This window comes from Acidimangrovimonas sediminis, assembly GCF_002871005.1.
Lineage (GTDB): Bacteria > Pseudomonadota > Alphaproteobacteria > Rhodobacterales > Rhodobacteraceae > Acidimangrovimonas > Acidimangrovimonas sediminis.
In genome coordinates, this window is record NZ_PHSN01000005.1 from 57672 (window position 1) to 113349 (window position 55678).

52 protein-coding genes, 1 tRNA gene and 2 pseudogenes (2 of these 55 only partly in view) are annotated in these 55678 nt (G+C 68.5%); 36 read left to right on the forward strand and 19 right to left on the reverse strand.

Translation table 11 applies throughout. The annotated features are described in order from the left end of the window. The 5 genes from CVV76_RS04670 to CVV76_RS04690 all read left to right on the forward strand — a co-directional run. On the forward strand, window positions 1–1000 hold the 3' portion of the coding sequence (locus tag CVV76_RS04670) for a xanthine dehydrogenase family protein molybdopterin-binding subunit (protein ID WP_102223483.1). Its footprint begins 1304 nt before the window's first position; the window shows 1000 of its 2304 coding nt (coding positions 1305–2304); the start codon falls outside the window, past its left edge; its stop codon occupies window positions 998–1000. A 255-nt stretch (window positions 1001–1255) separates the two neighbouring features. Then, complete coding sequence (locus tag CVV76_RS04675) at window positions 1256–2152, forward strand: ABC transporter ATP-binding protein (protein WP_102223484.1); 897 nt, start codon at window positions 1256–1258, stop codon at window positions 2150–2152. Continuing rightward, window positions 2149–2934, forward strand: a complete 786-nt coding sequence (locus CVV76_RS04680; RefSeq protein ID WP_102223485.1) for an ABC transporter permease — start codon at window positions 2149–2151, stop codon at window positions 2932–2934. Before CVV76_RS04675 ends, CVV76_RS04680 begins: the two co-directional genes overlap by 4 nt. Before the next feature lie 60 nt (window positions 2935–2994). Beyond that, on the forward strand, window positions 2995–4008 hold the full coding sequence (locus CVV76_RS04685) for an ABC transporter substrate-binding protein (RefSeq protein WP_102223778.1): 1014 nt from the start codon (window positions 2995–2997) through the stop codon (window positions 4006–4008). A gap of 236 nt (window positions 4009–4244) precedes the next feature. Beyond that, window positions 4245–5627, forward strand: a complete 1383-nt coding sequence (locus CVV76_RS04690) for a cytochrome P450 (protein ID WP_158243095.1) — start codon at window positions 4245–4247, stop codon at window positions 5625–5627. 23 nt (window positions 5628–5650) lie between these two features. On the opposite strand, the gene CVV76_RS04695 is transcribed toward CVV76_RS04690, so the two are convergent. Together CVV76_RS04695 and CVV76_RS04700 are read right to left on the reverse strand one after the other, a co-directional pair. Then, window positions 5651–6382 carry a GntR family transcriptional regulator gene (locus tag CVV76_RS04695; protein WP_102223487.1) on the reverse strand — a complete coding sequence of 244 codons (732 nt, stop codon included), beginning with the start codon at window positions 6380–6382 and terminating at the stop codon, window positions 5651–5653. Between the two features lie 66 nt (window positions 6383–6448). Further along, a complete protein-coding gene (locus tag CVV76_RS04700) occupies window positions 6449–7630 on the reverse strand; it encodes a M24 family metallopeptidase (RefSeq protein ID WP_102223488.1) in 1182 nt (393 codons plus the stop codon). Between the two features lie 169 nt (window positions 7631–7799). Here CVV76_RS04700 and ehuB point away from each other — a divergent pair, with 169 nt between their 5' ends. The 7 genes from ehuB to CVV76_RS04735 all read left to right on the forward strand — a co-directional run bounded on the left by ehuB (window position 7800) and on the right by CVV76_RS04735 (window position 14417). After that, window positions 7800–8657 carry an ectoine/hydroxyectoine ABC transporter substrate-binding protein EhuB gene (gene ehuB, locus CVV76_RS04705; RefSeq protein WP_102223489.1) on the forward strand — a complete coding sequence of 286 codons (858 nt, stop codon included), beginning with the start codon at window positions 7800–7802 and terminating at the stop codon, window positions 8655–8657. Between the two features lie 109 nt (window positions 8658–8766). Then, window positions 8767–9441 (forward strand): ectoine/hydroxyectoine ABC transporter permease subunit EhuC, encoded by a 675-nt coding sequence (ehuC, locus tag CVV76_RS04710; RefSeq protein WP_102223490.1) that lies wholly within the window; start codon window positions 8767–8769, stop codon window positions 9439–9441. A gap of 4 nt (window positions 9442–9445) precedes the next feature. After that, window positions 9446–10141, forward strand: a complete 696-nt coding sequence (gene ehuD, locus CVV76_RS04715) for an ectoine/hydroxyectoine ABC transporter permease subunit EhuD (RefSeq protein WP_102223779.1) — start codon at window positions 9446–9448, stop codon at window positions 10139–10141. Continuing rightward, on the forward strand, window positions 10138–10914 hold the full coding sequence (gene ehuA, locus CVV76_RS04720; RefSeq protein WP_102223491.1) for an ectoine/hydroxyectoine ABC transporter ATP-binding protein EhuA: 777 nt from the start codon (window positions 10138–10140) through the stop codon (window positions 10912–10914). The genes ehuD and ehuA overlap by 4 nt, the downstream gene beginning before the upstream one ends. Window positions 10915–10932: 18 nt before the next feature. Beyond that, complete coding sequence (locus CVV76_RS04725; RefSeq protein WP_102223492.1) at window positions 10933–11427, forward strand: Lrp/AsnC family transcriptional regulator; 495 nt, start codon at window positions 10933–10935, stop codon at window positions 11425–11427. A 97-nt stretch (window positions 11428–11524) separates the two neighbouring features. Continuing rightward, window positions 11525–13000, forward strand: a complete 1476-nt coding sequence (locus tag CVV76_RS04730) for an NAD-dependent succinate-semialdehyde dehydrogenase (protein WP_102223493.1) — start codon at window positions 11525–11527, stop codon at window positions 12998–13000. A 46-nt stretch (window positions 13001–13046) separates the two neighbouring features. Then, window positions 13047–14417: an aspartate aminotransferase family protein gene (locus tag CVV76_RS04735; protein ID WP_102223494.1), complete on the forward strand. Its 1371-nt coding sequence runs from the start codon at window positions 13047–13049 to the stop codon at window positions 14415–14417. Between the two features lie 87 nt (window positions 14418–14504). Here CVV76_RS04735 and CVV76_RS04740 read toward each other — a convergent pair whose 3' ends face one another. From CVV76_RS04740 to CVV76_RS04755, 4 genes are all read right to left on the reverse strand, one after another. Next, a complete protein-coding gene (locus tag CVV76_RS04740) occupies window positions 14505–14996 on the reverse strand; it encodes a holin family protein (RefSeq protein WP_102223495.1) in 492 nt (163 codons plus the stop codon). Beyond that, window positions 14987–15598, reverse strand: coding sequence for a holin-associated N-acetylmuramidase (locus CVV76_RS04745; protein WP_102223496.1), 612 nt, complete (start codon window positions 15596–15598; stop codon window positions 14987–14989). Before CVV76_RS04745 ends, CVV76_RS04740 begins: the two co-directional genes overlap by 10 nt. 173 nt (window positions 15599–15771) lie before the next feature. Further along, window positions 15772–17076 (reverse strand): crotonyl-CoA carboxylase/reductase, encoded by a 1305-nt coding sequence (ccrA, locus tag CVV76_RS04750; protein ID WP_102223497.1) that lies wholly within the window; start codon window positions 17074–17076, stop codon window positions 15772–15774. A gap of 106 nt (window positions 17077–17182) precedes the next feature. Continuing rightward, on the reverse strand, window positions 17183–18697 hold the full coding sequence (locus tag CVV76_RS04755) for a 1-acyl-sn-glycerol-3-phosphate acyltransferase (protein ID WP_332888526.1): 1515 nt from the start codon (window positions 18695–18697) through the stop codon (window positions 17183–17185). 265 nt (window positions 18698–18962) lie between these two features. On the opposite strand from CVV76_RS04755, the gene CVV76_RS04760 reads away from it, so the two are divergent. Both CVV76_RS04760 and CVV76_RS04765 read left to right on the forward strand, forming a co-directional pair. Then, entirely contained in the window at window positions 18963–21002 is a 2040-nt protein-coding gene (locus tag CVV76_RS04760) for a protein meaA (protein WP_102223499.1), read from the forward strand. Window positions 21003–21006: 4 nt separating this feature from the next. Next, window positions 21007–21282, forward strand: coding sequence for an acylphosphatase (locus tag CVV76_RS04765; protein ID WP_102223500.1), 276 nt, complete (start codon window positions 21007–21009; stop codon window positions 21280–21282). 48 nt (window positions 21283–21330) lie between these two features. On the opposite strand, the gene CVV76_RS04770 is transcribed toward CVV76_RS04765, so the two are convergent. After that, window positions 21331–22248 (reverse strand): hypothetical protein, encoded by a 918-nt coding sequence (locus tag CVV76_RS04770; protein ID WP_102223501.1) that lies wholly within the window; start codon window positions 22246–22248, stop codon window positions 21331–21333. A gap of 161 nt (window positions 22249–22409) precedes the next feature. Here CVV76_RS04770 and CVV76_RS04775 point away from each other — a divergent pair. The 7 genes from CVV76_RS04775 (at window position 22410) to CVV76_RS04805 (ending at window position 28429) form a co-directional block, all read left to right on the forward strand. Further along, a tRNA-Thr gene (locus CVV76_RS04775) sits at window positions 22410–22482 on the forward strand. 155 nt (window positions 22483–22637) lie between these two features. Further along, window positions 22638–23177 (forward strand): GFA family protein, encoded by a 540-nt coding sequence (locus CVV76_RS04780; protein WP_102223502.1) that lies wholly within the window; start codon window positions 22638–22640, stop codon window positions 23175–23177. A gap of 164 nt (window positions 23178–23341) precedes the next feature. Further along, window positions 23342–24505, forward strand: coding sequence for a peptidoglycan glycosyltransferase FtsW (locus tag CVV76_RS04785; protein ID WP_102223503.1), 1164 nt, complete (start codon window positions 23342–23344; stop codon window positions 24503–24505). A gap of 9 nt (window positions 24506–24514) precedes the next feature. Next, the gene (locus tag CVV76_RS04790) at window positions 24515–25675 is read left to right on the forward strand and encodes a UDP-N-acetylglucosamine--N-acetylmuramyl-(pentapeptide) pyrophosphoryl-undecaprenol N-acetylglucosamine transferase (protein WP_102223504.1); all 1161 of its coding nucleotides are present in this window, start codon (window positions 24515–24517) and stop codon (window positions 25673–25675) included. Then, the gene (gene murC / locus CVV76_RS04795; protein WP_102223505.1) at window positions 25672–27117 is read left to right on the forward strand and encodes a UDP-N-acetylmuramate--L-alanine ligase; all 1446 of its coding nucleotides are present in this window, start codon (window positions 25672–25674) and stop codon (window positions 27115–27117) included. Before CVV76_RS04790 ends, murC begins: the two co-directional genes overlap by 4 nt. Continuing rightward, window positions 27114–27368 (forward strand): DUF2484 family protein, encoded by a 255-nt coding sequence (locus CVV76_RS04800; protein WP_158243096.1) that lies wholly within the window; start codon window positions 27114–27116, stop codon window positions 27366–27368. The genes murC and CVV76_RS04800 overlap by 4 nt, the downstream gene beginning before the upstream one ends. Before the next feature lie 77 nt (window positions 27369–27445). Further along, window positions 27446–28429 carry a Gfo/Idh/MocA family protein gene (locus CVV76_RS04805; RefSeq protein ID WP_102223507.1) on the forward strand — a complete coding sequence of 328 codons (984 nt, stop codon included), beginning with the start codon at window positions 27446–27448 and terminating at the stop codon, window positions 28427–28429. 110 nt (window positions 28430–28539) lie between these two features. Here the strand turns inward: CVV76_RS04805 and CVV76_RS04810 are convergent, their stop codons facing one another. Together CVV76_RS04810 and CVV76_RS04815 are read right to left on the reverse strand one after the other, a co-directional pair. Further along, complete coding sequence (locus tag CVV76_RS04810) at window positions 28540–29013, reverse strand: GNAT family N-acetyltransferase (RefSeq protein WP_102223508.1); 474 nt, start codon at window positions 29011–29013, stop codon at window positions 28540–28542. A 95-nt stretch (window positions 29014–29108) separates the two neighbouring features. Further along, on the reverse strand, window positions 29109–30941 hold the full coding sequence (locus CVV76_RS04815) for a M3 family oligoendopeptidase (protein WP_102223509.1): 1833 nt from the start codon (window positions 30939–30941) through the stop codon (window positions 29109–29111). A 328-nt stretch (window positions 30942–31269) separates the two neighbouring features. On the opposite strand from CVV76_RS04815, the gene CVV76_RS04820 reads away from it, so the two are divergent. From CVV76_RS04820 to CVV76_RS04840, 5 genes are all read left to right on the forward strand, one after another. After that, window positions 31270–32685 (forward strand): circularly permuted type 2 ATP-grasp protein, encoded by a 1416-nt coding sequence (locus CVV76_RS04820; protein ID WP_102223510.1) that lies wholly within the window; start codon window positions 31270–31272, stop codon window positions 32683–32685. A gap of 16 nt (window positions 32686–32701) precedes the next feature. Further along, window positions 32702–33658, forward strand: a complete 957-nt coding sequence (locus CVV76_RS04825; RefSeq protein ID WP_102223511.1) for an alpha-E domain-containing protein — start codon at window positions 32702–32704, stop codon at window positions 33656–33658. Next, complete coding sequence (locus CVV76_RS04830) at window positions 33655–34470, forward strand: transglutaminase family protein (protein ID WP_102223512.1); 816 nt, start codon at window positions 33655–33657, stop codon at window positions 34468–34470. Before CVV76_RS04825 ends, CVV76_RS04830 begins: the two co-directional genes overlap by 4 nt. Window positions 34471–34502: 32 nt before the next feature. Then, the gene (locus CVV76_RS04835) at window positions 34503–35228 is read left to right on the forward strand and encodes a peptidase (protein WP_102223513.1); all 726 of its coding nucleotides are present in this window, start codon (window positions 34503–34505) and stop codon (window positions 35226–35228) included. A gap of 90 nt (window positions 35229–35318) precedes the next feature. After that, a complete protein-coding gene (locus CVV76_RS04840; protein ID WP_102223514.1) occupies window positions 35319–36227 on the forward strand; it encodes an NAD(P)-dependent oxidoreductase in 909 nt (302 codons plus the stop codon). 104 nt (window positions 36228–36331) lie between these two features. On the opposite strand, the gene hutU is transcribed toward CVV76_RS04840, so the two are convergent. The 3 genes from hutU to hutI form a co-directional block, all read right to left on the reverse strand. Next, on the reverse strand, window positions 36332–38041 hold the full coding sequence (hutU, locus tag CVV76_RS04845) for a urocanate hydratase (protein WP_102223515.1): 1710 nt from the start codon (window positions 38039–38041) through the stop codon (window positions 36332–36334). A 69-nt stretch (window positions 38042–38110) separates the two neighbouring features. Beyond that, window positions 38111–39646, reverse strand: a complete 1536-nt coding sequence (gene hutH, locus CVV76_RS04850) for a histidine ammonia-lyase (RefSeq protein WP_102223516.1) — start codon at window positions 39644–39646, stop codon at window positions 38111–38113. Continuing rightward, on the reverse strand, window positions 39636–40832 hold the full coding sequence (gene hutI / locus CVV76_RS04855) for an imidazolonepropionase (RefSeq protein ID WP_102223517.1): 1197 nt from the start codon (window positions 40830–40832) through the stop codon (window positions 39636–39638). The genes hutH and hutI overlap by 11 nt, the downstream gene beginning before the upstream one ends. Window positions 40833–40901: 69 nt before the next feature. Between hutI and CVV76_RS04860 the strand changes: the two genes are divergently transcribed. Continuing rightward, entirely contained in the window at window positions 40902–42266 is a 1365-nt protein-coding gene (locus CVV76_RS04860; RefSeq protein WP_102223518.1) for a formimidoylglutamate deiminase, read from the forward strand. Continuing rightward, window positions 42263–42970, forward strand: a complete 708-nt coding sequence (locus tag CVV76_RS04865; RefSeq protein ID WP_102223519.1) for a GntR family transcriptional regulator — start codon at window positions 42263–42265, stop codon at window positions 42968–42970. Before CVV76_RS04860 ends, CVV76_RS04865 begins: the two co-directional genes overlap by 4 nt. Here CVV76_RS04865 and CVV76_RS04870 read toward each other — a convergent pair. After that, window positions 42967–43671, reverse strand: coding sequence for a hypothetical protein (locus CVV76_RS04870; RefSeq protein WP_146010244.1), 705 nt, complete (start codon window positions 43669–43671; stop codon window positions 42967–42969). The genes CVV76_RS04865 and CVV76_RS04870 overlap by 4 nt on opposite strands. A 312-nt stretch (window positions 43672–43983) precedes the next feature. Between CVV76_RS04870 and CVV76_RS04875 the strand changes: the two genes are divergently transcribed. The 5 genes and pseudogenes from CVV76_RS04875 (at window position 43984) to CVV76_RS25335 (ending at window position 47716) form a co-directional block, all read left to right on the forward strand. Next, complete coding sequence (locus tag CVV76_RS04875) at window positions 43984–44334, forward strand: NAD(P)/FAD-dependent oxidoreductase (protein WP_332888533.1); 351 nt, start codon at window positions 43984–43986, stop codon at window positions 44332–44334. Next, on the forward strand, window positions 44270–45121 hold the full coding sequence (locus tag CVV76_RS04880; protein WP_102223522.1) for a glycine cleavage T C-terminal barrel domain-containing protein: 852 nt from the start codon (window positions 44270–44272) through the stop codon (window positions 45119–45121). Before CVV76_RS04875 ends, CVV76_RS04880 begins: the two co-directional genes overlap by 65 nt. A gap of 171 nt (window positions 45122–45292) precedes the next feature. After that, window positions 45293–46785 (forward strand): annotated as a pseudogene (locus CVV76_RS04885) (trimethylamine methyltransferase family protein). A gap of 31 nt (window positions 46786–46816) precedes the next feature. Further along, a pseudogene (locus tag CVV76_RS25330) lies at window positions 46817–47278 on the forward strand (NAD(P)-dependent oxidoreductase); the annotation flags it as partial. 6 nt (window positions 47279–47284) lie between these two features. After that, window positions 47285–47716 carry an NAD-binding protein gene (locus tag CVV76_RS25335; RefSeq protein WP_269844481.1) on the forward strand — a complete coding sequence of 144 codons (432 nt, stop codon included), beginning with the start codon at window positions 47285–47287 and terminating at the stop codon, window positions 47714–47716. Here the strand turns inward: CVV76_RS25335 and CVV76_RS04895 are convergent, their stop codons facing one another. The 3 genes from CVV76_RS04895 to purB form a co-directional block, all read right to left on the reverse strand. Beyond that, window positions 47717–48772: a flagellar motor switch protein FliG gene (locus CVV76_RS04895; RefSeq protein WP_102223523.1), complete on the reverse strand. Its 1056-nt coding sequence runs from the start codon at window positions 48770–48772 to the stop codon at window positions 47717–47719. 78 nt (window positions 48773–48850) lie between these two features. After that, a complete protein-coding gene (locus CVV76_RS24900) occupies window positions 48851–49009 on the reverse strand; it encodes a hypothetical protein (protein ID WP_158243097.1) in 159 nt (52 codons plus the stop codon). A gap of 226 nt (window positions 49010–49235) precedes the next feature. Next, on the reverse strand, window positions 49236–50543 hold the full coding sequence (gene purB / locus CVV76_RS04900) for an adenylosuccinate lyase (protein ID WP_102223524.1): 1308 nt from the start codon (window positions 50541–50543) through the stop codon (window positions 49236–49238). A 98-nt stretch (window positions 50544–50641) separates the two neighbouring features. Here purB and CVV76_RS04905 point away from each other — a divergent pair, with 98 nt between their 5' ends. The 3 genes from CVV76_RS04905 to CVV76_RS04915 all read left to right on the forward strand — a co-directional run bounded on the left by CVV76_RS04905 (window position 50642) and on the right by CVV76_RS04915 (window position 53618). Next, window positions 50642–51049 carry a DUF6314 family protein gene (locus CVV76_RS04905; protein ID WP_408607874.1) on the forward strand — a complete coding sequence of 136 codons (408 nt, stop codon included), beginning with the start codon at window positions 50642–50644 and terminating at the stop codon, window positions 51047–51049. 426 nt (window positions 51050–51475) lie between these two features. Beyond that, the gene (locus CVV76_RS04910; RefSeq protein WP_102223526.1) at window positions 51476–52918 is read left to right on the forward strand and encodes an MFS transporter; all 1443 of its coding nucleotides are present in this window, start codon (window positions 51476–51478) and stop codon (window positions 52916–52918) included. 103 nt (window positions 52919–53021) lie between these two features. Further along, window positions 53022–53618 carry a biotin transporter BioY gene (locus tag CVV76_RS04915; protein WP_102223527.1) on the forward strand — a complete coding sequence of 199 codons (597 nt, stop codon included), beginning with the start codon at window positions 53022–53024 and terminating at the stop codon, window positions 53616–53618. A gap of 164 nt (window positions 53619–53782) precedes the next feature. Here the strand turns inward: CVV76_RS04915 and CVV76_RS04920 are convergent, their stop codons facing one another. From CVV76_RS04920 to CVV76_RS04930, 3 genes are all read right to left on the reverse strand, one after another. After that, window positions 53783–54547 carry a class I SAM-dependent methyltransferase gene (locus CVV76_RS04920; RefSeq protein WP_102223528.1) on the reverse strand — a complete coding sequence of 255 codons (765 nt, stop codon included), beginning with the start codon at window positions 54545–54547 and terminating at the stop codon, window positions 53783–53785. Then, window positions 54544–55338: a 23S rRNA (adenine(2030)-N(6))-methyltransferase RlmJ gene (locus CVV76_RS04925; protein ID WP_102223529.1), complete on the reverse strand. Its 795-nt coding sequence runs from the start codon at window positions 55336–55338 to the stop codon at window positions 54544–54546. Before CVV76_RS04925 ends, CVV76_RS04920 begins: the two co-directional genes overlap by 4 nt. 193 nt (window positions 55339–55531) lie before the next feature. Continuing rightward, window positions 55532–55678: the 3' portion of a bifunctional alpha/beta hydrolase/OsmC family protein gene (locus CVV76_RS04930; protein WP_102223530.1), read on the reverse strand. Its footprint extends 1095 nt past the window's final position; only the last 147 of its 1242 coding nucleotides appear in the window; its start codon lies beyond the right edge, outside the window — the gene reads right to left on this strand; it ends in the stop codon at window positions 55532–55534.

A 55678-nucleotide genomic window follows, 5' to 3' on the forward strand; every position in this document is an offset into this window, starting at 1 on the left:
GCTGCACGTGTTGCCGATGGGCGGCAGCTTCGGCCGGCGGCTCGAGGACGATTTCATCGCCCAGGCGGCGCAGGTCGCCCGCGCCGTGCCGGGCGTTCCGGTCAAGATGACCTGGTCGCGCGAAGAGGACATGACCCACGATTTCTGCCGCCCCCTCGGCATGGCGCGGGGGCGCGGCCGGGTGGCGCGCGGCAAGGTGGTGGCGATGGACCTGGCGATTGCCGCGCCGTCGACCACTGCGTCGCAGATGGGGCGGCTGGGGCTGCCGTCGGTGGGGCCGGACACGGCGATCGTTGCCGGCGCGTGGGATCAGCCCTTCGCCATTCCCGCGCGGCGCGTGACCGGTTATCGCGTGCCGGAGATGGCGCCGGTCAGTTCGTGGCGGTCGGTGGGGGCCTCGCTCAACGGGTTCTTCCACGAGGGGGTAATGGCCGAGCTGATCCACGCCGCCGGCGCCGACCCGCTGGCCGAGCGTCTGCGGCTGGTCGATGACGACGCCAGCCGCCGGGTGCTGGAGGCGGTGGGGGAGCTGTCGGCCTGGGGGCGCGCCGATCTGCCCAAGGGTTGGGGCCGGGGGCTGGCCTTCACGCTTTCCTTCGGGGTGCCGGTGGCCGAGGTGGTGGATGTCGAGGCGACGGCGGCGGGGATAGCGCTCCGCCGGGTCTACATCGCGGCCAACCTCGGGGTCGTCGTGGATCCGCGCAATGTCGAGGCGCAGATGACCGGCGGGGCGATCTGGGGGCTGGGCCACGCGATGGGGGCCGAGATCACGTTCGATGGTGGCGCGATCGAGCAGGGGAACTTTGACAGCTACCCGTTCCTGAGGATCAATCAGTGCCCCGTGTTCCACACCCGGGCGCTGGAAATGGGCGACCGCGTTCATGGCATCGGGGAGCCTTGCGTGCCGCCCGCGGCACCCGCCCTCGCCGCAGCGATCTTTGCCGCCACGGGCAAGCGGCTGCGGCAGATGCCTTTTTCGAAGGAGGTCGATTTCGCCTGAGACGCTGGGTCGGTGCGGGATCCCCGCGGTGCCGAGTGGCAATATCACGAAAAAGTTACCTGACGCCTCGCCTCATGGTTGCGTGATCGGCCGGCTCGGGGCGGCGCAGACCTTTCCTCCCCCGCTGTTTCCCGCCAGACATGAGGGGACCCTGCGGCGCCTCGGCGCGGCGGGAGGGCGCGGGAGGCGTCCGATGACAGGGAGGATCGCCATGCGCGAGATGAGGGCAGGGGCCGTGTGCCCCGTGACGGCACCATGCTGACCGTTGTGGGCAAGGGCGGCGGCAAGGACGGCGAGCCGGGCAGGCAACCGGGCGGACAGCCGGGCAGCGCGCCGAAGAAGCGGCGCGAGGCTGTGCGCTTCGAGGGCGTGAACATCGAGTTCGGCACCCCCGGCAAGACGGTGTTCCGCGCCGTCGAGGACGCCGACCTGACCATCGCCGAGGGCGAGTTCGTGGCCATCGTCGGCCCCACCGGCTGCGGCAAGTCCACGCTTCTGAACGCGGCGGCGGGGTTGCTCACGCCCGCGGCGGGGCGGGTGTCGATCTTCGGCGCGCCGCTCTCGGGGCTGAACCACGATGCGGGCTACCTGTTCCAGCAAGAGGCGCTGATGCCCTGGAAGACGGCGCTGGAGAACGTGGCGATCGGCCTGCAGACGGCGGGCACGCCCAGGCGCGAGGCCCGGGCCGAGGCCCGCGAATGGCTGCGCCGCGTGGGCCTGCATACCTTCGCCGACCGCTATCCCCACATGCTCTCGGGCGGGCAGCGCAAGCGTGTCGCCATGGCGCAGGTGCTGATCCGCGACCCGCAGATCATCCTGATGGACGAACCCTTCGGTCCGCTGGACGCCCAGACCCGGCTGATCATGGGCGACCTGCTGCTGCGGCTCTGGTCCGAGATGAAGAAGGCCGTGCTGTTCGTCACCCATGACCTGGAAGAGGCGATCAGCCTTGCCGACCGGGTTGTCATCATGTCGGCGGGGCCGGCGGCGCGGATCATCGGGGATTTCCCGATCACCCTCGCGCGGCCCCGCGACATCTCCGAAATCAAGCTGATGCCGGAATTCCAGACACTGCATCGCGACATCTGGCACATGCTGAAGGCCGAGGTGCTCAAGGCCTACCCGGACCTGACCATGGGGGGCGAACAATGAGCCGCGTGACGCTGACGACGCTTCAGGTGCTGGTCGCCGTGGTGCTGATCCTCTGCTGGCAGCTGGCCTCGACCACCCATATCATCGGCGACCCGCAGAACATCGCCTTCTTCTTCTCGACCCCCGTCGACGTGGCGCAGCAGGTCTGGGATTGGTTCGCCTCGGGCTCGATCTGGTACAACCTCTGGATCACGTTGCTGGAATCGATCCTGTCGTTCCTGATCGGTGCCATCGCGGCGGTCATCCTTGGCTTCTGGTTCGCGCGCAAACCCAAGCTGGGCGCGGTGTTCGACCCCTATGTGAAGGGCGCGAACGCCATGCCGCGGGTGGTGCTGGCGCCGATCTTTACGCTGTGGTTCGGGCTGGGGATCTGGTCCAAGGTGGCGCTGGGGTTCACGCTGGTGTTCTTCATCGTCTTCTTCAACGTGGTCCAGGGCGTGAGAGAGGTCGACCGCACGATCCTGTCGAACGGCCGCATGCTGGGCATGTCGGAACGCCAGCTTCTGCGCCACATCTACCTGCCCTCCGCGCTGTCGTGGGTGTTCTCGTCGCTGCACACCTCGATCGGCTTTGCCGTCGTGGGGGCGGTGGTGGGCGAATACCTCGGCTCGGCGGCGGGCCTCGGTTACCTGATCCAGCAGGCCGAGGGGATGTTCGACATCGCGGGGGTGTTCGCGGGGATGTTCGTCCTTGCCGCCTTCGTCATCGCCATCGACTACGGCGTCACCCTGATCGAGCGCCGCCTGCTGGTCTGGCGCCCGCAGGTGCATGCCGAAAGCTGATACAAGACCGCAGACAGCAATCCGCCCCGGGGAGAGGGCGGCCACATGGAGGAGACAGAGATGAAGGCATTGAGAACGCTGATGGTGGCGGGCGCCGCCGCGCTGGCGCTGGCCGGTACCGCGCAGGCCGAGGATGCGCCGACGGTCAAGCTGGCGATCGGGGGCGCGGGCTGCCTGTGTTACCTGCCGACCGTGCTGGCCAAGCAGCTGGGCATGTACAAGAAGGCCGGGCTGAACGTCGACATGGTGAACTTCAAGGGCGGTAGCCAGGCACTGACCGCGGTGATCGGCGGGTCTGCCGACGTGGTGTCGGGTTATTTCGACCACACGGTGGAGCTGGCGGCCAAGCACCAGAAGCTGAAATCCTTCGTCGTCTACGACAAGTTCCCGGGCCTCGTGCTGGTCGTCTCGCCCAAGGAGACGGGCAAGATCACCTCGGTCAAGGACCTCAAGGGCAAGAACGTGGGGGTTTCCGCCCCGGGCTCCTCGACCGATTTCTTCCTGAAGTACGAGCTGGGTAAGGCCGGGCTGAAGCCCGACGCGGCGGCGGTGATCGGCGTGGGCCTTGGCGGCACCGCCATCGCGGCGATGGAACAGGGCCGGATCGACGCGGCGGTCATGCTCGACCCGGCGGTCACGATCTTGCAGGACAAGTACAAGGACCTGAAGCTCCTGTCCGACACCCGGACCGAGAAGGACACCGTCGCGACCTTCGGCGGCAACTACCCGGGCGGGGCCTTCTACGCCCGCGCGAACTGGATCGACGGCCACCAGAAGGAGGCCCAGATGATGACCAACGCCATGGTCGCCACGCTGAAGTGGATCCACAGCCACAAGCCCGAAGAGATCATGGCCAAGATGCCGCCCGAGATGGTGGGCAAGGACAAGGCCACCTACCTCGCCGCGTTGAAGAACACGATCCCGATGTATTCGACCGACGGGATGATGGATCCGAAGGGCGCAGAGGCGGTGCTGAAGGTCTTCTCGCAGGGCGATCCGGAGGTGGCGAAGGCCAATATCGACATCACCGACACCTACACCAACGAATTCGCCAAGAAGGCGACCGGGATGTAACGCGCCCTTTCGGCTTGCACGACAGGAGGGCCCGGCGGTTCGCGCCGGGCCCTTTTCCTTTCAAAGGGAACGCGCGGTCGGGAGGACCGGCCCCGTGCGGCTGCGTGGGTCAGATGGGCCGACCCCCACACACAAGCCTCTACCTTGAAAACACATTCATCTATGTGCATGATGCTTGCAGGCCCGCGGCGCGGGCGGGGCGTCGGGGAGGGCGCCCGGAGGAGGGCGCTCTGCACATGCTCGACAGCACCGAGGCCGGATCGGGGCGGGACTGGACCGCCATCGTGCCGCCGGAACGGCCCTATCCCGGGCCGCTGTTCCTGTATCATTTCGTCCGCAACCCGCTGCGTTGCTTGCCGAAATCGGCCTATGAGGAGCCGATCGTTCCCTACCGGATCGGCGCGCTCAGAACCGCCTGGGTCACCGATCCCGCGCTGACCGAGCGGATCTTCCTGGCCGAGCACGCCAACTTTCCCAAGCCGCCGCTGGAAAGCCGGGTCTTCTCGGAACCGCTCGGCCAGTCGATCCTGACCTCGCAGGGGGAGGATTGGCGCTGGCAGCGGCAGGCCGTCGCGGGCCTGTTCCGGCACGAGGAGATCCTGCGCCGCACCCCGGACATGGCCCGCGCGGCGCGCAACCTGCTGGCACGCTGGCAGGCCGAGGGCGCGCGCGGCCCGCGGCGCATCGACCGCGACCTGACGGGCGCGACCTACGAGGCGATTTCGCACACCCTCTTCGGCGGAGCGGCGATGCCGGAGGCGGGGGATATCCAGACCGCGGTCGACGAATACCTCAACGCGACCAGCTGGGAGATCGCGGCGGCGCTCTCGGGGCTGCCGGGCTGGGGCTGGCACCCGGGCCGCGCCCGGCTGAGCCGCGCCGCGCGGCGGATGCGCGCCGCAGTGGAGCGGCTGGTCGATCGCTGGGGGGCGGGGCCCGACCGTCATGGCAACCATCTGATGGGCAGGCTGCTTGAGGCCGAGGAACCGGGGCGCGGCCCGATCTCGCGCGAGCGGCTGGTGAACAACCTGCTGACCTTTCTCAACGCCGGGCACGAAACCACCGGCAAGGCGCTGATCTGGACCCTTTACCTGCTGTCACGGGAACCGCGCTGGCAGGAACGCCTGCGTGACGAGGCCTTCGCGGTGGCGGGCAACGCGCCGATCGGACCGGAGCATGTGGAGCGGTTGACGCTGACCCGACAGATCTTTGAAGAGGCGATGCGGCTTTACGCGCCGGCGCCGGTACTGACCCGGCAGGCGGTCGAGGCCTGCGACCTGGGTGGCGTCCGCATCGATGCGGGCGAAGTGATCTTCATCCCGATCTGGGCGATCCATCGGCACCGCGCGCTCTGGCCCGAGCCGGAAAAGTTCCGCCCCGAACGTTTCGCCCCCGCCGCCCGCGGCGCGATCCGGCGGACACAATACCTGCCCTTCGGCTTCGGGCCGCGGATCTGCATCGGTGCCACCTTCGCGCGGATCGAGGGCTGCGCGATGCTTGCCACGCTGCTGCGCGGGGCGCGGTTCGACTGGCCCGGAGGCCCCCCGCCGGAGCCGCTGGGCCGTGTCACGCTCTGGCCCCGGGGCGGGATGCGGTTGAACGTGACGCTGCTGCACTAGGGCGGGCCGACGTCCGATGGTGCTCAGCCAGCAGGCGGGGCGCCAAGCTGCTGCTCGGCCCGGCGCAGGCGCAGGACGCTCATCGAGATATGGGCGCGGCGGATCAGCCCGGCCGCCGCCATGTCGCCAATCTTCACTGCGTCGCCGATCGCGGCGATCTCGCTTGCCAGCGTCGCCGCCTCCTGCGCGAGGTCGAGCTGCGACATCGTTTTCAGCCAGATCCGCGCGGTCTGGTAGAACAGCCGTTCGGACATCTCGCGCAGCGGCACACTTTCGGTGCAGCGCATGCAGGCGTGAAAGAAATCCTGGTTGATGCGGGCGAATTCGCGGGACTCGGGGGCCTCGGCCAGCGCCCTTGCCCGCGCCTCCAGCGTCTCGAACGCCGCGATCATCGCGGCGTCCGATGTCGCGGGCGAGAGCCGGCCGATCATCCCGGCCAGCTCCATCCTCAGCTGGTAGACCTGCATCAGTTCCTCGACCGAGACATCGGTCACCATGGTGCCCACGCCCTGGATCGAGACCAGCAGCCCCTCGCTCTCCAGTCGGGCGAGGACGCGGCGCAGGGGGGTGCGGCTGATCCCGAACTCGGCCGCCAGGATCTCTTCGCCCAGCCGGGTGCCGGGCGGGTAGTCGAGCAGGCAGATCCGGTCGCGCAACGCGACGTAGAGTCGTTCGAAACGTTCGCGCGCGGTGGTCGCGGCCGCGACGGAAGCGGCCGGGTCGTCGGGCGAACGGGTTACTGCCGCATGCTGCATCTCAACCCCATCTGCGGGAGAGGAGGCTCCCGGGATGTCCCAGTACATCTTCGCGCCCCGACCGCGTCAATCCTTCACGAACATCTTGCGCGGCCTGTCGCAGAGGCATTCCGCCGGGCCATCTTCGCGGATCAGGATGGTTTCGGTGATCTCGAGGCCCCAATCGTCCATCCACAACCCCGGCATGAAGTGAAAGGTCATGCCCGGCTCCAGTTCCGTCGTGTCCTCGGCCCGGAGCGAGATCGTCCGTTCGCCCCAGTCCGGCGGATAGCTGATGCCGACCGGGTAACCGCAGCGCGCGGCGCGGTCGATGCCCGCCCGCGCCAGAGGCCGGGCCAGCGCCGCGGCGATGTCGCAGGCGCGGTTGCCGGCGCGCGCGGCGTCCAGCCCGGCCTCCAGCCCCTCGACCAGCGCGGCTTCGGCGCGTTTCAGGTCATCGGGCGGCTGGCCGAGATAGACGGTGCGGCACAGCGGCGCGTGATAGCGGCGATAACAGCCCGAGATCTCGAAGAAGGTGGCGGCCTGGTCGGGCAGGGGGCGCCCGTCCCACGTCAGGTGCGGCGCGGCGGCATCCGTCCCCGAGGGCAAGAGCGGCACGATCGCCGGGTAGTCGCCCCATTCGCCATCGGCCCCGACCAGCGCGTCGGTATAGGCCGCGGCGACCAGTTCGTTCTTTGCCAGGCCCGGGCGGGCGCGCGCGACCAGCCCGTCGACGATACGTTCCGAGATCCGCGCGGCCTTGCGCATGAAGGTGATCTCCTCGGCGCTCTTGACGCCGCGGGCACGGTTCACCAGTGCGGTCGCGTCGATCATCTCGGCCCCCGGAAGGGACTCGACCAGCGTCAGATAGGCCTTGGCGGAAAAGTAGTAATTCTCCAGCTCAAGCCCGATCCGGGCCCGTTCGCCGCCCAGTTCGGCGATCAGTTCGGCGAGGTCCTGCATCGGGTGGCAGACCGTCGATTGCACGTAGAAATCGGCATAGAAGCGCACGTCGTCGCGGCCCATCCAGACCGTGCGATAGGCGCCGTTCGCATCCTGCCGGCGGCCCCACCAGACCGGGTCGCGGTCGGGAAACACCAGGACGCCCTGGTGCACGTAGAACGACCAGCCGTCATAGCCGGTCAGCCAGCCCATGTTCGACGGATCCTCGACGAACAATAGGTCTATCCCGGCCTCTTCCATCGACGCGCGGACCTTGGCGAGGCGGCGCTGGTATTCGGCCTGGGAAAACGGGGTGCGGGCGCTCATGTCGTCTCCTGCTGCGGGGTATTGCACCATTGTGCACATGAAGACCGATGATAACCCTGCAAAATCTGCATAATATTCCGGAAATATGGTCAGAAGTTTGCAAATTCCTGCTCAATGTGCACATCTACGCCCCAGTGACTCGGAATAAACCACAGGAGGGAGAACGAACATGAGACGCACTTTTCTGAAAGGTGTCGCCGGCGCGGTCGCGCTCGGGCTTGTGGGTGCAGGCGCCGCGGGCGCCGTGACGCTGAAAGAGGTGAAGGACCGCGGCTACATCCGCGTGGCCGTCGCGAACGAGATCCCCTACGGTTTCGTCGACCCGTCGGGGGCGGCCAAGGGCGCGGGTCCGGACGTGGCCAAGGCGGTGCTGGGCAAGATGGGCATCAAGCCCGACCAGATCCAATGGGTGGTGACAAACTTCTCGTCGCTGATCCCGGGACTTCAGGCCAACCGCTTCGACATGACCGCGGCCGAGATGGCGATCCGCCCCGAGCGGTGCCAGAAGGTGATCTATTCGGATCCGAACACCTCCTACGGCGAGGGGCTTCTGGTGAAGAAGGGTGACCCGAAGGGCCTGCACGCCTACAGCGACTTCAAGAAGGACGGCGCCAAGGTTGCCGTGATGGCCGGTGCCGACCAGCTGCAGATGCTGCAGAAGCTGGGCGTGCCGCAGGGCAACATCGTCACCATCGCCTCGAACGCCGACGCGATCTCGACCGTGTCGACCGGCCGGGCCGACGCCTATGCCGCAACCGGCCTCACGGCCAGCGAGCTCGCGAAGAAGAGCCCGAAGGTCCAGGTCGCCGGCGGCTTCAAGGACCCGGTGATCGAGGGCAAGGAGCAGCGTAGCTGGGGTGGCTTTACCTTCAACAAGGATTCCAAGGACTTCCGTGACGCGTTCGACAAGGAGCTGGACGCATTCAAGAAGACCGACAAGTGGAAGAAGATCCTTTCGGACTATGGCTTCACCGATGCCGACATCATGGGCTCGGGCAAGAAGACCACGGCCGACCTCTGCAAGTGACCGGCCGCGGCCGGATGAAGTGAAAACGGGCCGGGGCGGGGGCGCGGCATCGCGTCCCCGCCCTCCGCCATCCGAACCCTGAACCCGACACATTCGAGGAGGATACCGCTTGGTTTCCTGGACGGATTACCTCGTCCCTCTGTCGCAAGGTGCCTGGGTCACGGTCCAGCTGACGTTCTGGTCCACGATCCTCGGCGCGATCCTGTCCTTCGCGGGCGGTATCGGAAAGCTGTCGCCGATCCGGCCGGTGCGCTGGCTGTCGGTCACCTATGTCGAGGTGTTCCGCGGCACCTCGCTGCTGGTGCAGCTCTTCTGGCTCTATTTCGCGCTGCCGGTCGCGGGGGATGCGATCGGCGTGAACCTGCGCCTGCCGCCCGTCACCGCCGGGGTGCTGGCGCTGTCGCTCAACATCGGGGCCTACGGGGCCGAGGTGGTGCGCGGCGCGATCCAGTCGGTCAGCAAGGCACAGTACGAAGCCGCGAAGGCGATGAACTTCACCCCGCGCCAGACGCTCTGGCGCGTGGCGCTGCCCCAGGCCATCCCCGAGATGATGCCGAGCTTTTCCAACCTTGCGGTGCAGAACCTCAAGGATACCGCGCTTGCCTCGCTGATCAGCCTGGGCGATCTGGCCTTCAAGGCCGAGCAGTTGCGGAACTACTATCAGGATTCGACGACCGTCTACACGATCGTCCTCTTCATGTATTTCGGCATGGCGCTGGTGCTGTCGGTGCTGATGCGCCTTCTGGAACGCAATGTCGGCCGCTGGCGCGGCGCCCGGAGGTGACCTGATGCTGTTCGGACTTCACTGGGATACCGCGCACGGCGACCTTGCCTTTGCCGCCTCGATCCTGCCGATGCTGCTGATCGGCATGTGGGTGACGATCGAGGCCTCGATCCTGGGCTTTTTCGTGGCCCTGATCATCGGGCTGATCCTCTCGGTCCTCAAGGCCGCGCCGTCGCGCCTGATCCGCTGGCCCGCGCTGGCGGTGGCGGAGTTCATCCGCGATACGCCGCTTCTGGTGCAGCTCTTCTTTCTCTATTACGTGCTGCCGGATTACGGCATCGTCCTGCCCGCTTTCCTGACCGGGGCGCTGGCGCTGGGGATCCAGTATTCCGCCTACACCGCCGAGGTCTACCGCGCCGGACTCGAGGCCGTGCCGCATGGCCAGCACGAGGCGGCGCGCGCCCTCGACCTGCCGGCGCGGCGCACCTTCACCCATGTCGTGCTGCCGCAGGCGGTGCCGCGGGTGGTGCCGGCGATGGGCAATTACCTTGTGTCGATCATGAAGGACGTGCCCGTCCTTTCCGTCGTCACCGTGCTGGAGATGCTGAACGTCGCCAAGATCATCGGCGACCAGACCTTCAACTACATGATCCCGCTGACCATGGTCGGCGGTCTCTACATGATCCTGACGATCTTCGCCTCGGCGCTGGTGCGCTTCGCCGACCGGAAACTTCCCAAGAGGGGGATAGCGCTGAGATGAGCGAACCCATGATCCGTTTCGACAAGGTCGAGAAGAGCTTCGGCACGTTCAACGTGCTCAAGGATCTCGATTTCGAGGTCGCCCGCGGCGAGAAGGTCACGATCATCGGACCCTCGGGATCCGGCAAGTCGACCGTGCTGCGCATCCTGATGACGCTGGAAGACATCACCGGCGGCGCTGTCTATGTCGGCGGCGATCCCCTGTGGCACGAGGAGAAGGGCGGCAAGCTGGTGCCCGCCTCCGAGGGCCATCTGCGCCAGATGCGCACGCAGTTGGGGATGGTGTTCCAGTCGTTCAACCTGTTCCCGCACATGACCGTTCTGCGCAACCTGACCGAGGCGCCTCGGGTCGTGCTGGGCCTGTCGAAGGCCGAGGCGAAGGATCGGGCCGAGGAACTGCTGGAGCTGGTGGGGCTGACCGAACATGCGCACAAGTTTCCCAACCAGCTCTCGGGCGGGCAGCAGCAGCGGGTGGGCATCGCCCGCGCGCTGGCCATGCGCCCCAAGGTCATGCTTTTCGACGAGCCTACATCGGCACTGGACCCGGAGCTGGTGGGCGAGGTACTCAACGTCATACGCGGCCTGTCCGAGGAGCACGACCTGACCATGCTGATGGTGACGCACGAGATGAGGTTCGCGCGCGAAATCTCTGATCGCGTGTGTTTTTTCGACGGCGGAAAGATCTGCGAATCCGGCACCCCGGAAGAGATCTTCGGCAACCCGAAGGAAGAGCGCACCAAGCAGTTCCTTCACGCCGTGCTCGAAGGCGACTGATGGCGGCGGTGGCCTGAGGTGCGCCTCGATCGGCGCGACATCGAGATCCTGCGGGTCCTCTCGGCCGAGGGGCGCATCACCAAGGCCGCGCTGGCCGACCGTGTGGGCCTGTCGCCGACGCCCTGCTGGGAACGGCTGAAGAAGCTGGAAAGCGCCGGCATCATCGAAGGGTACCGCGCCGAGATCGCGCTGAAGCGCCTCGGCCCGCATGTCACCGTCTTCCTTGCTGCCGAGCTGGCCGATCACACCGCCGCCCGCTTCCGTGTCTTCGAGGACGAGGTGCGCCGCCGCCCCGAGATCGTGGCGTGCTGGGCGCTGGGGGGCGGCTACGACTATTTCCTGCAGATCGTCGCGCGCGACATCGACGCCTACCAGCGCCTTGTCGACGATCTGCTCGAGGCCCGGATCGGGCTTGCGCGCTATTACACCTACATCGTGACGAAGCCGGTGAAGGGCCCCGCCATGCCGCCGCTCGACCTGATCGCTGGGCTGTCCGACGATCCCTCTGCCTGATCGCGTGTTGGCAGAGGAATCCTCTGCCGGGGCGGTAAAGTTAAGTCCATACTGACGGTGAAAAAGACGGATCCTCTGTCTCAAACGGAGGTTCATCATGCGCGAGACCGCCCTTTCGCTGAGGCAGGACATCACCGACAAGCGCCTTGTGCGCGGCTTTTCCTATATCGGCGGCAAGTGGACCGGTGGTGCCGGCGGCGCGGTGTTCGACGTCACCGATCCCGCCACCGGCGCGGCCCTGGGCGAGGTGGCCAGCCTCGGCCCGGAGGAGGCCACTGCCGCCGTCGATGCCGCCCACGCCGCCTTTCCCGACTGGTCCTGCAGCCTGCCGCAGGAGCGTGCCGCATTGCTGCGGCGCTGGTACGACCTGATGGTCGAGAACCGCGAGGACCTGGCCCGCATCATGGTGCTGGAGCAGGGCAAGCCGCTGAGCGAGGCGCGGGGAGAGATCGACTACGCCGCCTCCTTCGTCGAATTCTACGCCGAGGAGGCGAAGCGCCCCAACATCGAGGGCGTGACCTCGCACCTTCAGGGCGCCGAGATGGAGATCTGGCGCGAACCTGTGGGGGTGGCCGCGCTGATCACGCCGTGGAATTTTCCCTCGGCGATGCTGACGCGCAAGGCTGCCGCAGCGTTGGCGGCGGGCTGCACCCTTGTGGCCCATCCCTCGGCCGAAACGCCCTTCTCCGCGCTGGCACTGGCCGAGCTTGCCGAACGCGCGGGCTTTTTCCCCGGCGTCTTCAACGTGGTCACCGGCGCGGCCCCCACCGTCGTCAAACCCTGGACAGAGGATCCGCGCGTCCGCGTGCTGTCCTTCACCGGCTCGACCGAGGTGGGGAAGCTCCTCTACCGCCAGAGCGCGGGCAGCGTGAAGCGTCTGGTGATGGAGCTGGGCGGCCACGCCCCGGCCATCGTCTTCGCCGCCGCCGATCTCGATCAGGCGCTGCGCGAGGTGCTGGCGGCCAAGTTCGCGACCTCGGGGCAGGATTGCCTCGGCGCCAACCGCATCTTCGTGGAGCGCTCCATCTACGATCGTTTCTGCGACCGCTTCGCGCAGGCCGCCGGCGAGCTCACCGTCGGCCCGGGCATGGACGATCCGGCCATCGGCCCGCTGATGAATGCCGCCGCCATCGCCAAGCAGGAGGCGCAGGTGAAGGATGCCCTCGACCGCGGCGCGCGGCTTCTGTGTGGGGGCGCGCGCCACCCGGCGGGGCCGCTGTTCTATCAGCCCACGGTACTGGCCGACGTGCCCGACGACGCGCAGATCCTGACCGAGGAAACCTTCGGGCCCGTCGCCGCCCTCGTCCCCTTCGACACCGAGGAAGAGGTGGTCGCCCGCGCCAACGCCACCGAATACGGCCTGGTCGCCTATGTCCACGACACCGACCCGCGCCGGATCTACCGCCTGTCGCGGCGGCTGGAATTCGGCATGGTCGCGGTCAACCGCACCAAGGTCACCGGCGCGCCGATCCCATTCGGCGGGATGAAGCAATCCGGCCTCGGCCGCGAGGGCGCGCGCCAGGGCATGGAGGCCTATACCGAGATCAAATACGTCTGCCGCGACTGGGGCTGACGCGCGAACACTCTGAAATGACTGGATGACAAGGAAAGGACGCCAGATGCTGAGAAACGACCAGCTGGAAGCCTGGGATCGCGAGAACTTCTTCCACCCCTCGACCCACCTCGCGCAATTCGCCCGGGGCGAACTGCCCCAGCGCGTCGTCACCGGCGGCTCCGGCGTCTTCATCGAGGACCGCGAGGGCAACCGCCTGCTCGACGCCTTCGCCGGGCTCTACTGCGTCAACGTGGGCTATGGCCGGACCGAGATTTCCGAGGCGATCGCCGCGCAGGCCAGGGAACTGGCCTATTACCATTCCTACGTCGGCCACGGCACCGAAGCCTCGATCACGCTGGCCAAGATGATCCTCGACCGTGCGCCTGCGAACATGTCCAAGGTCTATTTCGGCCTCGGCGGCTCGGACGCGAACGAGACCAACGTGAAACTGGTCTGGTATTACAACAACATCCTCGGCCGGCCCGAGAAAAAGAAGATCATCTCGCGCTGGCGCGGCTATCACGGGTCGGGGCTGATGACCGGGTCGCTCACCGGCCTCGCGGGGTTCCAGAAGAAGTTCGATCTGCCGCTCGACCGCGTCGTCCACACCGAGGCGCCCTATTACTACCGCCGCCCGAACGACGCGATGACCGAGGCGGAGTTCACCGCCTATTGCGCCGCCGAGCTTGAAAAGCTGATCGAGGCCGAGGGGCCTGACACCATTGCCGCCTTCATCGGCGAGCCGGTGCTGGGCACCGGCGGCATCGTGCCGCCGCCGGCGGGCTATTGGGAGGCGATCCAGAAGGTGTTGAAGAAACACGACATCCTGCTGATCGCGGATGAGGTCGTCACCGGCTTCGGCCGCCTCGGCTCGATGTTCGGCTCCGATCACTACGGGCTCGAGGCCGACGTCATCACCATCGCCAAGGGCCTCACCTCGGCCTATGCGCCGCTCTCCGGCTCGATCGTGTCCGACAAGGTCTGGAAGGTGCTCGAACAGGGCACCGACGAGAACGGCCCGATCGGCCACGGCTGGACCTATTCCGCCCACCCGATCGGCGCGGCGGCGGGCGTGGCCAACCTCGACCTGATCGACAAGCTCGGCCTCGTCGAGAACGCGGGCACGGTCGGCACCTATCTGCGCAAGGGGATGACCGATGCCCTCGGGTCGCATGCCAATGTCGGCGAGATCCGCGGCGAAGGCATGCTCTGCGCCGTCGAACTTGTCGCCGACCGCGACTCACGGACCTTCTTCGAGGCCGACAAGAAGGTGGGCCCGCAGGTGGTCGCCGCGATGCTCAAGCGCGGCGTCATCAGCCGTGCCATGCCCGAGGGCGACATCCTCGGTTTCGCCCCGCCGCTCTGCCTGACCGAGGCCGAGGCCGACCGCGTGGTCGCCGCCACGGCAGAGGCGGTGAAGGAAGTCCTGGGCTGATCCCGCCTTCATCTTGGGGAAACTACTCCACAGGGGGGGCGGGGGTGTGAACCCCCCCGCCTCCCTGGCCGGGGCAGGGGCGGTCGCTTACCGCCCCGCCCGCCATTCCGCCAGCGCGGCATTCGGCGCCTCGGGCAGGCGCGCACCCGTTGCCGCCGCAGCACCCGCACCGGTCACCGGTTTGCCCAGCCGGAAGTAATGCGCCTCGCGCGCGCCGAAGTAGAAGCTGACGATCGCGCCCAGCAACCACCAGAGCGGCTCCGGCACCGCCTGAAGCCCGGTCATGCGCAGCCCGAACCCCGCCGGATCGACCATCGCATAGCCGAACAACCCCAACGTCCCCAGCGCCAGCATCGGGCGGGGCAGGCGGTTCAGCGCATTGACGAGATCGTCGAACCGGCCCGACCGCGGCGCGGTGAACTCGGCCCCCGCCTGCTGCAGCGCGGCCGCAAGCGCGGCCTGCGACAGCTCCATCTTGGTGGTCTTGTTGGGGGTGAAGACCTCTGCCATCCCCTTGGCGGCGTTGCCAAGCGCCGTGGTCGCCCCGGCGCTGCCGAGAAGCTTGCCGATCATGCCCATCCCGCCGTCCTTTCCCGAAACGCGGTTTCCGACAGCCGGTAGCGCGGCGCCATGAAACTTTCGGCGCGCAGGATCCAGCCGCCTTTCGACCCGTCGCGCGCCCGGGCGTACTTCCGGCTCGCGGGGCGGGCATCCGCAAGACGGAAGTAGTAGTTCCGCCGGGCGATCGCATAGGCATCGGCGACGTGACCGGGCGCCGCCGCCGCCGCGGCGCGCGCCTGGGCGCGGGTGCGCGGTCCGATCACCCCGTCGTCGTCGCAGGCAAAGCCCATCTCGGTCAGCAGCCGCTGCAGGATCCGCACCGCGTTGGCGCCCGCGTTGACGTACATGTCGAAGACAGACGGCTGCAGCATCCCGGGCAGCCCGTCTAGCCCGGGTTCGCGAAAGTAGTGCCGCACGAAGATGTCGATGGCCTGCGCCTTGGTCAGTCGATCGAGGTCCGAGGTGTCGATGCGCCCGTCGCCAGTCAGGTCGATCCCCAACCGCGTCATCGTCTCCAGCGTGACCCCGTATTTCGTGGCCCCGCCCGGGTCGTCCGGGTCGTCCACATAACCGCCCTCCCGCGCCACGATCTCCGCGGCGATCTCTTCCACTGTGGGCATCGCGCCCTCCCGATCCTGTCCCAGACCGGGCAAGGCTCCGCCCAAAGGGTTAACGCGCCGCCATCAGGGCGCCCGCCGCGCCGCACCTCTTCTTTTCCTTCCGTCCCGCCTTCTTCTGAGCGGAAATATCCCGGGGGTCCGGGGGCTGGCCCCCGGCCGTCGCCCCGCGGGGATCAGCGCCCCCGGCTGGCCTCCAGCGTGTCCTCGAAGGTGCGCAGGCCCGTTTGCGGCGCCTGCACCAGTACCGCCATGTTGCCCGGCTTGTGCTCGTTCCGGCGCATCTTGGTGTGAGCCTTGGGGATTTCGTCCCAGGGGAAGACCTCGGACATCGCCGGGTCGATCCGGCGTTCGATCATCAGCTTGTTCGCCGCCGAGGCCTGCTTGAGATGGGCGAAATGCGATCCCTGCAAGCGTTTCTGGTGCATCCACATGTAGCGCACGTCGAAGGTGCAGTTGAACCCGGTGGTGCCTGCGCAGATCACCACCATGCCGCCCTTCTTGCAGACCAGAGACGAGACCGGGAAGGTGGATTCGCCCGGATGCTCGAACACCATGTCGACGCTGACGCCCTTGCCGGTGATGTCCCAGATCGCCTTGCCGAACTTCCGCGCCTCCTTCAGCCACTCGGCGTATTCGGGAGAATTGACCTTGGGCAACTGGCCCCAGCACTTGAAATCGCGCCGGTTGATCACGCCCTTGGCGCCCAGCGACATGACGAAATCGCGCTTGTCCTCGTCCGAGATCACGCCCACGGCGTTGGCGCCGGCCGCGTTGATCAGCTGGATCGCGAACGACCCCAGGCCGCCCGACGCGCCCCAGACCAGCACGTTCTGGCCGGGCTTCAGGTCGTGGGGTTCATGGCCGAAGAGCATTCGGTAGGCCGTGGCCAGCGTTAGCGTGTAGCAGGCGCTTTCCTCCCAGGTCAGGTGCTTGGGTCGCGGCATCAGTTGCTGCGCCTGCACCCTGGTGAACTGTGCGAACGACCCGTCAGGCGTCTCGTAGCCCCAGATCCGCTGGCTGGGCGAGAACATCGGGTCGCCGCCGTTGCATTCCTCGTCGTCGCCGTCGTCCTGGTTGCAGTGGATCACCACCTCGTCGCCGACCTTCCAGCGGGTGACCTTGTCGCCCACCGCCCAGACGATCCCGGATGCGTCGGAGCCAGCGATGTGAAGGGGCTGCTTGTGGCCGTCGAAAGGCGAAATCGGCACGCCGAGGCCTGCCCAGATCCCGTTGTAATTGACGCCTGCGGCCATCACGAGGACGAGGACCTCGTGGCTGTCGATCTTCCAGGTGGGCACGACCTCGACCTTGAAGCTGTCTTCCGGCTCGCCATGCCGCTCGCGCCGGATCGCCCAGGCGTACATGGTCTTCGGCACGTAGCCGAGCGGAGGCATCTCGCCGATCTCGTAGAGGTCCTTCTCGGGCGCCTCATAGGGGGCGATCTCGGGGGTCTTGTCCTGCTTCCTGTCCAGGGCCATCGCGTGCCTCCATCCATGCCGCACCGCAGAATCGCGGGCTGTCCTGATCCCGGGTTAAAGATGGAGGCGAAACATTGCAACAATTTCCACGCGGTGTTTTGTAATTTTATGTCTCTTCGGATTTCCGGTCGCCGGCAGTTTCCGGGGAAGGCAGGGCCGCGGGTGCGGGCAGACGGGCAAGTTTCGCTGCGTCCGCGTCCAGGTGCTGGAACACCGGGGCGGCGTAGAAGGCGATCAGCGCGGCGCCGGAGGCGGTGGAGGTGATGCGGCCGCGCCGGGCGCGCAGCACGCCACGGCGGATCAGCTCGTCGATCCCCGCCATCGCGGCCGCGCCCGCGTCCGACCCCGGCAGGCGAAGCGGCGCCCCCGCGGCGCGCAGGCGGCTTGCCAGGCGCTCTGCCTCGGCGGTCAGCGCGGGGCGGCCGGTCGCGCCGGAGGAAAGCGCGGCGGCGGCAAGCGGCACCGGCAGGATCGGCACCACGCGCGTGACCTCCTGCATCAGCCGGGCGGCCAGCGCCTCGGTCCGCGTCGTCTCGGCCGCCCCGGCGGTGTCGGTCTCGGCCAGGAAGCGGGCAAGCGAGAGCGGCGGGCCGAAGCTGACCGCAGCATAGCCCAGCCGCATGTCGCGCCCGATCAGCCGGCCCCAGAGGCGGCGCAGCAGGAACTGCACCACGCCGAAGGGCCGGGCGCGGAACCTCCGCCCGCCGGCTTTCGCGGCGCGCAGAAGGAGTTGATCCTCGAGCACCCGGTCGTATCCGAGCGCGACCGGCAGGAATACGACGTCATGCGCGCCCTGCGGCGGGGCGGCGGGTGCCTGTGCCGCCGCGTTATCGGATGCGTTTCCGGATCTTGGCCGGGGGCGGAAACCGGTGACGATGTAGTGCAGAAGGCCCATCTTCGCGGGGCCGACCCTGCCATCGAGGCTGAGCCCGCCCTCGGGAAAGATCGCCTGGGTGACGCCCTCGGCGGTGGCCATCTGGACATAGCGCGCCAGCACCTTGCGATAGAGCGTATTGCGCGAGCGGCGGCGGATGAAATAGGCCCCCATCGCGCGGATCAGGCGGGAAAGCGGCCAGACCCGGGCCCATTCGCCGACCGCGAAGCTCAGCGTGGAGCGGTCGGAGACCAGCCAGGTCAGAAGCACGTAATCCATGTTGGAACGGTGGTTCATCACGAAGACCACCGTGGCGTTCGGGTCGATCGCCGCGATCGCCTGGGTGTCCAGGCGTCCGATGCGGACGCGGTAGAGCGCGCGGGTCAGCCAGCGCGCCAGCCGGATCGCGATACCGAAATAGATCAGCGTGGAGAAGCCCGGCACGATCTCGCGCGCATAGCGCCGGGCCTCCTCGGCCGCGACGGGTTCGGGGATGCCGGTCTCGTGCGCATGCTGGGCGATGGCTTCGGTGACCACGGGGTCGTAGACGAGGCGGTTGATCCGGTCCTGCCGGGCCATAAGCTTGAACGGCTCGATCGGGCGTTGCAGGCGTTCGTTCAGCCGGGCGACGGCACGTTCCATCCGGCGGCGCAGGACCCAGCGCATCGAGGGCGCCAGCACCCGGTCGAGCGCGCCGATGGCGGCGAGCACGAGGGCCAGTGCGACCAGCCAGACAGGTAGTTCCACGGTGCCTCCCATCGGGGCAGGTTTGCAGCATGTGAGGGGGCGCGACAATCCTCGATCTGCCCTAGCTTTGCCCTCGATCTGCCGGCGCGCGGGCGGAGAGGGCGGGGGGCTTCACGCCCCCCACACCCCCCGTGGGATATTTTCGAGCAGAAAGTGGGGGCGCGCGCGGCCGATGCCGCGGTGCGGCGAATTGACGAGATACTTTGTTTTGATTATGAGGTCTAAAGCGCAAGAAAATTGCCGATGTGATTCCGGAGGCCAGATCATGACCGACGACCCGACCCGCTCTGCCGCACCTGTTCGCGAGGTCACGCGGGAGGTCACGCGGGAGGCCGCGCAAGGGGCGGCGACGCGCGACAAGCCGTGGCTGTTTCGCACCTATGCCGGCCATTCCACGGCGGCGGCGTCCAACGCGCTTTATCGCGGCAACCTCGCGAAGGGGCAGACCGGGCTTTCGGTGGCCTTCGACCTGCCGACCCAGACCGGGTATGACAGCGATCACGAGCTGGCGCGGGGCGAGGTGGGCAAGGTCGGCGTGCCGGTTTGTCACTTGGGCGACATGCGGGCGCTGTTCAGCGAGATCCCGCTGGAGCAGATGAATACCTCGATGACGATCAACGCGACGGCGCCGTGGCTGCTGGCGCTCTATATCGCGGTGGCGGAGGAGCAGGGGGCGGATGTCGCAAGGCTCCAGGGCACGGTGCAGAACGACATCATCAAGGAATACCTGAGCCGCGGAACCTATATTTGTCCGCCGAAGCCCAGCCTGCGCATGATCACCGACGTCGCGGCCTACACGCGGGCGAACCTGCCGAAGTGGAACCCGATGAACGTCTGTTCCTATCACCTGCAGGAGGCGGGGGCGACGCCGGAGCAGGAGCTGGCCTTCGCGCTGGCCACCGCTATCGCGGTGCTGGACGATCTGAAGGGGAAGGTGGCGGAGGAGGATTTTCCCGGCATGGTCGGGCGGATTTCGTTCTTCGTGAACGCCGGCATCCGGTTCGTCACCGAGATGTGCAAGATGCGCGCCTTTGTCGATCTGTGGGACGAGATCACGGCTGAGCGCTACGGCATCACCGACGAACGGATGCGGCGGTTCCGTTACGGGGTTCAGGTGAACTCGCTCGGCCTGACCGAGCCGCAGCCCGAGAACAACGTCTACCGCATCCTGATCGAGATGCTGGCGGTGACATTGTCGAAGAAGGCCCGCGCCCGGGCGGTGCAGCTTCCGGCGTGGAACGAGGCGTTGGGGCTGCCGCGGCCCTGGGACCAGCAATGGTCGCTTCGGATGCAGCAGATCCTGGCCTACGAGACCGACCTTCTGGAATACGACGACCTTTTCGACCAGAACCCGGCGGTCGACCGCAAGGTGGCGGCGCTGAAGGATGGCGCGCGGGCGGAACTCAGGCAGATCGATGCCATGGGGGGTGCGGTCGCGGCGATCGAGTACATGAAGGGCCGCCTCGTGGAGGCCAACGCCGACCGGATCGCGCGGATCGAGGCGGGCGAGACGGTGGTCGTGGGCGTCAATCGCTGGACCGAGGGGGCGGAGAGCCCGCTCACCGCCGGGGACGGGGCGATCATGGTGGTGGATGCCGAGGCGGAGGCCGACCAGATCGCGCGGCTGACGGCCTGGCGCGCCGGGCGCGACGAGGCGGCGGTGCAGGCGGCGCTTGCGCAGGTCAGGGCGGCGGCGGAGAGCGGCGAGAACATCATGGGCCCCTCGATCGCCGCGGCGAAGGCCGGGGCCACCACGGGCGAGTGGGGCGACATGGTGCGCGGGGCCTTCGGGCTTTACCGGGGGCCGACGGGGGTCAGCCGGGCGCCATCGAACCGGACCGAGGGCCTGGACCCGATCCGCGCGGCGGTGGACGCGGCCTCGGCCCGGCTGGGGCGGCGGCTGAAGTTCCTGGTGGGCAAGCCCGGCCTCGACGGCCATTCCAACGGCGCCGAGCAGATCGCGGCGCGGGCGCGCGATTGCGGCATGGACATCAGCTATGAGGGGATCCGACTGACACCAGCCGAGATCGTCCGCGCGGCGGAGGAGGAGGCGGCGCATGTGGTGGGGCTGTCGATCCTGTCCGGCAGCCACCTGCCGCTGATCGCCGAGGTGATGGAGCGGATGACGGCGGCGGGCCTTGCCGATGTGCCGGTGATCGTCGGCGGCATCATTCCCGAGGAGGACGCGCACCGCCTGCGCGCGCTTGGCGTCGCGCAGGTCTACACGCCCAAGGATTTCGAGCTGAACCGGATCATGATGGATATCGTGGGCCTCGTGGACGCCGCCCCGGCGGCGGCGGAGTAGCGCGGTGGAACGGCACACGGTCCTGGCCCGGATCACCGGGCGGGTGCAGGGCGTGGCCTTCCGAGCCTGGACCGAGCACCGCGCCCGGGGGCTGGGCCTCGACGGCTGGGTGAAGAACGAGGCCGACGGCTCGGTGACCGCGCTGATCGCCGGCCCGACCGAGACGGTGGCTACGATGCTTGAGGCGCTGCACCGGGGGCCGGACCTTGCCCGGGTGGACACCGTCGCGACCGAGATGGCCGAGGATCCGGGGGACACCGGGTTTGCGATCCTGCGCTAGGGCGCGGGAAGGGGCAGGCCCTGTCCGGGGCCACGGGCAGCCCGGCCGTCACGGCGCGATGAAGGTGACCCCGTCCATTTCCGAGATCTTGACCATGTCGGTGTCGTAGAGCTGGGTCAGCGTCTCCACATATTCCTCATCCCAGCCGGGCAGGTCGAGCTCCATCTCCAGCGCGTCCTCCATGACGTACTTGTCGAAGAAGGCGCCGACGATGCGGCGGTGCTGGGCCGGTGTCTGTGGCGGGTGGCTGGTCAGGTAATCGGTCATCCGGCGCAGCCCTTCCGGCGAGATGATCGGTTCCAGCACCTCGAGAGTGCCGGCCAGCATCGTCGCATCGCCATGCCCCGACACGGCGCGCAGCACGTCGGGCCAGATCAGCGGCGTGTCCTCGTCGCACCAGACGGTCAGCCTGGCCTTGGGCAGGGCCGCCCGGATCCGGCCGATCATCTCGGACCAGCGCAGCCTGTGCGGTTCGATCCCGTCCATGAAGGTCGTGTAGTCGCGCTCCTTCTCGCGCTCGAAGAGGGCGGGGATGAAGGTGGCGGGGTTGCGGATGGCGAAGTGGAATTCCACCTGGTGATCGGGGAAGAGACCGGCCATCCAGCCCACCTTTTCCGCCGCCATGGGGTAGAGCGTGCCCTCGCTCAGCACCTTCTGGCGCTTGCAGAGGAAAGCCTGGTTCGAGAACACGAGCCGGTCGGCCTCGTCCTCGTCCATCACGGCGTCGAGCACGGTTTCCTGCGTCTCGCGGCTGACGCCGGCGCCGCGGGTCGCGTTCATCGTGTCGCGCAGGACAGACCGGTAGCGATCGGGATCGGGGACGACGATCCCCTCCGTGGCCAGCAGCGGGGCATTCGCACGCAGGCAGGTGACGAGCTTTTCGTCATCGGTGCAGTGCAGTCCGAGATGGTAGACGATCTTCATCGTGGGCGTATGTTCCGGGCCGGTCGGCATTGCCGCGATCATAGGGAATTTTTCCGCAAGTTGAACCACTTTCGCGCCGAAGTTCGCACGAACTTCGGCACCTGTGGCCGCGTGGGCGGGGCGAAGGTGCGGCGATGCGCGGGCCGTGGTGCGGGGCGGCTCTTGCGCGACGCCCCCGGCGCGTTTAAACGTCGTGGCGCGTCGCCCCTATAGCTCAGCTGGTAGAGCGCTTGATTTGTAATCAAGATGTCGGCGGTTCAAGTCCGTCTGGGGGCACGCCTGCCGCGACCTGCGCCGCAACCCGATCCCCGCGTTCCGCGTCAATTCCCCTGTTTCGCACCGATTTCCCTGGCGGCATCGCGCTATCCGGCAGCCCGAAGTGTGGGTATGCTGCCGGTCAGGGCAACCTTGCGCAGGGAGGGCCGGGCGCGATGAGAGCGGGGACGGGGAAAGAAGGGACGGGGGGAGAAGGGACGGGGGGAGAGGCGACGGGAGAGCGGCTCGGGGCGGCGCTGGAAGGCGGCTGCACCTGCGGCCGGATCCGCTATCGGCTGACCGAGAGACCGCTTTTCGTTCATTGCTGCCACTGCAACTGGTGCCAGCGCGAAACCGGCAGCGCCTTCGCCCTCAACGCGATGATCGAGGTCGACCGGGTGGTGCTTCTCGCCGGGGTGGTGGACCGGGTGGCGACGCCTTCGGCCAGCGGCAAGGGGCAGACGATTGCCCGTTGCCCCGAGTGTCAGGTCGCGGTGTGGAGCCATTACGCCGGCGCGGGCGAGGCGGTGGCCTTCGTCCGGGTGGGGACGCTGGACACGCCCGCGGCCTGCCCGCCGGACATCCATATCTTCACCTCGACCCGGCTGCCCTGGGTGGCGCTGGAAGATGGCAGGCCGGTGATGGAGGAATATTACCGGCGTTCCGAGCACTGGCCCGCGGCCAGCCTGGATCGGTGGAGGGCGCTGAAGGGCTGATCTCTCTTCCCGGGCCTTCGCCCGCTCATCGCCGCCCCCGCGGCGCGCGATGAGCGGGGTGCCCCGTCCCGCCCCGTTTCACGCTTCCCAGCGGGGCGGCCTTGGGCTACACTTGTCGCCAGACCCGGCAAACGGGCGATCCTGAGGCAGCAAGCGGTAGATCCATGACGGAAATGGTCCATGGCGTCCTTCCGGCGCAGGCGGGCGAGCCCGTTCTTCCCCGGTGGTGGCGGACGATCGACAAGTGGTCGCTCACGGCGGCATTCCTGCTTTACGGCATGGGGCTGCTTCTGGGCCTTGCAGCCTCGGTGCCGCTTGCCACCCGCAACGGCCTGCCACCCTTTCACTATGTCGACCGGCAGGCGGTGTTCGGCCTCGTCGCGATGGTGGCGATGGTGCTGGTGTCGATGATGTCGCCCGCCAACGTGCGCCGCTTCGGTGTCACCGGCTTCATGATCTTCTTCGTGGCCCTTGTGCTTCTGCCGTTCTTCGGGTCGGATTTCGGCAAGGGGGCCACGCGCTGGTTCTCCTTCGGCTTCATCACGATCCAGCCGTCGGAATTCCTCAAGCCCGCCTTTGTCGTCCTCGTCGCCTGGCTGATGGCCGCGAGCCAGGAAATCAACGGCCCGCCCGGCAAGGCACTGTCCTTCGCCGTCGCGGTCGTCGTTGTGGGCTTTCTCGCCGCCCAGCCGGATTTCGGCCAGTCGGCGCTGATCCTGTTCTCCTGGGGCGTGATCTATTTCGTGGCCGGCGCGCCGATCGTCCTGCTGACCTCGGTCGGCGGGCTGGTGGCCGGGGGCGGCTGGCTCGCTTACCAGTATTCCGACCACTTCGCCAAGCGGATCAACGGCTTCCTCGCCTCCGAGGTCGATCCCCGGACCCAGATCGGCTATGCCACCAACGCGATCCAGGAAGGCGGCTTCTTCGGCGTGGGCGTCGGCAACGGCCAGGTGAAATGGTCGCTGCCCGATGCGCATACCGACTTCATCATCGCCGTCGCGGCCGAGGAATACGGCCTGATCCTGGTTATGGTGATCATCGGTCTCTACGCGCTGATCGTGATCCGCTCGCTTATGCGCCTGATGAAGGAACGCGACCCGTTCATCCGCCTCGCGGGCACCGGGCTGGCCTGCATCTTCGGCATTCAGGCCTTCGTCAACATGGGCGTGGCCGCGCGGCTGCTGCCCGCCAAGGGGATGACTCTGCCGTTCGTGAGCTACGGCGGATCGTCGATCATCGCGGCGGGGATAACCATGGGCATGCTCCTGGCCTTCACCCGTTCGCGTCCGCAGGGGCAGATCGGCGATTTCCTCGGCCGCGGCCGGTAGGGGGCGCAGATGGCCACCAAGCCGCCGCTTCTCCTGATCGCCGCCGGGGGCACGGGCGGGCACATGTTCCCCGCCCAGGCGCTGGCCGAGGCGATGGTGCGCAAGGGCTGGCGCGTGCGCCTGTCGACCGATGCGCGCGGCGCGCGCTACACCGGCGGCTTTCCCCACGTGGTCGAGGTGCGCGAGGTCCCCTCGGCCACCTTCGCCCGCGGCGGCAAGCTGGCCAAGCTGATGGTGCCGTTCCGCATCGCGGGCGGCGTGCTGAAGGCTGCGGCCGAGATGCTGGCCGACCGGCCAAAGGTCGTCGTGGGTTTTGGCGGCTATCCCACGATCCCGGCCCTGTCTGCGGCCTGGATCCTGCGGGTGCCGCGGATGATCCACGAACAGAACGGCATCCTCGGCCGGGTGAACGAGATCTTCGCCCGCCATGTCGATGCGGTTGCCTGCGGGACCTGGCCCACCCGCCTGCCCAAGGGGGTGGAGGGCGTGCACACCGGCAATCCGGTCCGCGGTGCGGTGCTGGAGCGCGCGGGCGCGGCCTATATCTCGCCCGGCGACTACCCGATGAGCGTGGTGGTGATCGGCGGTAGCCAGGGCGCGCGGATCCTTTCCGACGTGCTGCCCGAGGCGGTCTCGTACCTGCCCGAGCCGCTTCAGGCGAACCTGCGCATCGCCCACCAGGCGCGCGAGGAGGATGTCGAGCGGGTCATCGCCGCCTATCACGCGGCGGGCGTCCGGGCCGAGGTGAAGCCCTTCTTCCAGGACGTGCCGCGGCGGTTCTCCGAGGCGCAGCTGATCATCTCGCGCTCGGGCGCCTCGTCGGTCGCGGACATCTCGATCATCGGGCGGCCCTCGATCCTGATCCCCTTCGCCGCGGCGGCGGGAGATCACCAGACGGCGAATGCCCGGGGCCTCGTAGAGGCGCAGGCCGCGATCCTGATCCCCGAGCGCGCCCTTGACCCGGAGGCGCTGGCAGGGCAGATGGCGGCGATCCTGACCCAGCCGAAGGCGGCCGAGATGATGGCGCGCGGCGCGCTTGGCTACGCCCGGCCCGATGCGACGGCGCGGCTCGTGGAGATGGTCGAGGGACTGGCCACGGGCGCGGACCCGAAGGCCGCGTCGGGCGTTGGCCCAGCAGCGGCGGATACGAACAAGAAGGCGAAGCAATGAACGCGGCGACGAAACTTCCCGGCGAGCTGGGGGCGATCCATTTCGTGGGCATCGGGGGGATCGGCATGTCCGGCATCGCCGAGGTGCTGATCACGCTGGGCTACCGGGTGCAGGGCTCCGATCTGAAAGGGTCGAAGATCACCGAGCGTCTGGAAAGCCTCGGTGCCCAGATCTTCGTCGGCCAGAAGGCCGAGAACGTGGCCGATGCGGACGTTATCGTGATCTCCTCGGCGATCAAGAAGGGCAACCCGGAGCTCGAGGAGGCGCGCCGCCGCGGCCTGCCCGTCGTGCGCCGGGCCGAGATGCTGGCCGAACTGATGCGCCTGCGGTCGAACATCGCGGTGGCGGGGACGCATGGCAAGACCACGACCACCACGATGGTCGCGACCCTGCTGGACAAGGGCAATTTTGACCCCACCGTGATCAATGGCGGCATCATCCACGCCTATGGCTCGAACGCGCGGGCCGGGCAGGGCGAATGGATGGTGGTCGAGGCCGACGAGAGCGACGGCACCTTCAACCGCCTGCCCGCGACCATCGCCATCGTCACCAACATCGACCCCGAGCACATGGAACACTGGGGCTCGATCGAGCGGCTGCGTCAGGGCTTTACCGATTTCGTCTCGAACATCCCGTTCTACGGGCTGGCGGTGTGCTGCACCGATCACCCCGAGGTGCAGGCGCTGGTGGGTCGCGTCACCGACCGCCGCGTCGTGACCTTCGGCTTCAACGCGCAGGCCGACGTGCGCGCGGTGAACCTGACCTACGAACGGGGCGTCGCGCATTTCGACATTGCGCTGAATTCCGAAGGCGCCCCGGGGGACGAGCCCAGCATGATCGAGGGCTGCACCCTGCCGATGCCCGGCGACCACAACGTGTCGAACTGCCTGGCAGCGGTGGCCGTGGCCCGGCACCTCGGCATGAAGAAGGATGAGATCCGCGACGCGCTGGCCAATTTCGGCGGCGTGAACCGGCGCTTCACCAAGGTGGGCGAGGTGAACGGCGTCTCGATCATCGACGATTACGGCCACCACCCGGTAGAGATCGCGGCGGTGCTCAAGGCCGCGCGTCAGGCGATTGCCGGCACCTCGGGGGCGCGCGTCATCGCGGTGCACCAGCCGCACCGCTATTCGCGTCTGCATTCCCTCTTTGACGATTTCTGCACCTGTTTCAACGAGGCCGACGTCGTGGCCATCGCCGAGGTCTACGCCGCCGGCGAGGACCCGATCGAGGGCGCGACCCGCGACGATCTGGTCGCAGGGCTGATCGCCCACGGCCATCGCCATGCCCGTGCCATATTGAACGAGGACGATCTGGTCCGGCTGGTGCGCGAACAGGCCCGGCCCGGCGATATCGTCGTCTGCCTCGGGGCCGGCACGATCTCTGCATGGGCCAACGCGCTGCCGGCGCGTCTGGAGACCTTGCAGGGAAAAGTTGCATGAATATCCTGTCCGAGCCGCTGCTGTGGGGATGCCTCTGGGTCCTTGCCGCGGCGGCGATCGCGGCGATGCCGTGGCGCTTTCACTGGCGCATGGCAATCCCGCTGATGATCACGGCGGTGCCCCTTGTTGCGCTGATCTTCCGTGCCATGGGGCCGCTGGGCGGTATCGTGGCGCTGGCCGTGGTCGCCTCGGTCCTGCGCTACCCGCTCTATTTTGGCGGCCGGAGGCTCTGGCGCCGGTTCGCCGGTTAGGACGCCGCCGCCGCCGCGTTGCACCTGTCGCCTGCGCGACCTAGAGTGCCCCGGACACCTGCAGGGGAGGGCACCGCATGACCGGCCATCTGAACTGGGGCATCCTGAGCGCCGCCAAGATCGCGCGAGAGTTCGTGGCGCCTGCGCTGGAGGCGGCGGAAGGTTGCCGCATCGCCGCCGTGGCCAGCCGCACCCCCGGCAAGGCCGAGGCCCTGGCAGCCCCTTACGGCGATCTGCGGATCCATCACGATTACGAGGCGCTTCTCGCCGATCCGGGGGTGGACGCGGTCTATATCGGGCTGCCCAACAGCGCCCATGTGGAATGGACGGAAAAGGCGCTGCGGGCGGGCAAGCATGTGCTCTGCGAAAAACCCCTCGCGATGAAGCACGAGGAAATCGCCCGCCTGATCCGCGCCCGTGACGAAAGCGGGCGCTTCGCGGCCGAAGGCTACATGGTCACGCATCACCCGCAATGGACCCGGGTGAAGGCGCTGATCGCGGCGGGAGAGATCGGCACGCTCCGCCACGTGCAATCGGGGTTCTCCTTCGTCAATACCGACCGCGGCAACATCCGCAACGACCGCAGCCAGGGCGGCGGTGCCCTGCGCGACATCGGGGTCTATCCCTCGATCGTCACCCGCTTCGTCACCGGAGAGGAGCCGGGAGAGGTCTCGGCCCGCCTCGACTGGGAGGACGGGATCGACGCCTCGGCCCGGGTCTGGGCCGAGTTCCCATCCTTCACCATGGATTTCTTCGTCTCGATGCGGCGGGCGAAATACCAGCAGATGCTGTTTCACGGCGATCGGGGATGGATCCGCGCCACGGCCCCGTTCAACGCCGATGTCTACGGGCCGGTGATGCTGGAGATCAGCACCGAGGCCGGGATCCGCACCGAGGATTTCAACGGCCACGCCCAGTACCGCCTGCAGGCCGAGGCCTTTGCCCGCAGCGCGCTGGAAGGGGCGGCCTATCCCTGCCCGCTGGAGATGTCCTTCGGCAACCAGCGCATGATCGACGCGATCTACATGGCCGACGAAAGCTGGCGCGAGGAGATGGCCTGAGCCAGAGATAGCCTGAGCCAGAGATCCGTGAGGCTGGGAAAGCCCGGTGAGGGGATAACCTGAGCCGGGGATTCTCGAAGGGGGAGGGGCCGGCGCGGGGGGCCGGCCCGTCAGCCGAGCGGTAGCCTAAGCACATGCTGCGGCCCCGAGCGGCCGCCGTGGTAAAGCTCCCCCCCATCCTGCCAGCCGTTCCGGAGATAGAGGTCGCGCGCCCGCGGGTTGCGCTGGTTGACGCTGAGCACCGCGCCCGCCACCCCGGGGTAGCGCAGGGCCAGCATCGCGGGCAGCGCCTCGAACACCGCGCGCCCGATGCCGCGGCCCTGCTGGGCCGCGTCGATGGCCAGCGCGCGCAGCCCGATCTCGCCCGGCCGCGCGAAGGGATGCGAGGCGGCGAAATCCCGGTCGATCACGAAGAAGCCGACGATCCGGTCGCCGGCGACCACGGCATGTCCGTCTTCCTTGGCCCCGAGCTGCGACAGACGGTCGACGGGGAGGGTGACGAAGGCCTCCTGCCCGGGGGCGAGGACGATGTGGGCGAGGCGCGGGGCATCGGCCGCGGTCACGTCGAGGAAGCTGATCTGCATGTCTGTGCCTGGCTGGCGAGGGGGAGGGGGCGCTGCCCCCCGTCGCCCGGAGGGCGCCTCCCCCCGGGATATTTTCGCTCAGAAGAAGGGAGGGGTCAGTCCTCCATCGCCTCCAGCTCGTCGATGAAGCCCGCGATCATGCTCAGGCCCTTGTCCCAGAAGGTCGGATCCGAGGCGTCGAGGCCGAAGGGGGCGAGAAGCTCCTTGTGGTGCTTGGAACCGCCGGCCTTCAGCATTTCGAAGTACTTCTCCTGGAAGCCCAGGTCGCCCTCGGCATAAACCGCGTAGAGCGCGTTCACGAGGCCGTCGCCGAAGGCATAGGCGTAGACGTAGAAGGGCGAGTGGACGAAGTGCGGGACATAGGCCCAGAAGGTCTCGTACCCGTCCATGAAGGTGAAGGCGTCGCCGAGGGATTCGGCCTGCACCGACATCCAGAGCGCGTTGATGTCGTCCGGCGTCAGTTCGCCTTCCTCGCGGCGGGCGGCGTGCAGCTTGCATTCGAAATCGTAGAAGGCGATCTGGCGGACGACCGTGTTGATCATGTCCTCGACCTTGCCGGCGAGCAGGGTCTTCTTCTCGGCCTTGGTCTTGGCGCCGTCCAGAAGCTTGCGGAAGGTCAGCATCTCGCCGAAGACCGACGCGGTTTCCGCAAGCGTGAGCGGCGTGGCCGACAGCAGCTCTCCTTGGCCCGCGGCCAGCACCTGGTGCACGCCGTGGCCCAGCTCATGCGCCAGCGTCATCACGTCGCGCGGTTTGCCGAGGTAGTTGAGCATGACATAGGGGTGGACGTCGGTCACCGTCGGATGGGCGAAGGCGCCGGGCGCCTTGCCGTGCTTCACGCCCGCGTCGATCCAGCCCTTGTCGAAGAACGGTTCGGCGATCTCGGCCATCTTCGGGTCGAAGGCGGAATAGGCGGAGAGAACGGTATCCTTCGCCTCCTCCCAGCCCACGGTCCGGGGCGTCTCGGTCGGCAGCGGCGCGTTGCGGTCCCAGATTTCCAGCGTCTCGAGGCCCAGCCACTTGGCCTTCAGCCGGTAGTAGCGGTGCGAGAGCTTGGGGTAGGCCGCGACCACGGCATTGCGCAGCGCCTCGACCACCTCGGGCTCGACATGGTTCGACAGGTGGCGCGAGGTCTGCGCGGTCGGCATCTTGCGCCAGCGGTCCTCGATCTCCTTTTCCTTGGCCAGCGTGTTGTGGACGCGGGAAAAGAGCTTGATGTTGCCCTCGAACACCTTGGCGAGCGCGCGGGCGCTGGCCTCGCGCTTCGTGCGGTCGGTGTCGGTCAGCAGGTTCAGCGTGGCCTCGAGGTTCAGAGGCTCTTCCTCGCCGGCCACCTCGAATTCCAGCCCGGCCAGCGTCTCGTCGAAGAGCTTGTTCCAGGCCGAGGCGCCGACCGAGGACTGGTCGTGCAGGAACTTCTCCAACTCGTCCGAAAGCTGGTAGGGGCGCAGCGCGCGCATCCGGTCGAACACCGGCTTGTAGCGCGCGAGATCGGCGTTGGCGGCCAGCAGCCCCTCCAGGTGCGCCTCGTCCAGGCGGTTGAACTCCAGCCCGAAGAACACCAGCGGCGTGGTCGCCGTGGTCATCTTGTCCTGCGCGTCGCCCATGAACTTGGCGCGCGCGGGGTCGATCGTGTTCTGGTAATAGCGCAGGCCGGCGTAGGACATCAGCCGCCCCGCCACCACGTCGATCCGCTCGTAGCGCTTGACGCAGTCCAGCATCGCCGCGGCGTCGAGGCCGGCCAGCTTGCCCTCGTAATCGGCGGCGAAGGCGGCGCATTCGCCCTCGAGCCAGGTCATGTCGCGCGCGACCTCGGGCGCGTCCGGCGCGGCGTAGAGGTCGGTCAGGTCCCACTCGGGCAGCGGCCCCAGCGCCTTCGCCCCCTTGGGATCGGCGTCGAAGACAGGGCGGGAAAGCGGCAGGGTCATGGAAGGTCCTTTCACAGGTTTGACCCCATCTAGGCCCGTTGCCCCCCAAGGTTCAAGCCAAGGCCCCGTGACTCTCTCCCAGCCTGCTGAGGGGGAAGGAAAAATCCCCTCTCCGCCCGGTGCGGATCGCCCCGGGGGGAGGCGACGGTTTGCAACTGGCGCAACCGGCGCGATCGGGCCCCGCTCCGGCGCCTGCCGAAAAAACGGGCAGCGGGCCGGGGTGCCATGACCTTCCGTGGCGGCGCTGGAAACCGCCCCTTCCCATCTTGTTGAAGGGCTGCTTAACTGACCTCAACGAGTACCGGCAGAAAGCGACCCCATAAAAAGCATGTCGCCAAGTTTTTTCAACGAGATGTACGATGGACCGGGGGTACGCGCGCCCTATGCCCGGCTTGAGGATTGGATGCGGGCGATGCCCGCCGAGCTTCGCCAGATGAAGCAGGCCGAGGCGGAGGCGCTGTTTCGAAGGATCGGCATCACCTTCGCCGTCTATGGCGAGGGAGGGGACCCGGACCGCCTCATCCCGTTCGACATGTTCCCGCGGGTCTTCACCGGCGCCGAATGGGCCCGGCTGGAGCGCGGCATCAAGCAACGGGCCCGGGCGCTGAACGCCTTTCTCGTTGATGTCTACGGACGGGGAGAGATCGTGCGGGCCGGCCGCATCCCGGCGCGCCTCGTCTATCTGAACGAGGCTTATGAAAAGGCAGTCGTAGGGTTCGTGCCGCCTCGCGGGGTCTACTCGCACATCGTGGGGATCGACCTCGTCCGTACCGGGCCGGACCAGTTCTACGTGCTGGAGGACAATTGCCGCACGCCGTCCGGTGTCTCCTATATGCTGGAGAACCGCGAGATCATGATGCGGATGTTTCCCGCCATCTTCCGGGAGAACCGGATCCAGCCGGTCGAACGCTACCCCGAGCTTCTGCGCCGCACGCTGGCCTCGGTCGCGCCGGCGAAATGCGACAGCGCGCCGACGGTCGCGATCCTGACGCCCGGCCATTACAACAGCGCCTATTACGAACATTCCTTCCTGGCCGACCTCATGGGGGTCGAGCTGGTCGAGGGGCAGGATCTCTTCGTCGAGGGCGAATTCTGCTACATGCGCACGACCGAGGGTCCGAAGAAGCTCGACGTGATCTACCGGCGGATCGACGATGCCTTCCTCGACCCGTTGTGCTTCCGCCCCGACAGCGCGCTGGGGGTTCCCGGGCTGATGGATGTCTACCGGTCGGGCGGGATCACGATCGCCTCGGCGCCGGGCGCGGGCGTGGCGGACGACAAGGCGATCTACACCTATGTGCCTGAAATGGTGCGCTTCTACCTCGGTGAGGAACCGATCCTTGAAAACGTGCCGACCTGGCAATGCGCCAAGGACGACGACCTGAAATACGTGCTGGAGAACCTGGGCGAACTGGTGGTGAAGGAAGTGCACGGTTCGGGCGGTTACGGCATGCTGGTGGGACCGAAATCCACCAAGGACCAGATCGAGGCCTTCCGCGCCAAGATCGAGGAGGACCCGTCCAACTACATCGCCCAGCCCACGCTGGCGCTCTCCACCTGCCCGACCTTCGTCGAGCAGGGCATCGCGCCGCGCCATGTCGACCTGCGCCCCTATTGCCTGGTGGGCGAGCGGATCGAGCTGGTGCCCGGCGGCCTGACCCGCGTCGCGCTCAAGGAAGGCAGCCTTGTCGTCAACTCGTCTCAGGGCGGGGGCGTCAAGGACACCTGGGTTCTGGCCGAGTGACAGGTGGGGTGATGACATGCTGAGCCGGACCGCAGACAACCTCTACTGGATCGCCCGCTACATGGAGCGGGCCGAGACGATGGCGCGCCTGCTGCAGGTGGGCGAACGGATCTCCCTCCTGCCCAATTCGGGGGGCGAGGGGTTCCGCAACGAATGGGACAGCCTGTTGCATGCCTCGGGCACGGCCGAGGGGTTCGCCAGGAAATACGGCGACCCGGTGCAGCGCAACATCGAGAGCTATTTCTTCTTCGACCACGACAACCCGTCCTCCATCGCCTCCTGCATCGAGCGCGCACGGGAAAACGCGCGGATCGTGCGCACCGCGCTGACGGTCCAGATGTGGGACGCGCTGAACACCGCCTTCCAGGAGCTGCGCCAGCTGGAGCGGACGCCGCGGTCCGAGATCGACATCACCCGGCTTGCGGAATGGACCACGGCCAAGGCCGCCATGGTCAAGGGCACGATCGAGACGACGCACCTGCGCAACGACGGCTGGGATTTCCTCAACCTCGGCTACCTGATCGAACGCGCGGACAACACCGCCCGGCTGATGGACGTGAAATACTACGTGCTCCTGCCGCAGATCGAATACGTCGGATCGGGCTTCGACAATTACCAATGGGCGACGCTCCTGCGCGCGCTTTCGGTGCACCGGGCCTTCTACTGGGCCTATGGCGGCGAGGTGACGGCCAAGAAGATCGCCGATTTCCTGATCCTCAACCCGCGCTGCCCGCGGTCGCTGATCACATGCGCCGGCGGCATCGTCGGCCACCTCGACCGGCTGGCCGAGGATTACAACCGCCCGACCCAGGCCCAGGCCCATGCCCGCCGCATGACCGAGGGCCTTGCGGCACATACCCCCGACATGATCTTCGACGAGGGGCTGCACGAATTCCTCACCCGCTTCGTCGGCGACACCGCGCAGCTCGCCGGCATGGTCCACGAGACTTACCTCAGCGGGGACATGCGATGATTCTCAGCGTCACCCATACCACCCTTTACCGCTACGACGTGCCGGTGCGGGGCGTGGTGCAGAGCCACAGGCTCACCCCCGCCAGCTTTGCCACGCAGCGGCCGCTGCGCTGGCAGGTCTCGGTCTCCGACGGCATCCCGGGCGGCAGCTTCCGCGACGGGGCGGGAGACTGGATCCAGGGCTATTCCGTCGCGGGCCCGGTGAGCGAGATCACCGTGCATGTGGAAGGGGAGGTCGAGACCGAGGATTGCGCGGGCGTCCTGCGGGGCCACCGCGAGACGGTTCCCCCCATCGTCTACCTGCGCCGCACCGATGCGACGCGCGCGGATTCGGCGCTGAAGACGCTGGGCCGCGAGGCGGTCTCGGGCGGGGCCGACACGCTCGACCAGGCGCACCGGCTGATGGGCGCGGTGGCCGATGCCATTCTCTACCGTCCCGGCGCCACCCATGCCGCCACCACCGCCGCCGAGGCGCTGGAGCTGGGCGAGGGGGTGTGCCAGGACCATGCCCATGCGATGATCGCCGCGGCCCGCAGCACAGGCCTGCCAGCCCGCTACGTCTCGGGCTACCTGATGGCCGCCGATGCCGGGACACGGCACGAGGCGGCGCATGCCTGGGCCGAGATCTGGGTCGACGGCCTGGGCGCCTGGGTCGGCTTCGACCCCGCCAACCGCTGCTGCCCCGACGACCGCTACATCCGTCTCGGGTCGGGGCTTGATGCGCGCGACGCGGCCCCGATCCGGGGCACCGCGCGCGGAACGGGCGGCGAAAGCCTCGATGTCACAGTTGCCATACAGGCGGTTCAACAATAGTGTCGTCCGACTCTCTTACGCGTGCGTGACACATGACCTATTGCGTCGGCCTCCTCCTCAACGAAGGCATGGTCCTTCTGTCCGATACCCGCACCAACGCGGGGCTCGACAATATCTCGATCTATCGCAAGACCTTCGTGTTCGAGGCGCCGGGAGAGCGGGTGATCACGATCCTGACCGCCGGCAGCCTGTCGGTCACCCAGACCGCGATCGCGCTTCTGCGCGATGCGATCGACGACCCGGACGCGGATCACAACACCTCGATCATGAAGGCCCCGACCATGCTCAAGGTGGCCGAGATGATCGGCAACACGCTGGCCTCGGTGCGCCAGGACATCGAGGCGAAGATGAGCGCGGCGAAGGTGTCGACCGCCGCCTCGATGATCGTCGCGGGGCAAAGGAAGGGCGGCGGCCCCCGGATGTTCCTGATCTATCCGGAAGGCAACTTCATCGAGGCGACCGAGGACACGCCCTACCTGCAGATCGGCGAGCACAAGTACGGCAAGCCGATCCTCGACCGGGTGGTGACGATGGAGACCACTTTGCAGGACGCACAGAAGGCGGTGCTGCTGTCGATGGATTCGACGCTGCGGTCGAACCTGTCGGTGGGCATGCCGTTGGACCTTACGGTGATCGCGCGCGACGATCTGCGGGTGACCTCGCAGCGCCGGATCGAGGCGGGCGACGACCAGTTTCGCGAGATGAGCGACGCCTGGAGCCAGGCGCTGCGCGACGGGTTCACCCGGATCGCGATCTGAGGTCGCGCGGGCGGTGGGGGCAGAGGCGGGGGCGCTGCCCCCCTGCACCCCCCCGGGATATTTTCGCTCAGAAGAAAGGGAGGGCCCGGCATGGTCCGAGTGTTGATCCATCAGCCGATCCATGCGGCCGGCGAGGCGCTGTTGCGTGACGCGGGGCTGGAGATCGTGCGCGAAGGGCCGATGGCCGAGGCGGATGCGGTGATCGTGCGCACGGGCCGGGTCGGGGCGGAGGCCTTCGGTGGGCGCCTCGGGCATGTCTCGAAGCACGGGGTCGGGGTCGACAACGTCGACCTCGAGGCGGCCCGGGCGGCGGGGGTGTTGGTCACCAACACGCCGGGGGCCAACGCGGTGGCGGTGGCCGAGCATGCCCTGATGCTGATGCTGATGCTGGCAAAGTCGGCGCCCGCGATGGAGCGCGCGGCGCGGGCCGGGTGCGGCGGCATCGGGGTGGCGCCGGTGGTCGACCTGGCCGGGCGGCGACTGCTGATCGTGGGGTACGGCGCCTCGGGGCGGCGGCTTGGCGTCATGGCGCAGGCGCTGGGGATGCGGGTGTCGGTGGTGTCGCGGTCCCTGCGGGGAGAGGCGACCGGGGAGGGCTTTGCCGTCGCGCCCGATCTCATGGCGGCGCTGCCCGAGACCGACGTCCTCTCGCTCCACTGTCCGCTGACGGAGGAGACCCGGGGCATGATCGGCGCCGGGGAACTGGCGGCGTTGCCCGCGGGGGCGTTCCTCGTGAACGTCGCGCGGGGCGGCATCGTCGACGAGGCGGCGCTGCTGACCGGGGCGGGGCATCTTGGGGGCGTGGGCCTCGACGTGACCGAGGTGGAGCCCTTGCCGGTGGAAAGCCCGCTGATGGATTTGCCGAACCTGATCCTCACGCCGCATTCCGCGGGGATCAGCGAGGGGGCGATGCGGCAGATGGCGGTGCAATCGGCGCAGAACGTGATCGACGCGCTGTCGGGGAAATTGGATCCGGCCTGCGTGATCGTACTGCGGTAGACCCGGCGCCTGTTAGGCAGCGCCCTGACCTTCATCTTGGCAGAAGTCCTCCACGGGGGGCCGGGGTGAAACCCCCGGCGCCGTCGCAGATCCCGGGGGCGGCGTCAGGCCCCGAGGATCCCCGGCAGGTTCAGCCCGTGTTCGCGGGCGCAGTCCTTCGCGATGTCATAGCCCGCGTCGGCGTGGCGCATCACGCCGGTGGCCGGGTCGTTCCAGAGCACGCGCTCCAGCCGCCGGTCGGCATCCTCGGACCCGTCGCAGACCACGACCATGCCCGAATGCTGCGAGAAGCCCATGCCGACGCCGCCGCCGTGGTGCAGCGAGACCCAGGTCGCGCCCGAGGCGGTGTTGAGGAGCGCGTTCAGAAGCGGCCAGTCCGACACCGCGTCGGAGCCGTCCTTCATCGCCTCCGTCTCGCGGTTGGGCGAGGCGACGGAGCCGCTGTCGAGGTGGTCGCGGCCGATCACCACCGGGGCCTTCAACTCGCCCGTCCGCACCATCTCGTTGAACTTCAGCCCGGCGCGGTGGCGGTCGCCGAGGCCGATCCAGCAGATCCGCGCGGGCAGGCCCTGAAAGGCGATGCGTTCCCGCGCCATGTCGAGCCAGCGGTGCAGGTGGGCGTTCTCGGGGAAGAGCTCCTTCATCGCCTGATCGGTCTTGTAGATATCTTCCGGGTCGCCCGACAGCGCGGCCCAGCGGAAGGGGCCCACGCCGCGGCAGAACAGCGGGCGGATGTAGGCGGGGACGAAGCCGGGGAAGGCAAAGGCGTTTTCCAGCCCCTCTTCCTGCGCGACCTGGCGGATGTTGTTGCCGTAGTCGAGCGTCGGCACCCCGGCGTTCCAGAAATCCACCATCGCGGCCACGTGGTCGCGCATCGAGGCGCGGGCGGCCTTTTCCACGGCCTTGGGTTCGCTCTCCTGCTTGGCGCGCCATTCGGCGACACTCCAGCCCTTGGGCAGGTAGCCGTGCAGGGGATCGTGGGCCGAGGTCTGGTCGGTCACGATGTCGGGGCGGCCGTTGGGCATCGGCGCGCCGGCCTTCATCCGCGCGACGATCTCGGGGAAGACATCGGCGGCGTTGCCGATGAGGGCCACGGATTTCGCCTCGCCCTTCGCCGTCCACTCGGCGATCAGTGCCAGCGCCTCGTCCAGCGTCTGGGCCTTGGCGTCGCAATAGCGGGTGCGGATGCGGAAATCGGCCCGGGTCTCGTCGCATTCGACGGCGAGGCAGCAGGCCCCCGCCATCACCGCGGCCAGGGGCTGGGCGCCGCCCATGCCGCCGAGGCCGCCGGTCAGGATCCACTTGCCGGTGAGGTCGCCGCCGTAATGCTGGCGGCCGGCCTCGGCGAAGGTCTCATAGGTGCCCTGCACGATGCCTTGCGTGCCGATGTAGATCCAGGACCCGGCGGTCATCTGGCCGTACATGGCGAGGCCCTTCTTGTCGAGCTCGTTGAAATGGTCCCAGGTGGCCCAGTGCGGCACGAGGTTGGAGTTGGCGATCAGCACCCGGGGGGCATCGCGGTGAGTGCGGAAGATGCCCACCGGCTTGCCGGATTGCACGAGGAGGGTCTCGTCCTCTTCGAGCGACTTGAGCGAGGCGACGATGCGGTCGAAATCCTCCCACGTGCGGGCGGCACGGCCGATGCCGCCGTAGACCACCAGCTCGTGCGGATTCTCGGCCACGTCGGGGTGGAGGTTGTTCATCAGCATGCGCATCGGCGCCTCGGTCAGCCAGGACTTGGCAGTGATGTCGGTGCCGGTGGCGGGAAAGACATCGCGTAGGTTGTGGCGGGGGCCGGCGGATTTGGTGCTCATGATCGGGCCTTTCGGTGGGGCGGAGAGCGCCGGGGGTTTCACACCCCCGGACCCCCGTGGAGTATTTGGTCAAGAAAGAAGGGGAAGCGAGGTTTCGGTGGCCTCGGTCAGCGCGCCGATCTCGATCAGCTTTGCGGCCGCGGCGAGGTCGGGGGCGAGGTAGCGGTCTTCCCGGAGGGGGGCGATGTCGTCGCGGAGGCGGGCGATCGCGGCCTGAAGCGGCGTGGACGTCGTGAGCGGGGCGCGGAAGTCGATGCCCTGCGCGGCACAGATCGCCTCGACGCCCAGGATGCTGTTCAGGTTTCCGACCATCTTCGTCAGGCGCCGGGCGCCGTGGGCGGCCATGCTGACGTGGTCTTCCTGATTGGCGCTGGTGGGGGTGGAGTCGGTGACCGTAGGGGTGGCGAGGTGCTTGTTCTCGCTCATCAGCGCCGCGGTGGTCACCTCGGCGATCATCAGGCCTGAGTTGAGGCCGGGCGCGGGGGTGAGAAATGGCGGCAGGTCGTGGCTGAGCGTGGGATCGACCATGAGCGCCACGCGTCGCTGCGCGATGGCGCCGATCTCGGCCACGGCGAGGGCGATCATGTCGGCGGCAAAGCCCACGGGTTCGGCGTGGAAATTGCCGCCCGAGACGATGAGGCCGGCCTCTGAGAGGACGAGCGGGTTGTCGGTGGCGGCGTTCGCCTCGATCTCCAGCGTGCGGGCGGCCTGGCGCAGGACGTCGATCGCCGCGCCCAGCACCTGCGGTTGGCAGCGGATGCAGTAGGGATCCTGCACGCGGGTGTCGCCGATCCGGTGGCTTTCGCGGATTTCGGAACCGTCGAGAAGGGCGCGCATCGATGCTGCCGCCTCGATCTGGCCGGCATGGCCGCGGAGGCTGTGGATCTCGGGCTGAAGCGGGGCGGTGGAGCCCATGATCGCGTCGGTCGACAGCGCCGATGTGACCAGCGACGATTCTGCCGCGCGCCAGGCCGAGAACAGGCCGGCCAGCGCCCAGGCGGTGGAGAATTGCGTGCCGTTGATCAGCGCGAGGCCTTCCTTCGGGCCGAGCGTGATCGGGGTGAGGCCTGCCGTGGCGAGGGCCTCGGCGCCGGGGAGGACCCGGCCCCCGATCTCCGCCTCGCCCGCGCCGATCATCACTGCGGTCATATGGGCGAGCGGGGCGAGATCGCCCGAGGCGCCGACCGAGCCCTGGGCCGGGACAACTGGGGTAACGCCGGCCGCCAGCATCCCCTCGATCAGCTCGATCACCTCCCAGCGCACACCCGAGGCGCCGCGGCCGAGGCTGAGGAGCTTCAACGTCATCATCAGACGGGTGATTGCTGTGGGGCAGGCCTCGCCGACCCCGCAGCAATGAGAGAGGATCAGGTTTCTTTGAAGAGTTTCTGTGTCTTGCGGGGCGATCTTGAGGCTGGCGAGCTTGCCGAAGCCGGTGTTTACGCCGTAGACCGGGGCAGAGCCGGCCGCGGCGGCGGCGATCTGCGCCTGGGCCGCTTCGACCGCGGGCTTGCAGGCGCGGTCAAGCTGTGCCGGAGCGTCAGTGCGCCAGATTTGTTCCAATTGTGAAAGTGACGTGGCGCCAGGCGCGAGGGTTTCAGGCGACAAGCGTGCCTCCGATGATGCGTTTGTGCAAGGGGGTGGGGCCGACGCGATAGGCGAGCTCAGCCGGTTCGCGGGCCTCCCACACGGCGAGGTCGGCGCGGAGGCCGGGGGCGATCACGCCGCGGTCGGAAAGGCCGAGCGCGCGGGCGGCGATGCGGGTGGTGCCGGCCAGCGCCTCTTCCGGCGTCATGCGGAACAGGGTGCAGGCCATGTTCATGGCGAGGCAGAGCGAGGTCATGGGCGCCGTGCCCGGGTTGCAATCGGTGGCCACGGCCATCTCGGTGCCCGCCGCGCGGAGCGCGTCGATCGGCGGCAGCTGCGTCTCGCGCAGGGTATAGAAAGCGCCGGGCAGGATCACCGCGACTGTGCCCGCGGTGGCCATGGCGGCGGCCCCCTCGGCGTCGAGATATTCGAGGTGATCGGCCGAGAGCGCGCCGTGCCGGGCCGCCATCGCCGCGCCGCCAAGGTTGGACAGCTGCTCGGCATGGAGCTTCACCGGCAGGCCGAGGGCGCTTGCCTCGGCGAAGACCGTCTCGATCTGCGCGGGTGAAAAGGCGATGCCCTCGCAAAAGCCGTCGACGGCATCGACCAGCCCTTCGGCATGGGCCGCGCGGAGCGCAGGGATCACCTGTTCGGCAAGGAATTCATCGTCGCGGCCCTTGTATTCGGGCGGGGTCGCATGGGCGCCGAGGAAGGTGGTGACCACGCTTATCGCCCGCTCGGAGCCGATCCGGCGGGCGGCGCGCAGCATGCGAAGTTCGGTTTCGATATCAAGGCCGTAGCCTGATTTCACCTCGATCGTGCCGACCCCTTCGGCAAGCATCTGGTCGACCCGCGGAAGGGCCTGCGCGACCAGCGCGTCCTCGCTTGCCGCACGGGTGGCCGCGACGGTCGAGACGATGCCGCCCCCGGCCTTCGCGACCTCTTCGTAGGAGGCGCCGTTCAGCCGCATCTCGAACTCGCGCGCGCGTTGACCGCCGAAGACCACGTGGGTGTGACAGTCGATCAGCGCCGGCGTGACGAGGCGGCCGCCCATGTCCATCCGCTCGCCCTCCGGCGCCTCGGCGGAGGGGCCGGCCCAGGCGATCCGGTCACCTTCGATCGCCACCGCGGCGCCGTCGATCAGGCCATAGGGTGCGCCGCCCGAAAGCATCGTCGCGAGCCGCAGGTTGTCGAGAATCATCGTCATCGTGCTTGCCTTATGATCATGCTTTTCGATAATATGTCTGTACATATTAATCGCTGTCAAGGACGGGACATGACCGGGAACGTGATCTTTGCCGAGAAGGCGCTCTTGCCCGGCGGCTGGGCGGACAATGTGGCGATCGGCCTGCGGGGCGGGCGGATTGTCGAGGTCACGCCGGGCGCGGCGCCGCAGGGTCTGCACCGGGGCATCGTGCTGCCGGCGCCGGTGAACCTGCATTCGCATGCCTTCCAGCGCGCGATGGCCGGCATGACAGAGCGGCGCGGCCCCGACCCGCGCGACACGTTCTGGACCTGGCGGCGGCTGATGTTCCGCTTCCTCGACCAGCTGACGCCGGAGGATGTCGAGGCGATCACCGCCTTCGTGCAGATGGAGATGCTGGAGGCGGGCTATGCCGGGGTGGCCGAATTTCATTATCTGCACCACCGTCCCGGAGGCGCGCCGCATGACAATCTGGCCGAGATGTCGGTGCGGGTCGCGGCGGCGGCGGCGGAGACGGGGATCGGGCTGACGTTGCTGCCAGTGCTTTACCAGCAGGGCGGCTGCGACGGGCGGGCGCTGGGGCCGGGGCAGGTGCGTTTCGGCAACGACCCGGCCCGCTTCGCAGGTCTATGGGAGGGGGCGAAACAGGCCGTCACGGGGCTTGGGGATGCCACGATCGGGGTCGCGCCCCATTCCCTCAGGGCGGTGAGTCGCGCGGGGCTGGCCGAGGTGGCGGGGCTGGCACCTGACCTGCCCATCCACATGCATCTGGCCGAGCAGGTGGCGGAAGTTGACGAGATTTCAGAGGCCTATGGCGCACGCCCGTCGGAATGGCTGTTGGCCAACCACGCGGTGGACCCGCGCTGGTGCCTGATCCATTGCACGCAGATGGAGCCGGCGGAGACCCACGCGCTGGCCGCCACCGGCGCGGTCGCGGGGCTGTGCCCGATCACCGAGGCGAACCTTGGCGACGGGATCTTCGACGGGGTGCGCTATCTCGACAAGGGCGGACGGTTCGGCATCGGATCGGACAGCAACATCCGGATTTCGCTGTCCGAGGAACTGCGGCAGCTGGAATATTCCCAGCGGCTGCGCGACCGGGGGAGAGCGGTGCTGGCGACGCCGGACCGCTCCACCGGGCGGGTGCTTTACGAGGGGGCGGTCGCGGGCGGCGCGCAGGCGGCGGGGCGGGCCTCGGGCGCCATCGCGCCGGGGATGTGGGCCGACCTCGTCGCGCTGGATGCGGCCCAGACCGACCTGATCGCGCGCCAGGGCGATGGGATCCTCGATGCATGGATCTTCGCGGGCGACGACCGGTTCGTGACCGATACCTGGGCCGCCGGGCGGCATGTGGTTTCCGAGGGGCGGCATCGGCATCACGACACCATCGCCGGGCGCTATCGCCGGGTGATGGCAGCGCTGGGGGACCGGCTGTGACCACGCCCGGGGCGGGCCCGAAGGGGTGGGAGGCGATCCGTGCCGAGGTGCTGCGCCGGATCGACCGGCGCGAATGGGCGCCCGGCGCGGTGATCCCCCCCGAGGCGGAGCTGGCCGAGGAGTTTGGTGTCGCGCGGGCCACGGTGAACCGGGCGCTGCGCGAACTGGCGCTGCAGGGCGTGGTGGAGCGTCGCCGCAAGGCCGGCACGCGGGTGGCCACGCATCCGGTGCGCCGCGCGGTGGTCGAGATCCCGGTGACGCGGCTGGAGGTCGAGGGGCGGGGCCAGTGCTACGCTTTCCATCTGACTGGCTGCGCGCTGGTGGTGCCGCCGCCGCCGGTGCTTGCCCGGCTCGGCCTCGCGCCGGGTAGCCGGATGTGGCATGTCACGACGCTGCATCTGGCCGACGGGCGGCCGTTCCTTTACGAGGATCGCTGGCTCAACCCCGCGCCGTTGCCCGCGGGATTCGATCCTTCGGAACCCGCGCTCAGCATCAACGAATGGCTGGTGAAGAACGTGGCCTATACCTATGGCGACATTGCCTTTTCCGCCGAACCCGCCAGCGAGGGTGAAGCGCTTCAGCTGGACGTGCCCAAAGGCGCGCCGGTCTTCGTGATCGAGCGCACGACCTGGGCCGGCGAAGTGCCGGTGACGCTGGTGCGGCTGGCCTACGGGCCGGGCTACCGGCTGCGGACCGTGCTCTAGCCGAAGGCTGGCGCGGGGCCACCGGCAGGCGCGGGGCCGCCCGCGGCGATCGGTGCGCGCCCAAGGTAGAACCAGTTGCAGCCACAGATGGCGGCGCCAAGCTCGGCTTCCAGCAGGGCCGCGTCCTCTTCGTCGGTAAGTTCGACATGGGTGATGTAGCCGGGCGATCCGGTCGCGGGGTTGTCGTGGATCTCCCACATGCCGGTCGCGCGTGTCTCAAGCAGCGCGATCAGGGCGGGAATGTCAGCCTCGGTCAGCACGGCGCGCAGGCGGTGCGGCGTGGGGGCGGCCCGGGCATGGAGCAGGCCCGAGCGCGGCAATTGCCCGGTGCGCAGCATCTCGCGCGCCCAGAGGTGGAAATCGCCCACCGACCCGTCAAGGCGCCGATGCCGCACGTCGGTTTCATAGCCCGCGACCATAAGGCGCCAGGTTTCGGCCAAAACTCCCGAGATTGCAGCATATTGGCCATCTATCTTCATGTGAGAGCAGAAAAAGGTGACGCCGCCGAATTCCGCCGTGGTCATGGCGCCCAAGGGGTTCAGGGGGCTGTCGTCCTGTCCCGGCGCGCGCTGGACGAACTTGCCGGCGAAGCCGAGCTCGCCGTGGATGCCGGTGATGCGCCAGGTCAGCTCGTACTCGGGCCGAAAGCCCTTGCGGAAGAAATCCCGCGCGTCGCCGGTGATATCGGGCAGGTCGTGCATGAAGATGCCTCCGCATTCATGAAAGCGCATGTGATGCGGCGTGTCGAGGGGGGGGAGGGCCTGCGCCGGCCCTTGGCGCATCCCATCCTTTGGATGGCGGCGCTCTATCCCCGCCACGTCCCTCAGGCGAACGCGCATCACACAGGGGTGACAGCGCGCCCGCCAGGGGCGCGGGCCCGGGCCGGGCGCCGCCGCTGACGCCTTTGCCGTACCCTCAGCCCTCTCCCGCAAGGTTGCGCCGCACGATCCCCAGCAGTCGGCGATTCCGGTGCAGATCAGGGTGGAAAAATCCAGCTTCACGTAGAACGCGGCCTGCGGCAGCGCGCGGCGGAACTCGCTCACCCAATCGCCGATATGGGGGGCGGCAAGGTCGTGCTGCATGGCGATCCGCAGGGTCACCGCCGCCTCGCCGGTCGGATCCATGGCGCGCAGGCTTTCGGTCCAGACCCGGCGCAGCTGACACAGGCGCTGGCCAAGGGCGCGCGCGACATGGGCGCGCGGATCGAACGCTTCTGCCCGGTGACGGGGGTGCGACGGGAGGGCGGCGATTGGGTGGTCGAGACCGCGAAAGGCACGGTCCGCTGCGCGGTGGTGGTGAATGCCGCCGGCTATTACGCGCGCGAGGTGGGGCGAATGTTCGGCCGCGCGGTGCCGCTCCGATGAGGACGCGTTCTGGCTGATCACCGCGACCGCCGCCCAGGCGTATGACGGCGACTGGCTGCGCGACCACCTCTCCCCGGGGCTGACGCTGGTGGAGGAGACCGAGGCGTGGTCGTGCCAGATCGTCACCGGCCCCGCCGCGCGGTCGGTGCTGGCGGGGGTGACGTCTGCCGACCTGGCGCTGCCGCGGCTGAGCTGGCAAGCGGCCCAGCCTGGCGGGGGCCGAGGTGATCCTGATGCGCGTCTCCTTCGCCAGAGAGCTGGGGTGGGTGGTGCATGCCCGGCTAGCCGACATGCCCGGGGTGTGCGCGGCGCTGATGAAGGCGGGGCGCCCGCTGGGGCTGCGGCCCTTCGGCATGTTCGCGCTGGACGCCCTGCGGCTAAGGGCTACCGGACGTGGAAGGGCGATCTGTCGACCGATTACACCGCGCTGCAGGCCGGGCTGGGCCGGGTCATCGACTTCGGGAAGGGCGCGTTTCGCGAGCGTGACGCGCTGCTGGCCGAGCGGGCGGCGGGCCCGGTGAAGCGCTTCGCCATCTTGCGCGTCGCGGCCGGCGAGGAGGACGCGCCCTACATGTCGAGGCTGTGGCGCGGCGACAGGGTGGTCGGCGAGACGACCTCGGGCGGCTGGGGGCACCGGGTGGGGGCCCCGCTGGCGCTGGGGATGGTGCGGGCGGATCTGGTCGAACCGGGCACGGCGCTGGAGGTCGAGATCTTCGGGCGGCGCTATCCGGCGGAGGTGCTGGAGAGCCCGGCCTGGGACCCGCTGAACGCGCGGTTGCGGGGCTGAGAGGGCGGGACCGGGGGTTTCCCACCCCCGGACCCCCGGGGAGTATTTCCACAAGAAAGAAAGGATGTGGGAATGGAACGTGTCGAGCAAGGATATGTGCCGGTGACGGCGGGCCGGGCGGCGCGGAGTGGGGCCCGTGCTGGGGCCCGTGCTGGGGGGCGTGCTGCGCGGATGGCGCTGCGGCAGGCGCCACTGGCCGAGGATCTGCGGCCGATCCGGCCCGGTCTGCGGGGCGGCCAGTACAGGCCGCTGAGCGATGCCTGCGTGGCGCGCATTCACGAGACGGCGTTGCCGGCGCTTTCGGAGATCGGGCTGGCCAATGCGCCCCCCTCGGGGATCGAGATCCTGACCGGTGCCGGGGCGGAGCTGGGCGAGGATGGGCGGATCCGGTTCCCGCGAATGCTGGTCGAGGAGATGCAGGCGGTGGCGGCGCGGGGGACCACCCTGCATGGCCGCGATGCGGCGCATGACCTGCAGCTGGGCGATGCGCGGGTGCATTACGGTACGGCGGTGGCGGCGGTGCATGTGGTGGATCTTGAGACCCGGAGCTACAGCGAATCGACCGCGGCCGATCTTTATACCGCGGCCAAGCTGGCCCAGCATCTCGACAACGTGCATTTCTTTCAGCGCCCCATGGTCTGCCGGGACATCGCCGACCCTTACGAGATGGACGTGAACACGCTCTACGCCTGTCTTTCGGGCACGACCAAGCATGTCGGCACCTCGTTTTCCGATCCGGTCAACGTGGCGGGTCGCCTGGACCTGATCCACCTTGTCCGGGGGAGGGCGAGGCAGCCTGGCGCGCGCGGGCCTTCGTCAGCAATTCCAATTGTTTCGTCGTGCCGCCGATGAGATTCGCCGAGGAAAGCTGTCGCACGATGGAGGCCAGCGTGCGGGCCGGGATGCCGGTTCTTTTGTTGTCGGCGGAACAGGCGGGGGCGACCGCGCCGGCTCCGATCGCCGCCGCGATCGTGCAGGCGGTGGCGGAATGTCCGGCCGGTGTCGTCTATGTCAACGCGATGGCGCCGGGGCATCCGGCGATCTTCGGCACCTGGCCCTTTGTCAGCGACCTGCGCACCGGTGCGATGTCGGGCGGGTCGGCGGAACAGGCGCAGCTGACCGCGGGCTGCGCCCAGATGCACCGCCACTACGGGCTGCCCGGTGCCGCCGCCGCGGGGATGTCGGATGCCAAGCCGCCGGACATGCAGGCGGGGTGGGAAACCGGGATAAATACCGTGATGGCAGGGCTTTCGGGGCTGAACCTCGTCTATGAGGCGGTGGGGATGCAGGCCTCTCTGCTGGGGTTCAGCTTCGAGGGGATGGTGTTGGGTGACGATGTGCTGGGCCAGGCCCTGCGTGCGGTGCGCGGCATCGAGGTGACCGAGGACAGCGTGGGGATCGAGACGATGCGCGAGGTTTGCCTGGGCGCGCCGGGGCATTACCTCGGCCATCCCCAGACGCTGGACCGGATGCAGCGCGATTACGTCTATCCCGCGGTCGGCAACCGGATGAGCCCGAAGGAATGGGACGAAGCGGGGCGGCCCGATCTGCTGGCCGGGGCTGCGCAGCGGCGCGATGCGATCCTCGAGCGGGCGGGCTGTACCCTGTCGCCCGAGGTGGATGCGGCGGTGCGCGCGGGCTGGCGCATTCACTTCGAGGCCTGAGCCGGGGGGCTTGAGGGACAGGGAGAGCGGCATGAAATACGGGTTCATCGGGTTGGGGGAGCTGGGCGGCGCGCTGGCGGCAAGCCTGTTGCGGGCGGGGTTCGGGGTGGTGGTGCATGACCTCGATCTTGGGGCCGTTGACCGGCTGGTGGCCGCCGGGGCCGAACGCGGCGCGGGTCCGGCGGAGGTGGCGGCATGGGTGGAGGCGGTGATCACCTGCCTGCCTTCGCCCAAGGTGTCGAAGGCGGTGCTCTAGGCGATGCTGCCCGCGATGGCGCAGGGCGCGACATGGATCGAGGCGTTGACGCTTGGGCGCGAGGAGATCCTGCGTCTTGCGGCGCGGGCCACGGGCGCCGGGGTCGTGGTGCTGGAATGCCCGGTGACCGGAGGCGTGCACTTGGCCGCGCGGGGCGAGATCACGGTTCTGGCCGGCGGCGGCACGGCGCTGGTCGGGGCGCATCGCCCGGCGCTGGAGGCGATGGGGGGCCGGATCTTTCACATGGGGCCGCTTGGGTCGGCCGCGCTGATCAAGGTGATCACCAACATGCTTTCCTTCATCCACTTGGTCGCGGATGGCGAGGCGCTGATGCTGGCCCGGCGCGGCGGGCAGGACCTGGCGCAAGCCTGGGCGGCGATCGCGGCCTCGTCGGGGTCGAGCTTCGTGCATGAGACCGAGGGGCAGCTGATCCTGAACGGCAGCTATGACGTGGGGTTCTCGATGGATCTCGCGCTCAAGGATCTGGGCTTTGCCTTGGGGTTCGGGCGGGAACTGGGCGTGCCGCTGGACCTGGCGGGCATCGTGCAGCAGACCTTCGTCAGGGGCCGCACAGCCTATGGCGGGACGGCCCAGTCGACGCGGATCGTCCGGCTGCTCGAGGATCTAACGTGGACCGAGCTGCGGGCCGAAGGATTTCCGGCACGGCTGACGTGATCACGCCTCGGTCGGGTCGATCAGCGCGATCTCGCCCTTCGCCTCGAGATCGCGCACGGCCGTGATCACCGCGGTCATCGCCTCCTCCCCGTCCTTTTCCTTCACCTTGCCGCGGGCCGCGACCTCTTCCTTCAGGCCGTTCGCCATGCGCTGGGAAATGTTGTCGAGGATGAAAGAGGCGGCGGCGGCCAGTTCGTCGGTCGTGGCGGCGGCCAGCGCGGTAACGAGAAGGCCCTGCTCCACCTCGCGCAGGATCTTGGGCACGTCGCGCGGTTCCACCCGGGCAGGGAGGTGGGCGAAGGTGAAGATGGTCTTGCGCACCTCCTCGGCGAAATGGCGGTCATCCTGGTCGAGGCCTTGCAACACCTCGTCCCGGGTCGCGGCGGGCGAGATGTTGAGGATCGCACCGACCCTTTCCACCGGGCCGTCGGCGAAGGCCTTGGCCGGCCGCGCGTCCAGCTGGCTGGCCAGCGCCAGGCCGATGCGGCGCACGGTGTCGGGGTCGACGTTGCCGGTGAGCGACATGGCATAGGCCACACGCCGCGCGCGGTCGCCGGGCAGCTGGCCCAGAAGATCGGCAGCCCGCGGCACCGGCAGCTTCGAGAGGAGGACGGCCCCCACCTCGATGCTTTCCTCCTCGATCACCGACAGCAGCGCCTCGGACGGCAGCGCCGCGATCTTTTCCCACGGATCCCCGGCCATCCCCGGGCCGGCGAGACGACGCAGGCGCGTCGCGGCAGACTCGCTCAGATGTCCGTCTAGCATGGTCAGAGCGCCCTCCAGCCCGCCGGGGAAGGACAGGCCGATCCCCTCGACCGCGTCCAGGAACTCTGTCACCACGGCGCCGAGGGTCAGCCGGTCGACCGAGCGCATCGCGCCGATCTGTTCGGTCAGTGCGGTCTGCACCTCGTCGGGCAGCGAGGCGAGCGGCAGGGGCGCGCCCTCGGCAAGGAGGAGGCGCACGATCACGGCAGCCTTTTGCCGCCGTGTCAGAACGGCGCCCCCGCGGCTGGCGGAGTCGAGGGTCAACTGGGCAAGCGCCTGGGTCACGGTCATCCTCCGGGCTGTGTCGGCGGGAGGATCGCAGGCGTGGGTTAAATCGGCCTTACCGGGATCGGTTCGGGCCGTGGCGCGTCAGCTGCCGATCTTCGGCACGCAGGCATCGGCCGCGGCATCCCAGCTTTGGCCATCAGCGCAGGCGCTCGCCTCGTGGCGTTCGCAGGCGAACGCTGGTGTGGCGAGGGCGCCGAGGCCCATCAGGGCCGCGAGGATCAGCGCGGAAAGCTTCATCATCGTCTCCCTCTCTGGTCGGTGGGGAGATGAGAACACGGAAACGTGAGTCGCGGCAAGGCAGCGCTGGTGCGGGGGCGGTTTCCTGCCACCCGCCGGGGCCTCCTTCCGCTGGGGCCTCCTTGTGCGCTTCGCTGCGCGTCGGGGGACGGACGCGGCCGATGAGACGCGGAGCGCCCGAAGAGGGCGCCCGCCGTGTGTCCGCGCAGTCAGGCCGGAAAGAAGGACGTCAGTCCTTGCCGAAGACCCGGGCGAAGATCGTGTCGACGTGCTTGGTGTGGTAGCCGAGGTCGAACTTCTCCTCGATCTCGGCGGGGCTGAGCGCCGCCGTCACCTCGGCATCGGCCAGGAGTTCTTCCTTGAAATCGCGGCCCTGTTCCCAGACCTTCATCGCGTTGCGCTGCACCAGCCGGTAGGCGTCTTCGCGGCTCACGCCCGCCTGCGTCAGCGCCAGCAGAACCCGCTGCGACATCACCAGGCCTTTGAACTTGTTCATGTTGGCCAGCATGTTGTCGGGATAGATCACCATCTTCTCGACGACCCCCGCCAGCCGATTCAGCGCGAAGTCGAGCGTCACGGTCGCATCAGGGCCGATCCCGCGCTCGACCGAGGAATGCGAGATGTCGCGCTCATGCCAGAGCGCCACGTTCTCCAGCGCCGGCACCACGGCGGAGCGCACGAGCCGCGCCAGACCCGTCAGGTTCTCGGTCAGCACCGGGTTGCGCTTGTGCGGCATGGCCGACGAACCCTTCTGGCCCGGCGAGAAGAACTCCTCGCCCTCCAGAACCTCGGTGCGCTGCATGTGGCGGATCTCGGTCGCGACGTTCTCGATCGACGAGGCGATGACGCCCAGCGTGGCGAAGAACATCGCGTGGCGGTCGCGCGGGATCACCTGGGTCGAGATCGGTTCGGGGCGCAGGCCCATCTTGGCGCAGACGTGCTCCTCGACCGACGGGTCGATGTTGGCGAAGGTGCCGACCGCGCCCGAGATCGCGCCGGTGGCGACCTCGTCGCGGGCGCGTTCCAGCCGGGTCTTGTTGCGGTCCATCTCGGCGTAGAAGCGCGCGAAGGTCAGGCCCATGGTGGTGGGTTCGGCGTGGATCCCGTGGGAGCGGCCGATGCGCACCGTGTTTTTGTGTTCCAGCGCGCGTTTCTTCAGCGCGGCCAGCAGCTTGTCCATGTCGGCCAGAAGGATGTCGGCCGCGCGCACCAGCTGCACGTTCAGGGTGGTGTCCAGAACGTCGGACGAGGTCATCCCCTGGTGTACGAAACGCGCTTCGGTCGATCCGATGTGTTCGGACAGGTGCGTGAGGAAGGCGATGACGTCATGTTTCGTCACTGCCTCGATCTCGTCGATGCGGGCGACGTCGAATTCCACGTCCTTGGCCTTCCAGACGGCCTCGGCGCTTTCCTTCGGGATCACGCCGAGGGCGGCCTGGGCGTCGCAGGCATGGGCCTCGATCTCGTACCAGATGCGGAACTTGGTCTCGGGCGACCAGATGGCGACCATCTCGGGGCGGGAGTAACGCGGGATCATGGGGGCCTCTCATGGTTTGCGGACGCGCGCGGCGACTTCTAGACTGGGGCGGACGCAGGGGCAACAGGGCAGCGGGCTGCAGGGTGGAAATGCGGGGATTGGCGGAGTTCGAGGGGGTGTGGCGGATCGACCGGTCGATCGAGGATCGGCTGGCCGGGCAGGCCGGGCGGTTCGAGGGCCGCGCGGTGCTGGCGCCCGACGGGCCCGGCGCGCTGGTCTATGACGAGGAAGGGAGGCTGACGCTGGGCAACGCGCCCGCCATGGTCGCCACGCGGCGCTACTTCTGGCGGGCCGAGGCGGGGCGGATCGCGCTCAGCTTTGCCGACGGCCGCCCGTTCCACACCTTCGATCCGGGCGAGACCGCCCCGGCGGCGTTTCACGATTGTGCGCCCGACGCCTATGCCGTGCGCTACGACTTCTCGGACTGGCCCGTCTGGCGCGCGGTCTGGGAGGTGCGCGGTCCGCGCAAGGATTACCGGATGGAGAGCCTTTACCTGCGCGCCTGAGGATGCGCGAGGTGAGCGTTCGGGGGCTGCGTTCAGGTTCCGGCAGGCGGGCGCTCCGGGGAAAGCCTGCCCGTCGCTCCCCATCCTCGTGACGACGCGACCCGCGTCCTCCACGACACCGGGCTAGGTCTGCCATCCGACAGCCCCGAGCCGCGCCCGATCCTTGCCCCCAGGGGGCATGGCGAGGTTGTCGCGCGCGCAGTCGTTGGCGGAAGGTGACCAGGTAATCCACCGGCCATGGGGCGACGGGCTGGCGCCCACCGGGGGCGGCGCTGCCCTCATCGCTCCTGCCAGCACTACAGCCTCAGGGCCTCTCGCCAACGTGAGGTCCCGTGCGCGATTGTTTCATGTGCAACGAATTTTCTGAACGCTACCGTCACCCCCGGAGGAGGCCGCCGCGGCGGCCATGACATATGGGGGGAGAACATGCGCGACATTGCGACGGACGGCCGGCATACGGCCCGGCACCTGAGGGCGCGGCTGGATCGCTTGCAGGTCTGGTCGATGGCACCGGCCTTCCTGGGGATCATCGGCCTGGGGTTCCTGTTCACCTTCTACGACATCTTCGACATCAACGTGTCGTTCATCCAGACCTGCACGCAGCTGGTGCCGGGCTGCACGCCGGAAAGCACGGTCAACTGGATCGGCCTGCCGGTGCTGCTGAACCTCGCGGGCTATGTCGTGGGAACGCTGGCGCTCAGCCCCGTGGCCGACCGGATCGGGCGGCGCAACATGCTGATGATCACCATGCTGATCACGGGGCTCGGGTCGCTCTATACCGCGCTGGCGCCGACATATGCGCATTTCGTCATGTCGCGCGTCGTGACCGGGGTGGGGATCGGCGCCGACCTCGCCATCGTCAACACCTATATCAACGAGGTCGCTCCGCGCCGCGCGCGGGCGCGATTCGCCACGGTGATCTTCATCATGTCGGCGCTGGGGGCCTTCCTCGGGATCTGGCTGGGCCTGTTCCTGACGACGCCCGCCGCGCCCTGGCCCATGGGCCTGCCCTTCGCGATCGGCGGAGAGGGCTTTGCCGCGGGCTGGCGCTGGATGTACGGGGTCGGCGCGATCCTTGCGGGCGTGGCCATCCTGATGCGGGTGAAGCTGCCGGAATCGGCGCAATGGCTGATCCAGGCCGACCGTCTGGACGAGGCCCACGCGGTCGTCACCGGGATGGAGACCCGCGCCGCCCTGAAGGGCCCGCTGGCCGAGCCGGACACGGCCGCGATGCCCGACGAGATTCCCCGGATGTCGGCGACGCCGTTCCGCGACCTCTTCGGCAACCCGCTCTACCTGCGCCGGCTGATCCTGCTGCTGGGCGTATGGTTCATCGGCTACATCACCGTCTACGGCTTCGCCGCAGGCTTCACCTCGGTGCTGACCTCGCTGCATTACCCGCCGCCCGAGGCCGGCGTGATCGCGGCGGTCGGGACGCTGGGATTCATTGCCGAGGCGGTGATCATGTCGTGGATCGTCGAGCGGATGGAGCGGCGCTACTGGCTGCCGGTGGGCGCGGTGGTGACGCTGGCGGGGGCCGGGCTGATCGCGGTGGCGGGGGTGCATGTCGGCATGGCCTTCGCGGGGTCGATCCTGGTTTTCGCGGGGTTCAACCTCTGGGTTTCGCCGACCTATGCGCTGACGGCCGAGATGTTCCCGACGCGGGCACATTCCACCGGGTTCGCGTTGGTCGACGGGATCGGGCACCTCGGCGGCGGGTTCGGGATCATGGTGATCGCCCCGCTCCTGCCGCGGATGAGCGTGCTGGGCGCGCTGATGCTGGTCTCGGGCTTCCTCGTGGTGGCCGCGGTGCTGGTGCAGTTCACCCTGCACACCCGCAACCGGCACCTGCATGAGGTCTCTCCCTGAGGCGGACGACCGGGGAGGGGGCCGGCTGCCGGGGCGAGACCCTTGCGCGGCGCCCCGATCCGGGGCACAACGCTTGAAAACGCAACCGCGAAGGAGACGCGAGATGGCGCTTGCCGCTTCCCACAAGGTACTTGCCGAGAAACTGCTGCCCGCCGAGGGTTCCGCGCTGCGCCTCAAGCAGGTGGCGCTGGTCGCCGGCGGCGTCGCCGCGATGATCGTGGCGGCCAAGATCCGGGTGCCGATGTGGCCGGTGAATGCCACGATGCAGACCTTCGTCGTGCTGACCATCGGCGCGGCCTATGGCATGCGCCTGGGCCTCCTGTCGATGCTGGGCTACCTCGCGCTCGGCGCACTGGGCTTTGGCGTCTTCACCGGGCAGGGCGCGGGCCTTGGCTACATGCTGGGCGCGACCGGCGGCTACCTCGTGGGCTTTGCCGCTGCGGCGGGCGTCATGGGCGTTCTGGCGCGCCGCGGCTGGGACCGGTCCTTCGGTACCATGGCGCTGTCGATGGCGATCGGCCTGGCGCTGATCTACGGCTTCGGCCTGGCCTGGATGGCGGTGCTGTTCGCCGACAAGGGCGCGGCCTGGGTGCTGCAATACGGGCTGGTGAACTTCCTGCCGTTCGAGGTTGCCAAGGTCGCGCTGGCGGCGCTGCTGTTCCCGGCCGCCTGGCGCCTGGTCGGCCGCGCCCGCGGCTGATCCCGCCCCGACGGCATTCGACAGGATCGAATTCGAAAGGCGCGTCCCCCGGGGCGCGCCTTTTGCCTTGGCGGCGGCGCCCCGGGATGGGCAAGGCAGGGGGGCGCCGCTCCCCTTGGCCCCCCGGGAGTATTTTCGCCAAGATGAAGAGGGGCGCGCGTCCGTCAGCGGCGTGAGAGCGAGACGGCGAGGGTGCGGTAGGGAAAGCGCACCGTGGCGCCCTGAAGCTCGGCGAAGTCGCGCCGGAGCGCGAGGATCTCGTCGCGGACCGTCGCGCGGGTCTCGGGCGGCAGGGCGGCGATGAAGCTGACCGACATCACGCGGTTCAGCACCACGTCCTCGAAGCTGCCGTCGTGGGTGTGGGTCGAATAGGCCTCGTGCATCGCGCCGAATTCGGGATGCGGAAAGACCTTGCGCCAGGCGCCGGTATGAAACCGCGGGGCGTCGCCCTCGTATGGGGTCATGATGCGGGTAAGCTCGGCCACCCAAGGCGTGGTTTCGTCGCGGATGTTCCACACGAGGCCCAGGCTGCCACCCTGGCGCAGGATGCGGGCGATCTCGTCCAGCGCCTCGGTCGTGGCGAACCAGTGGAAGGCCTGGGCGCAGATCACCACATCGGCGGCCCCGCGTGCGAGGCCGGTCTCGTCGGCGGTCCCGCCCTGCACCGTGACCCCGGGGAGGGCGGCAGCGAGGGTGTCGCGCATCTCCGCCACCGGCTCGACCGCGGTGACCTCGGCGCCGGTCCCGGCCAGCAGCCGGGTGAACTTGCCGGTGCCGGCGCCAAGCTCGACCACCCGCATTCCGGGCCCCAGCGCCATGCGGCCCAACAGCCACGCCTCCAGCTCGGGCGGATAGCCGGGGCGGCCCCGGGCATAGGTGTCGGAGGCGGCGGCATAGCCCGTTGCGGCGGCATGGTGCAGGTCGGTCATGGGGGTCCTTTCAATCCGGCGAAGAGGGCGCTGAGACGCCGCGCCTCGGCATCGAGGCCGAAGGGCGGGTTGACCACGAACATCCCAGAGCCGGTCATGCCATGGCCGGGCCGCGCCGGGGGAAAGCCCACCTCGTGGCGCAGCGCCCCGGGAAAGGCCTGTTTCAATGCCGCCAGCATCGGCAGATGTGCGCGGCTGGTCAACAGTGGATACCACAGCATCAGGATACCCACGTTCCACTTGCGGTGCACCTGGGCCAGCATCTTCGGCAGCGTGGCGTAATCGTCCTTCACCTCGTAGCTGGGGTCGACCAGCATCAGGCCCCGCCGCGGCTCGGGCGGGGTCAGCGACAGCGCCATCTCGGCGCCGTCCTGACGGATCACCCGGGCGGGAAAGTCCGACATTGTCGCCTCCAGCGCGGCGTGCTCCTGCGGATGCAGCTCGGCCAGCGTCAGGTTGTCCTCGAACCGAAGCCCGAGGGCCGCGACGAGGGGGGAGCCGGGATAGGCATCCGCGCCGTGGCGCGCCCGGGTTCCGGCCAGCGCCCTGGCATAGGGGTGATCGGGAGGAAACCAGCCCCGGGCCTCGGCCACGGCGATGCCCTGCGCCGCCTCGCCGGTCTTGCGCGCCTCCTCGGCCGTGAGCCGGTAGAGACCGCGCCCCGAATGCGTCTCGAGATAGCTCAGCGGCTTGGGCTTCCGCGTCAGATAGGCGATCGTCCAGGCCAGCAGCGCGTGCTTGTGCACATCGGCCATGTTCCCGGCGTGATAGATATGCTGGTAGGAAAGCATCGGTCCTCCCGCGCCGTATTGCCCCCGCGGCATAGGCGGGGCGGTCCGGATTGGCAAGCGCGCGCCGACATCCCGCCCTGTCCCCGCCGATCCAGATATCCCCGTCAACACTCCCGGGGACATTCCCCTTTCATTGTTCTGCAAATACGCAAGCGACGCCTCCACCCCCCGCCAGCGCCGGGCGAAGGCTCTCCTAGTCCGCCGTGAGGGCCGGCGTCGCTCCGGTCAGCCGGGTCTCGATCTTCGCGCCGCGCGACAGGGTGCGGTGCACCGGGCAACGGTCGGCGATCTCGATCAGCCGCCCGCGCTGCTCGGCGTCGAGCGGCCCGTCGAGGGTGAT

Excerpts from the sequence above, each read along its gene's own strand:
- CVV76_RS04920 (WP_102223528.1), bottom strand. The coding sequence starts at position 54,547 with ATGACCGACCTGCACCATGCCGCCGCAACGGGCTATGCCGCCGCCTCC.
- CVV76_RS04830 (WP_102223512.1), top strand. The coding sequence starts at position 33,655 with ATGATTCTCAGCGTCACCCATACCACCCTTTACCGCTACGACGTGCCG.
- CVV76_RS04840 (WP_102223514.1), top strand. The coding sequence starts at position 35,319 with ATGGTCCGAGTGTTGATCCATCAGCCGATCCATGCGGCCGGCGAGGCG.
- CVV76_RS04675 (WP_102223484.1), top strand. The coding sequence starts at position 1,256 with ATGCTGACCGTTGTGGGCAAGGGCGGCGGCAAGGACGGCGAGCCGGGC.
- CVV76_RS04695 (WP_102223487.1), bottom strand. The coding sequence starts at position 6,382 with ATGCAGCATGCGGCAGTAACCCGTTCGCCCGACGACCCGGCCGCTTCC.
- hutI (WP_102223517.1), bottom strand. The coding sequence starts at position 40,832 with ATGACGATGATTCTCGACAACCTGCGGCTCGCGACGATGCTTTCGGGC.
- CVV76_RS04910 (WP_102223526.1), top strand. The coding sequence starts at position 51,476 with ATGCGCGACATTGCGACGGACGGCCGGCATACGGCCCGGCACCTGAGG.
- CVV76_RS04760 (WP_102223499.1), top strand. The coding sequence starts at position 18,963 with ATGACCGACGACCCGACCCGCTCTGCCGCACCTGTTCGCGAGGTCACG.
- CVV76_RS04690 (WP_158243095.1), top strand. The coding sequence starts at position 4,245 with ATGCTCGACAGCACCGAGGCCGGATCGGGGCGGGACTGGACCGCCATC.
- CVV76_RS04685 (WP_102223778.1), top strand. The coding sequence starts at position 2,995 with ATGAAGGCATTGAGAACGCTGATGGTGGCGGGCGCCGCCGCGCTGGCG.
- hutU (WP_102223515.1), bottom strand. The coding sequence starts at position 38,041 with ATGAGCACCAAATCCGCCGGCCCCCGCCACAACCTACGCGATGTCTTT.
- CVV76_RS04835 (WP_102223513.1), top strand. The coding sequence starts at position 34,503 with ATGACCTATTGCGTCGGCCTCCTCCTCAACGAAGGCATGGTCCTTCTG.
- CVV76_RS04785 (WP_102223503.1), top strand. The coding sequence starts at position 23,342 with ATGACGGAAATGGTCCATGGCGTCCTTCCGGCGCAGGCGGGCGAGCCC.
- CVV76_RS04730 (WP_102223493.1), top strand. The coding sequence starts at position 11,525 with ATGCGCGAGACCGCCCTTTCGCTGAGGCAGGACATCACCGACAAGCGC.
- CVV76_RS04790 (WP_102223504.1), top strand. The coding sequence starts at position 24,515 with ATGGCCACCAAGCCGCCGCTTCTCCTGATCGCCGCCGGGGGCACGGGC.
- CVV76_RS04780 (WP_102223502.1), top strand. The coding sequence starts at position 22,638 with ATGAGAGCGGGGACGGGGAAAGAAGGGACGGGGGGAGAAGGGACGGGG.
- CVV76_RS04870 (WP_146010244.1), bottom strand. The coding sequence starts at position 43,671 with ATGCACGACCTGCCCGATATCACCGGCGACGCGCGGGATTTCTTCCGC.
- CVV76_RS04895 (WP_102223523.1), bottom strand. The coding sequence starts at position 48,772 with ATGACCGTGACCCAGGCGCTTGCCCAGTTGACCCTCGACTCCGCCAGC.
- CVV76_RS04810 (WP_102223508.1), bottom strand. The coding sequence starts at position 29,013 with ATGCAGATCAGCTTCCTCGACGTGACCGCGGCCGATGCCCCGCGCCTC.
- CVV76_RS04815 (WP_102223509.1), bottom strand. The coding sequence starts at position 30,941 with ATGACCCTGCCGCTTTCCCGCCCTGTCTTCGACGCCGATCCCAAGGGG.
- CVV76_RS04700 (WP_102223488.1), bottom strand. The coding sequence starts at position 7,630 with ATGAGCGCCCGCACCCCGTTTTCCCAGGCCGAATACCAGCGCCGCCTC.
- purB (WP_102223524.1), bottom strand. The coding sequence starts at position 50,543 with ATGATCCCGCGTTACTCCCGCCCCGAGATGGTCGCCATCTGGTCGCCC.
- CVV76_RS04825 (WP_102223511.1), top strand. The coding sequence starts at position 32,702 with ATGCTGAGCCGGACCGCAGACAACCTCTACTGGATCGCCCGCTACATG.
- CVV76_RS04880 (WP_102223522.1), top strand. The coding sequence starts at position 44,270 with ATGCCGCCGGCTATTACGCGCGCGAGGTGGGGCGAATGTTCGGCCGCG.
- CVV76_RS04740 (WP_102223495.1), bottom strand. The coding sequence starts at position 14,996 with ATGGGCATGATCGGCAAGCTTCTCGGCAGCGCCGGGGCGACCACGGCG.
- CVV76_RS04680 (WP_102223485.1), top strand. The coding sequence starts at position 2,149 with ATGAGCCGCGTGACGCTGACGACGCTTCAGGTGCTGGTCGCCGTGGTG.
- CVV76_RS04805 (WP_102223507.1), top strand. The coding sequence starts at position 27,446 with ATGACCGGCCATCTGAACTGGGGCATCCTGAGCGCCGCCAAGATCGCG.
- CVV76_RS25335 (WP_269844481.1), top strand. The coding sequence starts at position 47,285 with ATGGGGCCGCTTGGGTCGGCCGCGCTGATCAAGGTGATCACCAACATG.
- CVV76_RS04860 (WP_102223518.1), top strand. The coding sequence starts at position 40,902 with ATGACCGGGAACGTGATCTTTGCCGAGAAGGCGCTCTTGCCCGGCGGC.
- CVV76_RS04915 (WP_102223527.1), top strand. The coding sequence starts at position 53,022 with ATGGCGCTTGCCGCTTCCCACAAGGTACTTGCCGAGAAACTGCTGCCC.
- ehuD (WP_102223779.1), top strand. The coding sequence starts at position 9,446 with ATGCTGTTCGGACTTCACTGGGATACCGCGCACGGCGACCTTGCCTTT.
- CVV76_RS04770 (WP_102223501.1), bottom strand. The coding sequence starts at position 22,248 with ATGATCGCGGCAATGCCGACCGGCCCGGAACATACGCCCACGATGAAG.
- CVV76_RS04745 (WP_102223496.1), bottom strand. The coding sequence starts at position 15,598 with ATGCCCACAGTGGAAGAGATCGCCGCGGAGATCGTGGCGCGGGAGGGC.
- CVV76_RS24900 (WP_158243097.1), bottom strand. The coding sequence starts at position 49,009 with ATGATGAAGCTTTCCGCGCTGATCCTCGCGGCCCTGATGGGCCTCGGC.
- CVV76_RS04735 (WP_102223494.1), top strand. The coding sequence starts at position 13,047 with ATGCTGAGAAACGACCAGCTGGAAGCCTGGGATCGCGAGAACTTCTTC.
- CVV76_RS04800 (WP_158243096.1), top strand. The coding sequence starts at position 27,114 with ATGAATATCCTGTCCGAGCCGCTGCTGTGGGGATGCCTCTGGGTCCTT.
- CVV76_RS04820 (WP_102223510.1), top strand. The coding sequence starts at position 31,270 with ATGTCGCCAAGTTTTTTCAACGAGATGTACGATGGACCGGGGGTACGC.
- ccrA (WP_102223497.1), bottom strand. The coding sequence starts at position 17,076 with ATGGCCCTGGACAGGAAGCAGGACAAGACCCCCGAGATCGCCCCCTAT.
- ehuA (WP_102223491.1), top strand. The coding sequence starts at position 10,138 with ATGAGCGAACCCATGATCCGTTTCGACAAGGTCGAGAAGAGCTTCGGC.
- ehuB (WP_102223489.1), top strand. The coding sequence starts at position 7,800 with ATGAGACGCACTTTTCTGAAAGGTGTCGCCGGCGCGGTCGCGCTCGGG.
- CVV76_RS04925 (WP_102223529.1), bottom strand. The coding sequence starts at position 55,338 with ATGCTTTCCTACCAGCATATCTATCACGCCGGGAACATGGCCGATGTG.
- murC (WP_102223505.1), top strand. The coding sequence starts at position 25,672 with ATGAACGCGGCGACGAAACTTCCCGGCGAGCTGGGGGCGATCCATTTC.